The organism is Asanoa hainanensis (assembly GCF_900188485.1).
In the GTDB taxonomy this organism is placed as follows: Bacteria; Actinomycetota; Actinomycetes; order Mycobacteriales; family Micromonosporaceae; genus Asanoa; species Asanoa hainanensis.
The window spans coordinates 1-53,553 of the sequence record NZ_FZPH01000033.1 but is presented as its reverse complement, the minus strand read 5'-3'; the positions used below and the strand labels follow the sequence as shown (position 1 = coordinate 53,553).

Here is a 53,553-nt window from a genome sequence, read left to right as displayed (position 1 = left end):
GGTTGGCGATGATCTAACGGCCCAGGTGCTACCCGGCCATCCAACAACCAGGCAGCACCAGGATCACCCAATGAGCAACGGTCGCGCCCACGACGGACCTGGGAGCCGAATTTGGTGTTGATCTGTCGTTTGGGCCCGGCTCGGGAGCCGAATGTGATGTTGGTTGGTCTATGGGTGTTAGGCAGGCCACCGGGGGGTTGATTGGATATCGGTTAGGGGCCAATTCCCCACTACTCTGGCTTGGCGAAGGTTTCGGCGAGAAGGAGTGTGGCCACAGTGACCGAGTCCACCGAGCAGGGCGGCGTCACCGGTACGTCGCGGGTCAAGCGTGGGATGGCCGAGATGCTCAAGGGTGGTGTGATCATGGATGTGGTCACGCCGGAGCAGGCCAAGATCGCTGAGGACGCGGGGGCCGTCGCGGTCATGGCGCTCGAGCGGGTGCCGGCTGATATTCGGGCTCAGGGTGGGGTTTCGCGGATGAGCGATCCCGACATGATCGACGGGATCATCAACGCCGTCTCGATTCCGGTGATGGCCAAGGCTCGGATCGGGCATTTCGTCGAGGCGCGGATCCTGCAGGCGCTGGGGGTCGACTACGTCGACGAGTCCGAGGTGCTGACGCCGGCCGACTACAGCAACCACATCGACAAGTGGGCGTTCAGCGTGCCGTTCGTGTGCGGCGCCACCAACCTGGGTGAGGCGCTGCGGCGGATCACCGAGGGCGCCGCGATGATCCGGTCGAAGGGCGAGGCGGGCACCGGTGACGTCTCCAACGCGACGACCCACATGCGCAAGATCGGTGGGGAGATCCGGCGGCTGACGTCGCTGTCCTCCGACGAGCTGTACGTGGCGGCCAAGGAGCTGCAGGCCCCGTACGACCTCGTCGTCGAGGTGGCGCGGACCGGCAAGCTGCCCGTCGTCCTGTTCACCGCAGGCGGCATCGCCACCCCGGCCGACGCGGCGATGATGATGCAGTTGGGTGCCGAGGGCGTGTTCGTCGGCTCCGGCATCTTCAAGTCCGGCAACCCGGCCGAGCGCGCGGCCGCGATCGTCAAGGCGACGACCTTCCACGACGACCCGGACGTGCTCGCCAAGGTGTCCCGCGGCCTGGGCGAGGCCATGGTCGGCATCAACGTCGACGAGATCCCGCAGCCGCACCGACTCGCCGAGCGTGGCTGGTGAGCGGTCGCCCCGTCGTCGGCGTGTTCGCCCTGCAGGGCGACGTGCGTGAGCATGTACGCGCGCTGACCGCCGGTGGCGCCACCGCCGTGCCGGTGCGCCGGCCCGCCGAGCTCGACGACGTCGACGGCCTGGTCATCCCGGGCGGCGAGTCGACGACGATGAGCAAGCTGTCCGTCGACTTCGGACTGTACGACCCGATCGCGAAACGGATCGCCGACGGGATGCCCGTCTACGGCTCGTGCGCGGGCATGATCATGCTGGCCTCGTCGGTGCTGGACGGGCGTCCCGACCAGCGCAGCTTCGGTGCGATCTCGATGACGGTGCGACGCAACGCGTTCGGTCGGCAGGTGGACTCGTTCGAGGCGCCGGTGTCGGTCTCGGGCCTGTCCGACCCGTTCCACGCCGTCTTCATCCGGGCGCCGTGGGTGGAGTCGGTGGGCGACGAGGTGTCGGTGTTGGGCTCGATCTCGCGCGCGGGCGCCGACGGGGTACGCGCGCCGCACGTCGTGGCGGTGCGGCAGGGAGCGGCGCTGGCGACGTCGTTCCATCCTGAGCTGACCGGAGACCTTCGCCTGCACGGGCTCTTCGTGGAGATGGTCCGGGAAGCGGCCTGAGTACGGGTTTCCGGGCAGCGATCCCTCGCGCTTGGCACCGTCCGGGTCGCCGGTCCATCCGGTTACGTTGGGCGAGGAGCTGCCCGCTGTCGCTGGCCAGCGAATGTGCCGGGTTGGGTGTGACTCTGCGCTGCGTCGGAGGTCCGCTTCGCGTCGCGGCTTGTGTCTTTGAGCTTTCCCACGGCGGACCTGGCAGGGTCGGGCCCCCTCGGGCCCGGCCCGGTCCCCGGGAGCGACGGTCGCGCCCACGGCGGACCCGGGACATGACCTTGATCTTGTTCTTGGATCATCTCGGCTAAGCCGGCTGGGTCGTGCACGCGTCTCGTCGGTAGACTTGGTGGCTTGGGCAGCCCAGCCCGCCCGTTTCCGCTGCCCAACTGGGGTTATTTCGGAGGTCATCCATGTCCGGCCACTCAAAGTGGGCGACGACCAAGCACAAGAAAGCCGTCATCGACGCCAAGCGCGGCAAGATGTTCGCCAAGCTGATCAAGAACGTCGAGGTCGCGGCGCGCACCGGTGGTGGCGATCCGGCCGGTAACCCCACGCTGTACGACGCTATTCAGAAGGCCAAGAAGAGCTCCGTTCCCAACGACAACATCGACCGCGCGGTCAAGCGTGGGTCGGGGCTCGAGGCCGGCGGGGCCGACTACCAGACGATCATGTACGAGGGTTACGGCCCCAACGGTGTCGCCCTGTTGATCGAGTGCCTGACCGACAACCGCAACCGGGCGGCGACCGAGGTGCGCACCGCGCTGACCCGCAACGGCGGCTCGTTCGCGGACGCCGGCTCCGTGTCGTACATGTTCACGCGCAAGGGTGTCGTGATCGTCCCGAAGACCGGGCTTTCCGAGGACGACGTGCTGCTGGCCGTCCTCGACGCGGGCGCGGAAGAGGTCAACGACCTGGGCGAGGCGTACGAGGTCGTCTCCGAGCCCACCGACCTCGTGCCGGTGCGGACGGCGCTGCAGGACGCGGGGATCGACTACGAGTCGGCCGAGTCGTCGCTGGTGCCGAGCGTCAACGTGCCGCTCGACGAGGAAGGCGCCCGCAAGATCTTCAAGCTGATCGACGTGCTCGAAGACTGCGACGACGTCCAGAACGTGTACGCGAACTTCGACGTGTCCGACGACGTGATGGCCCTGATCGACGCCTGACGCACGGATTCGCTCCCAAGACCCCCGACGAGACTCGGGGGTCTTGTCATCTCAATTGGCAGGCAGGTCACACGCATATCCTGGCTGCCGGCTGGATATCCGTTAGGGTCGTGGATATCCTCCGCTTGGAGGTGTTGGAATGGCGAAGACCCTGATTGACGTTGACGATGATCTTCTTGCGGAAGCAACGACGGCTCTGGGCACCGCGACGAAGAAAGACACGGTGAACGAGGCGCTGCGGCAAGCGGTCGAGTCTTCGCGGGAACGCCGACGCGTGGCGTTGGAAAGCCTGCAGCGCCTCGCGGATGAGGGTGGGTTCGACTTCGACCGGCTCGACGAGCTCGACAAGTGAAGTACCTCGTCGACACGAGCGCGCTGGTCCGAATCATTCGGCGTCAGGTCGATCCGGTTTGGTATGACGCGGTCGATCGAGGGCTTGTCGCTATCTGTGATCCCGTGCTCGTCGAGACGCTCACGATCGCCGACGCCAAGAGCTACGCCCGGGCCGAGGAGGAGCTCCGAGCCGCCTACCCCTGGGTTCCTGTGCCGGACGACGTGTGGGCCATGGTCACATCCGTGCGACGTGAGCTGGCGTCGCAGAGCCGGCATCAAGGACTTTCCGTCGCAGACCATCTCGTGTGCGCCACCGCGATTCGTCTCAAGCTCGTCGTGCTGCACGAGGACGCCGATTTCGAGACCGCAGCGCGCCTGATCCCACAACTGGCGCAGCATCGGATATCCATAGGGTTGTGATCTCGCCTCGTCGGAGGTGTCCGACGACGTGATGGCCCTGATCGACGCATTCGGCTTAGGCGGGGGCGGGGCGTGTCAGCTGATCTGGCCGGGTTGATCCGGTCCTACCTCGATGAGTGGACGGTCCTCGACCCCGCGAACCCGGAGCGAGAGTCGCCGGCGAACACCGTGTGGTTCGGAATTCCGCCGGGGCCTGTCGATGCTGACCTGGTCTCCCAGGCACTGGTCGACGTCGGCGCGGGGCTGCGCGCGCGCCACGGTGGCGACGACGGGACTGCCACGTTCTATGCCTGGTACGACGAGCAGGCTGGCCAGCTTCGCTGTTCGATGCGTTCGACGGGTCCCGACGCGTTGCCCTTCGGCGGTCGCTTCGAAGTGGTGCTCGACCCGTCTCCGGTCGTGGCGCTGATCGCGGCCGATCCGCATCCCGGAGTTGTGGCCTGGTCAGATCTGGAGCCGGCCACCGCTGGCGACACCGCACCCGAGCACGTGTTCCCGGTGTTCGTCTCAGTCATTCGGCCAGTTCGCGGTCGGTCTTCGCGCGCATGATCCACGTCGTACGTGGGCTCCGGCTCGTGACGCCCGCCGGTCGCGCGGCCCTCCTAAGGTGGGTCGGTGCGCGGGATCGAGTGGACTGAGGCGCGTTGGCGACTGCTCGGGCGGTTGCGGTGGCTGGCGCCCGCGATCTGTCTGGGTCTTTTCGCGTGCAGTTGGTTGCTGACGCGGCTGACAACAGTCTGGTTTCAGCAGGAGGTCGCCGCCGGCACCTCGTTTCCCTTCACTGGTGAGGAGGGTGATCGGGCGGCGATCCCGGCATTCGTCGGCGCGTGGACCTTGCTGTGCGCTCTGCTGATGGCGGTGGCCGCGCTCCTTGCCGGCCCCTTGGCCGGCTCACCGGCGGGCCGCGTACCGCCGTCGGTGTCAGCTATGCCCTGCCGGCCCTTGTTCTGGTCGGGCCGGTGGTTCTCGTCGTGGGTGCGCTGGCCAACGACGAGGCCGCTCGCTACGCGTGGTGGTACGGACCAGTCCTGGTCGTCGGCAGCGTCGTCGCGGGGTTCTTCTGCGTCGCCGGCGCGGCCGCCAAGGCGCCGGACTGACTTGTTGGGTTATCCACAGTCCACAGTGGTCGAACGCGAGACTTCTCCCGTCCGCCGGTAACGTGAGCAGCGTGAACGAGCCGCGCACCGCACCCGCCTGGTTGGCCGACGCCATCCTTTACCAGATCTATCCGCAGAGCTTCGCCGACTCCAACGGCGACGGGATCGGTGATCTCGCCGGCGTTCTCGAGCGGCTTGACTACCTGCAGTGGCTGGGTGTTGACACCGTGTGGTTCAGCCCGTTGTTCCGTTCGCCGTTCGCCGACGCGGGCTACGACGTGAGCGACTACCTGTCGGTCGCACCGCGCTACGGCGGCAACGACGACCTGGTCGCCGTCGCCGAGGCCGCGCGGTCGCGGGGCATCCGGGTCATGCTCGACCTGGTCGCCGGGCACACGTCCGACCAGCACCCGTGGTTCCGGGCGTGGGCCGACGATCCGGCCGACGACCGCTACATCTGGTCGCCGAAGGTGGGCTCGCCGGCTGGTGCGTGGGCGCCGACGCCGGGGAGCCGCGGCGGCTACTTCATGCTCAACTTCTATCCGTGCCAGCCGGCGCTCAACTTCGGCTATGCCCGCGACGACGCGCGCGAGCCCTGGCGGCAGCCGGTCGACGCGCCCGGGCCGCGGGCCAACCGCGAGGCGTTGCGCGAGATCATGGCGTTCTGGTTCGACCGGGGCATCAGTGGCTTCCGGGTCGACATGGCGTCGTCTCTGGTCAAGGACGATCCCGGGTACGTGGAGACGGGCCGGCTCTGGGGCGAGATGCGCACCTGGATCGACCGCGCCTATCCCGACAACGTGTTGATTCCCGAGTGGGGTGACCCCGCGGTCGCGGTGCCGGCCGGCTTCCACGCCGACTTCTTCCTGCACTTCCGGGGCAACGCGCTGCTGTCGCTGTGGCACCTCGGCGTCGGGACGGCCGACCCGGCGTGGCCGGCGGAGCCCGCCTTCTTCGACGCCGAAGGGCTCGGGGCGATCACCGAGTTCGTCACCCAGTGGCAGAACGCGGCCGAGGTCATCGGCGGCACCGGCCAGATCGCGCTGCCGACGGCCAACCACGACTACGCCCGCCTGGTCACGGGCAGCAGGTCCCGCGAGCACGTCGGCGCCGCGTACGCGTTCCTGATGACCTGGCCGACCCTCCCGACGATCTACTACGGCGACGAGATCGGCATGCGCTACATCCCGGACCTGCCCGACAAAGAGGGCAGCATGCTGGCGCCGCTCAACAACCGCACGGGCTCGCGCACCCCGATGCAGTGGGACGCGTCGCCCAACGCCGGCTTCTCGACGGCGCCGGCCGAGCAGCTCTACCTACCGATCGACCCGGACCCGGCCCGCCCGACGGTTGCCGCCCAACGGGAGGACGAGGGTTCGCTGCTCAACCTGGTCCGGCGGCTGATCGCCCTACGCCGGGCCACGCCGGCGCTGGGCAGCTCGTCGCCAGTGGAGGTGCTGCACTCCGGCTACCCGTTCGTCTACACGCGCGGCGGCACCCACCTGGTGGCGATCAACCCCCGCCGGGAACCGGCCACCGCGTCGCTGCCGGCCGGGTTGGTGGGCGACGGGGTGCGGGCGCTCGAGGTAAACGGCGCCCGGCTCGCCGAGACGGAGGTGAAGATCGACGGCTTCGGCTACGGCATCTACGCCCTCTGACCGCAACGCGGCACGGTCGTCCTGAAACCAGGGATCCGGAATTGGACTGTGTGGGCCGGTGAGGGTGGGGGATAGCGTCGTACGCATGGATCTTGCTGCTGCGCAGGAGCTCTGGGAGCCGATCCCGGGCTGGCTCAACACCGCCAGCTATGGACTGCCGCCGAAGCCCGCCTGGGACGCTCTTCAGGTCGCGCTCGATGACTGGCGGGTTGGGCGCACCTCGTGGGAGCCGTGGGACGAGGCGACCCAGCGCTGTCGGGCGGCGTACGCGCGGATGATCGGGGTGCCGCTTTCGCACGTCTCTGTCGGCAGTGCGGTCTCGCAGCTCGTGGCGCCGGTCGCGGCCGCGATTCCGGCCGGTGGCAAGGTCGTGGTGGCCGACGTCGACTTCACCTCGATCGTGTTTCCGTGGGCGGCGCACGGCCTCGACGTCGTCGCGGTGCCGGTCGAGAAGCTGGCCGGCGCGGTCGACCCGAGTGTCGACGTGGTCGCGTTCAGCCTGGTGCAGTCGGCCGACGGCGTGATCGCGGCCTACGAGGAGATCGTCGCCGCGGCGCGGGCGGCGGGTGCGTTGGTCGTCGTCGACGGTACGCAGGCCTGCGGGTGGCTGCCGTTCGACGGCTCGCTCGCGGACGCCGTGCTGACCGGCGGCTACAAGTGGCTGATGGGGCCGCGCGGCACGGCTTACGGCTACTACTCGCCGGCGCTGCGGGAGCGGATGACGCCGTCGGCGGCCGGCTGGTACGCGGGTGCCGATCCGCACGCATCCTACTACGGCCTGCCGTTGCGGCTCGCCGACGATGCGCGGCGGTTCGACATCTCGCCGGCCTGGCACAGCTTCGTCGGCTCGGCGCCGGCGCTCGAGCTGATCGAGGAGATCGGTGTCGCCGCGATCCGCGACCACAACGTGCGGCTCGCCGACCGGTTCCTGGTCGGGCTCGGCAAGCCGCCGGCGGGCAGCGCGATCGTCACCGTCGACGTGCCCGACGCCAAGGCCAAACTGGAGCGCGCGGGCATCCGCGCCGCCGTGCGGGCCGGGCGGGTCCGCGCGAGCTTCCACGTCTACTCGACCGACCACGACGTCGACCTGACACTCGAAGCACTGTCCCGCTAACAACCCGCGACAGCGCAGCTATTGCGGCGCTATTCCCGCCATCAGGACGTCGATGACCTGCTCCGGCATTTTGTCGGCGTCCAGGTCCGGGTGCCAGCGCAGTACGCGTTGCACCAGGATCGGGCCGATCAGCATCGCCAGGACTAGCTCGATGTCCAGGTCCGCCCGCAGCTCGCCGTTTTCCACACCACGGCGCAGGACCTCGCGTACCCGGTTGCGGCGGGGCTCGATGATGTCCTGGTATGCCTGGTAGTGCTCTTCGCTCCGCATCAGGTGCGGCACGATGCACGGCATGATCTTCGCGAAGCGCGGGTCGTGGTTGGCCGGGCCGACCTGGCTGAGCAGCGTGATCAGGTCGGCGCGGACCGACTCGCCGGCCACCTCGTCACCGGGGTGCTTCAGGGTGGCCAGGGCGTCGTGGAGGAGCGCCTCCTTGCCCGGCCAGCGGCGGTAGATCGTCGCTTTGCCGACCCCCGCCCGGGTGGCGATGGCCTCGATCGACAGGACCTCGACCGACGTGCCCTCGGCGAGGAGGTCGAGGGTCGCCGAGATGATGGCCTCGTCGACGCGGAGGCTCCGCGGGCGACCCGGCGCCCGCGGAGCTTCCTCGGCAGCTGGCATGTGGTCCATTGTTGCTGACCTCAGCCGGCCGTGGCCAACTCTTCGGCCTCCACCTCGACGGGCTGGACGTGATCCGCGCCCGCCTGGCGGCCCGGCATCCAGACCAGCGCCGCGACGATGCCGACGGCGAGGATGATGGCGCCTCCGCCAGCCGCCCAGTGCATCGCGGTCATGAACGCGTCGTTGGCCGCCGCGATCAGGTTGTTGCCGGCCGCGCCCGCTCCGGATGCGACGCCGTACGCGCCGGAGATCGACTCGTTGGCCACCTCGCGGATCGGTCCGGGCAGGGCGGTCGTGGTCGGTTCGATCTGGCCACGGTAGACGGCCGCGAGGATCGAACCCAGGATCGCGATGCCCAGCGCGCTGGAGACCTGGCGGATCGTGTTGCTGACCGCCGAGCCGACGCCCGCCTTCTCGCGGGGGAGGGCCGACATGATCGATTCGGTGGCCGGCGCCATGATGTTGGCCATGCCGACGCCCTGGACGAAGAAGTCCAGCAGCAGGAACCAGACCGCGGTCTGCGCGTCGACGAAGACGAAGCCGATCAGCGACAGCGTCACCAGCGACAGGCCGGTGGCGGTGACCGCCTTCGCGCCGAACCGCTGCACCATGGCGTGGCTGCGCGGCGCGAAGATCAGCTGAGCGATGGCGAAGGGCAGGAACAGCAGGCCCGTCTGCAGCGGCGAGTAGTCGCGCACCAGTTGCAGGTAGAACGAGCTGAAGAAGAACACGCCCATCGACGCGAAGAACGTCAGGCCGATCGCGGCGATCGGTGCCGAGAAACGCGGGCTCTTGAACAGGCGTACGTCGAGCGACGGGAACGCGACCCGCGACTCGTGCCAGACGAACGCCGCCAGGACCGCGAGGCCGCCCAGGCCGGTGATCAGCACCTCGGGCTGGCCGAAGCCGTCCTCGCCGCCCTTGATGATGCCGTAGGTGAGGCCGACCAGGCCCACCACCGACATCAGCACGCCGAGGATGTCGATCCGGCCGGGGCGTGGGTTGCGCGACTCCGGCACCAGCAGCGCGACCGCGATGAGGCCGACGATGACGACCGGCACGTTGATCAGGAAGACCGAGCCCCACCAGAAGTGCTCGAGCAGCGTGCCGCCGAGGATCGGGCCGATCGCGATGGCCAGGCCGACCGCGCCGGACCAGACACCGATCGCCTTGCCCCGCTCGCGCGGGTCGAAGACGTTGGAAATGATCGACAGCGTCACCGGCATGATCGCCGCACCGCCGACGCCCATCAGCGCGCGGGCGCCGATGAGTTGGGCCGGGCTGTGCGCGTACGCCGAGAGCAGCGACGCCAGGCCGAAGAGCGCGAGGCCGACCAGCAGGAACCGCTTGCGCCCGAAGCGGTCACCGAGCACGCCGAACGAGAAGAGCAGACCCGCGAACACCAGCGTGTACGAGTTGATCGCCCATTCGAGCTCGCTCTGCGTCGTGCCGAGCCCGTGCACCGGGTCGGCGAGCGTACGCAGGGCGACGTTGAGGACCGTGTTGTCCAGTACGACGACGAGCAGGCTCACCACCAGCACACCGAGGATCGCCCAGCGCCTCGGATGTCCGGTGTTGGCGGATTGCTCCACGTCCGTCTCCCCCCGATAGTTCTTAGTTCTGATTACGAAACGGCACAGGTTCGTATCGCATGGGAAAGGTACGCCTGGGAGATGCGATACGGAACGGTCTCGTATCAACTTGTGAGCGCCGTCACGACTGGGGCTTGCGGGGCCGGCCGGGGCGGCGATGATGGTGGGGGATGCGCGTGGAGGAGGGCGCCGTGGTCGACCTGCTACCGAAGATGGCCCCCGAGGCGCCGGACGGGTACGTGTCGTTCGTCGGCCGCCACCTCACCGCACTGCGCCTGGAGTCGGCCCAACTCGCCGGCGACGCCTGGCACGCGGAGGAGATCTATCCCGAGGCCCTGACCGACGTAGCGGCCCGGTGGCAGTGGCTCGAACTGCGCGCGCACTGGTTCGGCCGACCCGGCGCGGCGGACGACTACCTGCGCCAGGTGCTGGCGAGCCGCGCCAAGCGCTGGCGGGCCGAGCAGATCTACGAGGTCGAGATGGTGGTCCTGCGCGCCGACCCCGCGGAGGCTGCGGACGGAGTGGCGGAGCCGTGTCCGGCGATCGGTGCCTCGCCCGACCTGGGTGGCGGCCATGGCGGCAGGTCGGGCGTGGAGCCCGACCGGGGCGGCTGGTCGGGTGCGGAGCCTCGCCATGGCGGCTCGCCCGGCATAGTTACAGGCTCGGCGGGGCCGAGCCCGACACCTACAGGCTCGCCGGGTCGGAGACCGGCGACGCGCTGGTCAGCCGACGGCGACCCGACAACAGAGGGCCGCGACGATCGGGGTTTCTTCGCACCGATATCGGAGGCTGAGCGGCAGTCGAGCCGGCTCCCCGCGGCGCCGTTCACGGCCGGCCAGTCGACCACGTCGAGCGCCGGCCTGGCGCGATACCGCCGGACCGGACCGGGGCGCAGCAGCATCGGCCTGCGCCAGGCCAGGTTCCTGAGCCCGAAACGGCGCCCGCCGGCACCGATCGCGGAGGCGGCGATCGCCTGGTGGCACGCATACGTGGCGCAACGTCGACGCAAGCGGGTCGCCACGGTGGTCGGGGTGATCCTGCTGCTGGCCGCCCTGACCAACCTCCGAGCCACCGGCCGGATGTAACCAAACCACGAACCGAACGAGGGCGTGCGCGATCCTTCCTAGGACGCCTTAGCGGGTGTGCCGCACCGCGCCCACGCCGGCGGCGCCGGCGAACGGGGCGGGCTCAGCCTGCCGGGCGCAGCGCGCGGAAGAAGGCGCGGATGTCCGAGACCAGGAGCTCGGGCTGTTCCATGGCGGCGAAGTGCCCGCCGCGGTCGTACTCCGTCCAGCGCACGATGTTGTCGCTCCGCTCGGCGATGTGTCGCCGCGGCCTGAAGTTGTCGTGCGGGAAGACCGCCACGGCGGTAGGAGTCGTCGACGGCGCGGAGGCGTCCCACGAGGTGTCGTGTGCACGCTCGTAGTAGATCCGGGCCGACGACCCCGCCGTGCCGGTCAGCCAGTAGAGCATCACGTTGGTCAACAGGTCGTCCCGGTCGACGGGGCGGGAGTGCGGGTCGCTCCAGGCTTCGAACTTCTCCGCGATCCAGGCCAGCTGCCCGACGGGGGAGTCGGTCAGCCCGTAGGCGAGAGTCTGCGGCCGGGTGGACTGGATTGCGGCATAGCCCGCGTGGTCGCGGTCCCACTCCTGGCTCTGCCGCCAGGAGGCCAGGTCACCCCAGCGGTCGGCCGGGTCGAGCGCGGCCAGGTCCGGTGGGCTCGTCACGCGGGCGGCCGACAACAGATTGAGGTGTACGCCGATGACCTGCTCCGGCCGGGTCCGCCCGAGCTCGCGGGAGATCACCGCCCCCCAGTCGCCGCCCTGGGTGCCGTAGCGGGGATAGCCGAGCCGCTCCATCAGCGCGGCGAACGCCTCCACGACCCGGGTCGGGCCCCAACCGGTCGAGTGGGTCGGCCCCGACAGCCCGAAGCCAGGAATGTGCGGCAGCACGAGGTCGAACGCGTCAGCGGGATCACCACCGTGCGCGGCGGGATCGACCAACGGCCCGGCGATCCGCGTGAACTCGGCGATCGAACCGGGCCAGCCGTGGGTAATGATCAGCGGAGTGGCGCCGGGCACGGGCGAGCGGAGGTGTGCGAAGTGAACCCGCTCCCCAAGAATCGTGGTCGTGAACTGCGGCCACTCGTTCAGCCGTGTCTCAGCGGCCCGCCAGTCATAATCGAACCGCCAGTACCGGACCAGTTCCTCGAGGTAGTCGCGCGGCACGCCGTAAGCCCAGCCGACCCCAGGAAGCGCCGACGGCCACCGGGTGCGGTCGAGCCGCTCCCACAGATCGTCCAGCTCGGCCTGGTCGACATCGAGACGGTACGGGCTGATGGCTGCGTCGGTCACGAGGCAGAAGGCTAGCTGCGCAACCGGTGCAGCCGGAGCGCGAGCTGCACTTCCAGCGCCCGCTCGGGCTGTTGCCAGTCCGGGCCGATCAGTTGGCCCACCCGTTCCAGGCGCTGCGTCACCGTGTTGACGTGGACGTGCAGCAGCTCCGCCGCCTTGGCCAGCCCGCCGCCCACCCCGAAGTACGCCTCCAGTGTGCGGACCAGCGCTGTCCCGCGTCGCACGTCGTAGTCGACCACCGGCCCGATGGCCGACGCGATGAACCGGGCCACCTCGCCGTCGCCCGCCGCCCCGGTCGTGCCCAGCAACAGCCCGACGAAGCCCAGCTCCGACGCACCCGCGCCCTCGCCGACCCGGCCCAGCGCCGTCAACGCCGACAGACACCGGTCGGCCTCCGCGAACGCGGCGCCCAGGGCAGCAGGCCCCGAAGACGGCCCACCCGCGCCCGCGGTCATCGGTCGCCCGGACACCCGCGCGGCGTCCTTCGCGACCAGCCGGGCCGCGGCCCCGGGATCGCTGCCCGGCAGCATCAGCAGGATGCGTCCGTCGCGGGCGGCGGCCAACCCACCGCGGGACAACGCATAAGACGTGGCCCAGGACAGCACCCGCTGCCGCCCAGCGGTGTCGTCCCCCACCGCCACCAACACCTGGGGCGCGTCCAGGTCGACACCCAGCCGCCGGGCCCGCGAGCGCAGCGACTCCGCGTCGCGCACCGGCCGGGAGACCAGCTCGTCGAGCAGCTCGCCCCGGACCCGACCCTCGGCTTCGGCGACGGTGCGGCGGAACAGCAACAACAGCGCGGTGACGAGGGCGGCCCGTTCCAGGATCCGCTGGTCCGCGTCGACCAGCTCCGCGGTCGGGCGGAGCACCAGCGCACCGAGGTCCTCGGTCCCGGCGACCACCGCCGCGTACCAGCCGTCGCCGCGCCGGACCGATCTCCGCTCGGCGCGGGAGGCCGCGACGGCCTCGGCCAGGGTGGCGCGGTCGGGCTCGGTGATCGAGCCGACCCGGGCCAGCTCGCGGCCGTCCGCGTCGAGCGCCAGCAGCGAGCCGCCCAGCACCTCGGTCACCGCGGCGGCCACGTCCTCGACCCCGCCGCCGCGCAGCACCAGGGCGGTCATCCGGTCGTGCGCGGACGCCGCCCGTTCCACCGAGCTGCTGTGCGCCTGGATCGTCGAGTTGGCGGCCGACAGCTCGGCGAGGGCCACCCGCGTCTCGGTGAGCAGCCGCGCGGTGTCCAGGGCCACCGCCGCGTGCGCGGCGAGCGAGCCGAGCAGGGCCACCTCTTCGCGGGCGAACGGCCGGGCCGACCGGTTGGCGGCATAGAGCACACCCAACGACGACGAGCCGAGCCGCAGGGGTACGCCGAGGATGGCGACCAGGCCCTCTTCGCCCACGCCGGCGTCGATCTCGCCCGTGTGCCGGAAGCGCTCGTCGACGTGGTAGTCGGCCGTCACGTACGGCGTCCCGGTCTGCGCGACCAGCCCGCCGAGGCCGGCGCCGAGGGGGAGCCGCAGCCGCTGGAAGCGGGCCGAAACGGAGCCGTCGGTGACCCGCATGTAGATGTCGCCGCGGTCGTCGTCGTTGAGCGTCAGGTAGGCCACGTCGGCGCCGAGCAGGGTCCGGGCCCGGTGCACGATGGCCCGCAGCACGTCGTCGACGTCGCGCAGGCCGGCGAGGTCGGCGGCGGTGTCGACCAGCCCGGAGAGCTCGACCTCGCGCTGCCGGCGGCGTTCCAGCAGGGAGCGCACCCGCAGCGCGGCCAGTTTGGCGCGCTCGAGGTCGGCGACCTGGTCGGGTGGCAGCCCGGCCGCGCGGGCGGCCAGCAGCGGACCCTCGAACTCGACCGCCGCGGCCTCCCGCGCCAGCAGTTCGAGAAACTCTCCAGTCATGGCGTTCAGCTTGCCGTCCATCCCCCGTCCATGGCGATCGAGGCCCCGGTGATGAAGGATGCCGCCGGGGTGCACAGGTAGGCCAGCAGCTCGGCGACCTCGGCCGGCTCGACCAGGCGTTTGAGCGCGGAGCGGGCCAGCAGGATCGACGAGAGCACCTCGGACTCGGGGATCCCGTGGCTGCGGGCCTGGTCGACGATCTGGCCCTCGACGAGCGGCGTACGCACGTACCCGGGATTGACGCAGTTGGCGGTGACCCCGTGTGGAGCGCCCTCCAGCGCGATCACCTTGGAGAGGCCCTCGACGCCGTGCTTGGCAGTGACATAGGCCGACTTGTACGCGGACGCGCGCAGCCCGTGCACCGAGGAGATCGTGACGACGCGGCCCCAGCCCCGCTCGTACATGTGCGGCAGCGCGCGCCGGACCAGCCGGAACGGCGCCTCGACCATGACCCGCTGCAACGCCGTGAAGGTGTCCGGCGGGAACTCGGGCAGGGGAGCGACGTGCTGGAAGCCGGCGTTGTTGACCAGCACGTCGACGTCGGCGTCGATCCGGTCGACGGCGTCGCCGTCGGTCAGGTCGAGCTCGACCGCGACGCCGCCGATCGCGCCGGCCACCTCCTGGGCGGCCGCCGCGTTGCGGTCGACGACGACCACCTTGGCGCCGGCGGCGGCGAGCCGGGTCGCGCAGGCGCGCCCGATCCCGCTGCCGCCACCCGTCACCAGCGCGGTGCGTCCGGTGAGGTCCAGCCGTACGACGTGGTGGTCAGCCACCCGATCTGCTGCCATGGCGCATGAATCTACGAGCGTGGCGGGGTGGCGCCCATGGCGTGCCACCACACACTGCCCCCGGGTGTTATGTGGCAGGGGCGTCGATGCGCGGGAAGATCGCGGCGGGCTTCTGGACCGCGGTGCCGGCCATCCCGGCGAGCCAGTCGCCCCCGAGCCGCCAGTCGGCCGGCTGGTTCAGCGCGACCAGGATCTCTTCGGCCGCGTCGGGTAAGAACGGCCGCAGCAGTGCGGCCAGGGCGCGGACGGCCCCCGCGATGTGCAGCAGGCAGGTGTCGAGCCGGTCGGCGTCCTCCGGGTTCTTGGCCAGGTGCCAGGGCGCGTGCTCGTCGACGTACGCGTTGGCCTGCCCGACCAGGGTGTTGAGGTGCTGCACGGCGAGGCGGTGGTCGTAGCCGGTCATCGCCGCGTCGACGGCGCCCGCCGCGACCCCGACCGCCTCGCCTAGCCCGCCGGCCACCGAACCAAACGGCACAACGCCGCCCCGATAGCGGGCGATCATGCTGGTCACCCGGCTGACCAGGTTGCCGAGGCCGTTGGCGAGGTCGGTGTTGTAGGCGGCGACGATCCGCTCCTCGGTGACGTCGCCGTCACCGAACGGGGCGAAAGTGGCGAGCAGTGCATATCGGACAGCCCGCGCGCCGTACCGGTCGATGAGGTCCTCGGGGTCGACCGCGTTGCCGAGGCTCTTGCCGAGCTTGCGGCCGCCGGCGGTGATGTAGCCGTGCACGACCAGGTCGGTGGGCAGCGGCAGGCCCGCGGAGAGCAGCATCGCAGGCCAGTAGACGGCGTGGAACCGGATCACACCCTTGCCCATGACGTGTACGCGCTGCGTCGCGTCGGCCCAGAACCGCTGGTAGCGCGGGTCGTCGGCGGTCCAGCCGAGCGCGTTGGTGTAGTTGGTCAGCGCGTCGATCCAGACGTACATGACCTGGCTGTCGTCGCCGGGAACGGGGATGCCCCAGCCGCGTGCGCGCGTCGCGGACCGGGACACGCTGATGTCCTGCAGGCCCGCGCGGACGAACGAGATGACCTCGTTGCGGCGCGTCTCGGGGTGGATGACCAGTGCGCCCGACTCAAGGCATTTGAGTAGGTCGTCCTGATAACGGGAGAGTCGGAAGAACCAGTTCTGCTCGCGTACGCGCTCGGGCTCGGTCAGGTGTTCCGGGCAGCGACCGTCGGCGAGCTCGGCGGGCTCGTAGAACTGCTCGCAGCCCACGCAGTAGAGCCCCTCGTAGGCCCGCGGGTAGAGGTCGCCGGCCGCCTCCATGCGCCGCCACAGCTCCGTCGCGCCGGCCAGGTGCAGCGGGTCGACGCTGGTGCGGACGAAATGGTCGGGCGCGCAGAGCAGGGCCGACTGGAGGTCCTGGAAGGCGAGCGCGTTGCGGGCGACGAGATCGGCGGTCGACATTCCCGCGGCTTCCGCGGCCAACACATTCTTCAGCGCGTTCTCGTCGGATCCGGTGAGGAAGAAGACGTCGTCGAGCTTCGTGCGCATGAATCGCGCGTACGCGTCGGTCTCCACGAACTCCAGCGCGTGACCGAGATGGGGGCGCGCATTGACGTACGGAATCGTCGTCGAAATGAATCCGGTCTTCTCCACACCGTCAACGCTAGTGAGCCGTGCCACCGGATTTCGGGGCCCGGTGTGTCCGCCCCACGCCCGCTGGGGCGACCCGTAAGGTGTCGAACACACGTACAGGGGGAGGGATCACGTGCGGGTGCTCGGCGTCGACCCGGGGCTGACGCGCTGCGGCGTCGGCGTGGTCGAGGGTGTGCCCGGTCGACCGTGCACATTGGTCGCCTACTACGTGGTCTACACCGACCCCGCCGACGACCTCGCGCTGCGCCTCCTGCACCTCGACCGCACCCTCGGTGACCTGGTCGCGGAGCACCAGCCGGCCAGCGTCGCGGTCGAGCGGGTGTTCAGCCAGCACAACGTGCGCACGGTGATGGGCACGGCGCAGGCCAGCGCGGTCGCGGTGCTGGCGGGGGCGCGGGCCGGGCTGCCCGTGTCGACATACACGCCGAGCGAGGTCAAGGCCGCCGTCACCGGCTCCGGCCAGGCCGAGAAGGCCCAGGTGACCGCGATGGTGACCCGGCTGCTCCGGCTCGACGCGCCACCGAAGCCGGCCGACGCGGCCGACGCGCTGGCGCTGGCGATCTGCCACGTCTGGCGGGGCGGCACGAAAGCGAAGATCGAGGCGGCGGCCACCGCCGTCAGAAGGGCAGGTCGAAGGTGATCGCCAGCGTGAGCGGGGTCGTCGCCGCGGTGTCTCCGGACGGCGCGGTCATCGAGGTCGGCGGCGTCGGCCTGGCCGTGCACTGTGCTCCCGGCACCCTGGCCGGCCTGCGGCTGGGCCAGCCGGCCCGGCTGGCGACCAGCCTGGTCGTCCGGGAGGACTCGCTGACCCTCTACGGGTTCGCCGACGACGACGAGAAGCACCTCTTCGAGCTGCTCCAGACGGCCAGCGGCGTCGGGCCGCGGCTGGCCCAGGCGGTGCTCGCCGTGCACCACCCCGACGTGGTGCGCAAGGCGATCGCCAACGCCGACACCGCGACCCTGACCCGGGTGCCGGGCATCGGCAAGAAGGGCGCCGAACGCCTGGTGCTGGAGTTGCGCGACCGGATCGGCCCGATCGCGGTCGGCGCCGACGGAGCGTCCGGTGTGGTCGGCGCCGTCTGGCCCGAGCAGGTCCGCCAGGGTCTGGTCGGGCTGGGCTGGTCGGCGTCGCAGGCCGACCAGGCGGTGGCCGCGGTGGCCGAGAAGGCGACCGGCTCCGAGCCTGTGCCGACCCTGCTCAAGATGGCGATCCAGCTGCTCGGCCGGACCCGATGAACGAGGTCTCCGCGTACGTCGCCGACGGCGAGCAGGACGCCGAGGCGACCGTCCGGCCGAAGCGACTGGCCGAGTTCATCGCCCAGCACCGCGTCCGCGACCAGCTCGACCTGCTGCTGCGCGGCGCCATGGGCCGGGGAACCCCGCCGGACCACATCCTTTTGTCGGGGCCGCCCGGCCTCGGGAAGACCACGTTGGCCAACATCGTCGCGGCGGAGCTCGGCAGTGGGATCAGGGTGACCAGTGGGCCGGCGATCGAGCGCTCCGGCGACCTCGCGGCCATCCTGACCAGCCTGGCGACGGGCGACGTGCTGTTCATCGACGAGATCCACCGGATCGCCAAGCCCGCCGAGGAGCTCCTCTACTCGGCCATGGAGGACTTCCGGGTCGACGTGGTGGTCGGCAAGGGGCCCGGTGCCACCGCGATCCCGCTCGACGTCGAGCCGTTCACGCTGGTCGGCGCCACGACCCGGTCCGGCCTGCTGACCGGGCCGATGCGCGACCGGTTCGGGTTCGTCGCCCACCTCGACTTCTACGCCGCCGCCGACCTGGAGGCGCTGCTGCACCGGTCCGCGCGGATCCTCGGCGTGCCGATCACCGAGGAGGGTGCCGTCGAGATCGCGGGTCGGTCCCGGGGCACTCCCCGGATCGCCAACCGGCTGCTGCGCCGGGTCCGCGACTACGCCGAGGTCCGCGGCGACGGCACGGTCACGCTGGCCACGGCCCGGGAGGCATTGACGGTGTACGACGTCGACGCGCTCGGCCTCGACCGGCTCGACCGGGCCGTGCTGCGCGCCCTGGTCGACTCGTTCAAGGGCGGCCCGGTGGGCCTGTCGACGCTGGCCGTGGCGGTCGGGGAGCAGCCGGACACCGTCGAGGAGGTGTGCGAGCCGTTCCTGGTCCGGGCGGGGCTGCTGGCCCGTACGCCCCGGGGTCGGGTGGCCACCGACGCGGCCTGGACGCACCTCGGTCGGACCCCGCCCGCGGGGTCGAATGCCCCCGCCGATCTCTTCGGCTCCGACCAGCGTTTTCCGTGATCCGAAAGTGACCCGCGCGGCATTCGGCGTTCTCAGCCAGACCGACTAGACTCGCCGCGGTCCGTAGGGGACGACTTTTTTGCCTGCGCCCGGCGACCCCCAGCCCGGCAAAGGCCAATGGGAAGGTTTTCAATCGTGCTCGCAGCATCCGCCTCCGGTGGCGGCAGCTTCCTGCCGCTCCTCATGATCGTTCTGCTGTTCGGCGTCATGTATTTCATGATGATTCGCCCCCAGCAGAAGCGTCGCCGCGAAGCTCAGCAGATGCAGTCCACCCTCGGCCCCGGCTCCGAGGTCGTCACGATCGGTGGCCTGCACGGCACCGTCGTCGAGACCGACGCGGAGACGGTCACCCTCGAGGCCGCGCCCGGCACGCACCTGAAGTACGCGCGCCAGGCCGTCGCCCGGGTGATCAGCAGCAAGAACGAGGTGCCCGAGCCCGCGTCGCCGCCGGCCGCGGAGACGATCACCTCGCCGGTCGAGCCCGTCAAGGACTGACTCGTGAGGCTGTGGACCGGGGTCGGCAGCAAACTCCCAGCGGCCCCGGCATAGCCTTGCGTCAAGATCGGGCTCACCCCCCGATCCGATCGACTGTGATGGATAATCGCGCTGGCTCCGTCCCCGCAGAGCCGGCGCACCACGCCTGCCCGGCGTGACCGCTGCATCGACCCGCGCCGCCGCGCCCGCGACGGCCTCAGCACAGGGAGACCCGCTGCCGTGGCACCACCTCAGCGACAGATGCACCCCGGACGGCAGATAGCCGTCCTCGCGGGCATCTTCGTCATCCTCTACTCCCTGGTGTTCTTCGCCGGAGCCCACGGGAGCGTGCAGGATCGGCTGCATCCGAAGCTGGGTCTCGACCTGGTCGGCGGCGCCCGGATGACGCTCCAGGCGACGACCGCCGACGGCCAGCCGCCGTCGCCCGAGTCGCTCGACCGGGCCCGCGACATCATCGAGCAGCGGGTCAACGCCCAGGGCGTGTCCGAGGCCGAGGTGGTCACCGACGGCGACCGGAACATCATCGTCTCCCTGCCGGGCGAGAACGCCGACCTGAGCGGCATCGCCCAGACCGCTGAGCTGCGGTTCCGCAAGGTCATCAACATCACCGACGGCACCGGCGTGACCGCTGCCCCGTCGGCGGCGCCCAGCGCTTCGGCCACCCCGAACCCGAGCGGCTCCCCGTCGGCGCCGCCGGCCGCCACCGGCCAGCCGTCGGCCACGGCGACGCCCGGCACCGGCGGCACGGGCGGCGGCGCCGAGGCGCCCGCCACCCCGACGCCGACCCCCACCGCGACCGCGACGCCGAACCCGGCGCCGTCCGCCTCCGCCGCCCCCGAGGCACCGCTGACCGCCGACATCGCGGCGGCGCGCAAGGCGGTCGAGGCCAAGGTCGGCCCGGCGGCCTGGGCCGCGGCGAGCGCCCTGCAGGCACCGAGCACCGACCCGGCGGTGGCCGAGTCGCTCAAGCCGTTCGGCAGCCTGAAGCCGGAAGAAGTCGCGGTGCTGACGCCGCAGATGCAGTTCAACGTGCCCACGATCACCTGCGCGAACCAGCTCGACAAGCGGCCGGCGGGTTCGATCAGCAAGGAAGACCAGCAGGCGATCGCCTGCCAGGGCGGCGGGAAATACCTCCTCGACGTGGCCAAGGTCTCCGGCACCGACGTGGGCAACGCCACCGCCCAGCTCGACCAGCAGGGCCAGTGGGTCGTCAGCCTCGACTTCAAGGGCGACGGCCAGGAGAAGTGGACGGCGCTGACCCGCGAGGCGTACCAGAACAGCGGTCAGACCTGTGACCAGGCGACGCTGGAGAACGGCAACTGCCTCGTCGCGGTGGTGCTCGACAACAAGATCATCTCGGCGCCCGAGATCCAGGGCGTCCTGACCGGCGACTCGCAGATCTCCGGCAGCTTCGACGCCAAGAGCTCCGACGAGCTCGCCGGCCAGCTCCGCTACGGTGCGCTGCCGCTGACCTTCACCCCGGCCGACCAGGAGAACCTGTCGCCGACGCTGGGCGCCGAATACCTGCGGGCGGGCCTGATCGCCGCCGGCATCGGCCTGCTGCTGGTCGCGATCTACGCGTTCTTCTACTACCGCCTGCTGGGCACCGTGATCGTGCTGAGCCTCGTGCTCTCCGCCGGTCTGGTCTTCGGCGCGCTGGTGTTCCTCGGCCGGCAGATCGGCTTCACGCTGACCCTCGCCGGCATCGCGGGCTTCATCGTCTCGCTAGGTGTGGCGGCGGACTCGTTCGTCATCTACTTCGAACGTCTGAAAGACGAGATTCGTGAAGGCAGGTCGCCGCGCAGTGCGGTGCCCCGGGCCTGGGCCCGTGCCCGCCGCACGATCATCTCGGCCAACGCGATCTCGATCATGGCGGCGGTGGTGCTCTACATCGTCTCCGTCGGCACGGTCAAGGGCTTCGCCTTCGCGCTGGGCATGGCCACCATCCTCGACCTGGTCGTCGTGTTCCTCTTCCGACACCCGATCATGACGATGTTCGCCAACACGAAGGCGTTCCTCTCACCGCGGGTCAGTGGCCTCGGCCGGATCCTCGAACAGCACAACGATGACGACGGCGACAACCCGCGTACGCGCTCGCCGCGTCGTGCCAAGGAGGCCTGAGATGTCCAAGTCGGGTTTGGCCAACCGGCTCTACCGCGGTGAGGCCGGTCTCAACCTGATCGGCAAGCGGAAGATCTGGTTCGGCGTCGCTGGCGCGCTGATCCTGGTCGCGCTGCTCAGCTTCGGCATCAACCGGTTCTCGCTCGGCATCGAGTTCGCCGGTGGCAACCAGTTCATCGTGCCGGCGAGCCAGAGCGTCGACCTCGACAAGGCGCAGTCGGCGGTCAACAAGGCGCTGGCCGACAACGCCAGCGACGCCACCGCGCTGCCGGCCACGCAGGTCGGCCGGGGCGGCGACACCTACTACGAGATCCGCACCTCGATCCTCGACCCGGAGCAGACCACCGAGGTCAAGGCGCAGATCGCCAAGGACCTGGGCATCCAGGAGAACACCATCACCGACAGCCGCGTGAGCGCGGCCTGGGGCAAGCAGGTGACCGAGCGCGCCCTGCTCGGCCTGGTGATCTTCGTGGCGCTGGTGATGGTCTACCTGATCCTGCGCTTCGAGTGGCGGATGGCGGTCGCGGCCGTCTCCTCGCTGTTGCTCAACCTGGTGTTGACGGCGGGCCTCTACTCTTTAGCCGGCTTCGAGGTCACGCCGGCGACGATCATCGGGTTCCTGACGATCCTCGGCTTCGCGTTGTATGACGTGGTCGTGGTGTTCGACAAGGTGCAGGAGAACACCAGAGGCATCACGGCCAGCAGCACGACGACGTACGGCGAAGCGGCGAACCTCGCGATCAACCAGACCCTGATGCGGTCGATCAACACCGGTCTGGTGGCGCTGCTGCCCGTCGGTGGTCTGCTGATCGCCGGCCTGTCCGGCGCGAGCACCCTGGCCGACCTCGGCCTCGTGCTGTTCGTCGGTATGGCGGTCGCGGTCTACTCGTCGATCTTCTTCGCCACGCCGGTGCTGGTCACGCTCAAGGAGTTCGAGCCGAAGATCCAGGCCCACACCAAGCGCGTGCTGGCCCGCCGTGCGGCGATCGCCCGCGGCGAGGTCGCGCCGAAGAAGGGCGAGGCGGTGCCGGCCGGCGCGGCCGCGGTCCAGCCGCGGCAGGCCGCTCCCGAGGCCTCCGAGGTCGGCGCGCTCGCCGGCGGGGCGCCGAAGGTGGGCGCCCGGCCGAACGCGGCGAAGCGCTCCGGCGGCGGCAGCCGTGGCGGGCGCCCCGGTGGCAACCGCCCCGGTGGGGCGAAGCGCCGCTGACCCGGATGGACGAGAAAGCGATAGCGGAACTGGTGGCCGGGCACGTCGTCGACGTGCCCGACTTCCCGCACGCCGGCATCCTGTTCAAGGACATCACGCCGCTGTTCGCCGACGGCCCGGCGTTCCGCCAGGTCGTCGACGCGGTCATCGAGCACCACGGGCGGTCGTCGTTCGACGTGGTCGCCGGGGTCGAGGCCCGTGGGTTCCTCCTCGCCGGTGCGATCGCGTACGCGACCGGGACCGGCGCGCTGGCGGTGCGTAAGGCCGGCAAGCTGCCCCGCGAGGTGCTGTCCGCGTCGTACGCGCTGGAGTACGGCGAGGCCACCCTCGAGGTGCACCGGGACGCTCTCCAGCCCGCGCAGCGGGTGCTGGTCGTCGACGACCTGCTGGCCACGGGCGGCACCGCCGAGGCGGCGCTGTCCCTGGTCGAGCAGGCCGGGGGAATGGTCACGGGCTTCAGCGTGTTGATCGAGTTGGCGTTCTTGAATGGCCGGGACCGACTCGCCCCCCGCGACGTACATGCCCTTTTGACCGTTTAGGTCCGGCTCTGCCCCTCCGGGCGGGATCGGCCGTACGGGTAGACTTGGGGGTGCCCGGTCCCGACCGGCCCGGATCGCCGTCACCTGGCTAGCGCAGGTGTTGCCGGCCCGATACGGTCGGTGGATCGCGAGGTGTTGAGGAGGCCGGTGTCCCACGACGTCGCCCCATCGGTGGCGGGCTCGAAGCGCCCGACCGGCGAGGCAGCAGAGAACCCGACCGGGCGAGCGAAGTCGACCCCGGCCGGCACCGAAGCACGCCCTGAGACTTCTGCGGCGGAGGCCCCGGCGCCGGGCAACGGCACGTCGGCCGCCCCGATCGTGACGGCGGCCCGCCCCGGCGGCAACGTCGGCTCAGCGATCAAGGTCAACCCCGACGGCGAGCCCGCCCCGAACGGCACAACCCCGACGCCCGAGAGCGCCGCGGACTCCGCGCAGGCGGGTGCCGCGAACGGCGTCGCGCCAGCAGGCGCGGACAGCGCGGCGGCCGGACGGGCGACCACCACGAAGGCCGCGGCCCCCGCGGACGCCGGCGCGGGCGTGACCGCCGTGACCACCGCAGCCCACACCACGACGAGCGCCGCGACAGGTGCGGCGTCGGCGAACGGCGCGGCCCCCGCTGAGATGACAGCCGCGACCCCTGCGACGACCGCGAAGACGGGTGCGGCCAGCCGCACAGCACCGGCGAAGGCCGCACCGGACCGGCTGGTTCCGGGGAGCGGGTCCATCGCTCACCGCGGCTCGGACGCGGCCACCACGGCCGACAGTGCGGCCGAGGATGCCGGTCGCGCGGCCCAGCGCGTATCCCCTCCTGCTCATGATCGTGAGGCGGTGCCTCAGGCTGCGGCGACCAGCTCGCCCACCACGGACAAGGCCGCCGAAGACACCCCTCCGGCTCATGATCTTGAGACGGCGCCGCAGGGTGCGGCGAACAGCTCGCCCACGGACAAGGCCGCCCAAGACATCACGGACAAGGCCGCCGAGGAGCCTGTCGCTGAGGACACTGTCGAGTGGCCGGCCAACGGTCGATCTCCTTACGAGGTCGACGACGAGAGTGACGGCGTCGTTGTCCAGCTTCGCGAGCGCGCCGGCACCACACGCGATCCGGCGGGTGAGACCGGCTCCGGCTTCGGGCTGGCCGGCACGCCTACCGGGCGGCGGGTGCGGGCGAGGCTGGCCCGGTTCAACGCTCCCTGGCAGGCGCCGCAGGTCAGCGAGGTGCTCGAGCCGCTGATCGCCACCCACCGCGCCAGCCATCCCAAGGCCGACGCGCGGCTGCTGCAGCGCGCCTTCGACATGGCGGCGCGTTGGCACTCCGGGCAATATCGGAAGTCCGGCGACCCCTACATCACCCACCCGCTGGCGGTCGCGACCATCCTGGCCAACCTCGGGATGGACACCACCACGCTGGTCGCGGCGCTGTTGCACGACACGATCGAAGACACCGACTACACGCTCGAGTCGATGCGCGGTGACTTCGGCGGTGAGGTCGCGCTGCTCGTCGACGGTGTCACCAAGCTCGACAAGGTCAAGCTCGGCGACGCGGCCAAGGCCGAGACGATCCGCAAGATGGTCGTCGCGATGGCCAAGGACCCGCGGGTCCTGGTGATCAAGCTGGCCGACCGGCTGCACAACATGCGCACCCTGACCTTCCTCCCGCGCCCCAAGCAGGAGCAGAAGGCCAAGGAGACCCTGGAGATCCTGGCGCCGCTGGCCCACCGCCTCGGTATGAACACGATCAAGTGGGAGCTCGAGGACCTCGCGTTCGGCACGCTGTTCCCGAAGCGGTTCGAGGAGATCAACCGGCTGATCGGCGAGCACCAGCCGCAGCGGGAGGCGCTGCTGCGCCAGGTGACGCAGAAGGTGCACACCGACCTGCGGTCCGCGAAGATCAAGGCGGAGACCACCGGGCGGCCGAAGCACCTCTACTCGATCTACCAGAAGATGATCGTGCGGGGTCGCGACTTCAACGACATCTACGACCTCGTCGGCGTCCGCATCCTGGTCGAGACCGTCCGGGACTGCTACGCGGCGCTCGGTGTGATCCACGCGAACTGGCAGCCCGTGCCGGGCCGGTTCAAGGACTACATCGCGATGCCGAAGTTCAACATGTACCAGTCGCTGCACACGACCGTGATCGGCCCGACCGGCAAGCCCGTCGAGATGCAGATCCGGACGTACGCGATGCACCGCACGGCGGAGTTCGGCATCGCGGCGCACTGGAAATACAAAGAGCAGAAGGGCGCGACGATCGTCGGCCCGCCGGCCCACATCGACGAGATGACCTGGCTGCGGCAGCTGCTCGACTGGCAGCGGGAGGCCAGCGACCCGAGCGAGTTCCTCGACGCGCTCCGGTTCGACCTCTCCAGCCAGGAGGTCTACGTCTTCACGCCCAAGGGCGACGTGATACCGCTGCCGACGGGCTCGACCCCGGTCGACTTCGCGTACGCGGTGCACACCGAGGTCGGCCACAAGTGCATCGGCGCCCGGGTCAACGGCAAGCTCGTGCCGCTGGAGTCGACGCTGTCCAACGGCGACGTGATCGAGATCTTCACGTCGAAGTCCGACACGGCCGGCCCGACACAAGACTGGCTGGGCTTCGTGAAGTCGCCGCGGGCGCGCACGAAGATCCGCCAGTACTTCAACAAGGAGCGCCGCGAAGAGGCGATCGAGGCCGGCAAGGACGCGATCGTCAAGGCGATGCGCAAGCAGGGCGTGCCGCTGCAGCGCATGCTGACCACCGACAACCTGATGACCATCGCGCGCGACCTGCACCTGGCCGACGTCGCCTCGCTCTACGCGGCGGTCGGCGACAACCAGGTCTCCGCGCAGTCGGTGGTGCAGCGGTTGATGGCGGGCTACGGGGGCGAGGAGGGCGCGGCCGAGGACCTGGCCGAGACCGCCGTCGCGACCCGTCCGCCGCGCAGCCGCACCGCCGGCCACGACCCCGGCGTGGTGGTCAAGGGCGTCAGCGACGTCTGGATCAAGCTGGCCCGCTGTTGCACGCCGGTGCCGCCGGACTCGGTCTTCGGGTTCGTCACCCGCTCCGGCGGGGTGTCGGTGCACCGCGACGACTGCGCCAACGCCGAAGACCTGAAGGCCCAGCCCGAGCGGGTGCTCGAGGTGAGCTGGAAGCTAACGTCGGCGTCGACGTTCCTGGTCGCCATCCAGGTGGAGGCCCTCGACCGGCACAAGCTGCTGGCGGACGTGACGCGGGTGCTCTCCGACGAGCGGGTCAACATCCTGTCCGCGACGGTCACCACGACCCGCGACCGGGTGGCCGTGAGCCGGTTCAGCTTCGAGATGGCCGACCCGAAGCACCTCGGCCACCTGCTGGCCGCGGTCCGCAAGGTCGACGGCGTCTTCGACGCGTACCGGGTGACCTCCGGAGCCTGAGTCCTCACATACGAAAGCGCCGCCCCCTTTCCAGGGGCGGCGCTTTCGTCGTTCGCGGATCAGGAGGCCGGAGCGGCCACCGTCAGCGTCTTGATCTCGATGTCGCTCTTGGGGTGGCCGCCGCCGGGCGACGGGTCGAAGGCGCCGTCGTGGCCGGCCTCGGTGGCCTTCTTGATGTTCTCCAGGCCCTTGGTGACCTTGCCGAGCACCGTGTAGTCCGGCGAGAGCTCGACGTCCTGGTAGATGAAGAAGAACTGCGAGCCGTTGGTGTCCGGGCCGCTGTTGGCCAGGGCCACCACGCCCTCCGGGTACGCCGGACGCTGGTCGACCGGCAGGTTCTCGTTGGCGTAGCGGTAGCTCGGGCCGCCCGTGCCGTCGGACTCGCGGTAGCCCTTGCCCTTGGCCGACGGGTCACCGCACTGCAGCATGCCCGGGAACATCCGGTGGCACTTGGTGCCGTCCCAGAAGTTCTTGCTGGCCAGGTAGCTGAAGCTCTCGGCGCTGCACGGCGACTTCGCCAGGTCCATCGTGACCTCGACCGGGCCGAAGCTCGTGTCGACCGTCATCACCTGGGTGCCGCTGCTCGGCGGGGTGGTGGTCGGCGGGACGCCGACGTCCTTGGTGGTCGGCTGCCGCTGGTCGGCCGGGACCTCGCTCCAGACGCAGGAGATCGCCGCGGCCGAGGGGTCGCCGCTGGCGGTCGACTTGTCGTCGCCGCCCATGCTGCTGACCAGCCAGACCACGCCGCCCACGAGGACCAGCAGCGCCACGCCGGCACCGATGTAGGCCTGCCGCTGGCGACGCTTGTGTGCGACGGCCTGGCGGTCGGCCATCTCTTGCGCGAGTCGGGCCCGCGCCGCCGCGCGTTGCCGCTCTCTCGTGGACGTCACGGGGACTCTCCTCCTGCTTCCGCGCTCAGGGCGTTTCCGGGGTGACCTTAGCTCGCGTTAGACGGCGTGCCCGACGGCGCGCCGGTCGGCGGCGCGGTCGCGGACGGGGTGGCCGAGGGGTTGGCCGGTGACGGCGGCACGGGGTTGTCGCTCGGGTCGCTCTTGACGGCGCCGACGGTCAGCGACTGGATCGTGATGTCCGTCGAGGGCTTGACCTTGTTGCCGTTGCCGTCGTCCACCGTGCTGATCTTGCCCATCTTCTCGACCACGTCGAGGCCGGTCGTGACCTTGCCCACGATGGCGTACGCCGGCTCGGTGGTGGGCGTGAAGTCCTTGAAGAAGATCAGGAACTGGCTGCCGTTGGCGCCCGGCGGGTTCGGGTAGAGCGCGACGGTGCCGGCCGGGTACGTGGCCGGGGTGCCCGGTGCGGGAGAGGCCGACGGCGACGGGGTCGGCGCGTTCGTCGGCACGTTCTCGTTGGAGAACGTGTAGGTCGGCCCACCCAGGTTGGTGCCCTTCGGGTCGCCGCAGTGCACCGCGCCCTCGGTGGTGATCTCGTGGCACTTGGTGTTGTCGTAGAAGTTCTTGCCGGCAAGGTAGGCCAGGCTCGCGCCGCCACAGGGCGCGGTGGCCAGGTCGAGCTCGACCGTGACGTTGCCCTGGTTCGTCGTGAGGTTCATGTCTCGGGTGCCGAAGGTCGGCACGTCGGTGGCCGACGGCAGGCCCACGTCCTGGGCGTCGACGTTGACCCCGGGCTCCTGCGGCGTCCACACGCAGACGTCGGTCGCGGTGTTGACCGGCTCCTTGTCGAAGCCGCCGAAGGCCCAGAAGGCACCGAGGCCGATCAGCACCAGGGCGAGCGCGCCACCGAGGCCAGCCTGGACCCGGCGCTTGCGGCGCAGGCCGGCGGCCCGGCGGGCCAACTGCCGGTCGAGTTTGGCACGCGCGAGCTTGCGCTGCCGATCTCTGCTGGATGCCACCGGTGCTCCTCTTTCGGGTGTGCCTCGCGCCACAAACGTCCGGGAGAGCATACGGGCAAACGCTGGGAGCATGGTGAGAGGTCCTGCGGTTTGAGCGATCAAAGATCGTGATTACCGGGGGTGCCTGCCTGCCGGTAATCGGCGTGCGCCGCCCGCTAGGCTGGTCACAGCGACCGGAAGGGGACGACTGTGCTGATCACGGGTTTCCCGTCCGACGTCTTCGGCACCAACTGTTACGTGGTGGCGACGGCGCCGGGCGAGCAGTGCGTGATCGTCGACCCCGGCATCGGCGTCTCTGCGCGGCTCGACGAGGTCCTCGCCGAGCACCGCCTGCACCCGGCCGCGGTGCTGCTGACCCATGGTCACCTCGACCACACCTTCTCCGTCGCGCCCGTGTGCGGTGCCAAGGGCATCCCGGCCTACGTGCACCCCGCCGACCGCGAGCTGCTCGCCGACCCGGCCAAGGCGCTGTCCATGGACCCGGCGAAGCTGTTCGGCGGCCGGTTCACCTACACCGAGCCCGACGACGTCGCCCCGCTGATCGACGGCGAGGCGCTGACGATCGCCGGGCTCGAGATCACCGTCGACCACGCCCCCGGCCATACCGGCGGGTCGGTGCTCTTCCGGCTGCCGGCCGGCGCCGCACGGGGCTGGGACGCGGACGAAGTCTGCCTCTCCGGTGACGTGCTCTTCGCCGGCTCGATCGGGCGCACCGACCTGGCGGGAGGGAGCATGACGGCGATGACGGCCAGCCTTCGTGATCGGATCCTCCCGCTAGCCGACGACACCATCGTCCTGCCGGGACACGGCGAGGCGACCACGATCGGCCGGGAACGCGCGACCAACCCGTTTCTCCTGGAAGTCATGCGACCGGCCCCGACCAGAGGGCTATGACCAAGATGAGCAAGCCACGGCCGATCTCCGGCTTCCCGGAGTGGTCGCCGCCGCAACGCATGATCGAGCAGCGCTTCCTTGACAAGATCAAGAGCGTTTTCGAGTTGTACGGGTACGCGCCGCTGGAGACCCGGGCCGTCGAGCCGCTGGACCAGTTGCTGCGCAAGGGCGAGACCTCGAAGGAGGTCTACGTGTTGCGCCGGCTCCAGGAAGACGCTTCTTCTACCCCTGATGACTCCCTTGGGCTGCACTTCGACCTGACTGTGCCTTTTGCACGTTATGTGTTGGAGAACTCGGGGAAGTTGAACTTCCCGTTCCGGCGCTACCAGATCCAGAAGGTGTGGCGGGGGGAGCGGCCCCAGGAGGGGCGCTACCGCGAGTTCGTCCAGTGCGACATCGACGTGGTCGACCGGGACACGCTGCCGGCGCACTACGAGGCCGAGATGCCGCTGGTGATCGGTGACGCGTTGGGCGCCCTGCCGATCCCGCCGGTGACCATCCAGGTCAACAACCGCAAGGTGTGCGAGGGCTACTACCGCGGGCTGGGCCTGGGCGACCCGGAGGCGGTGCTGCGGGCCGTCGACAAGCTGGACAAGATCGGGCCGGCCCGGGTCACCGAGCTGCTGGTCGAGGCGGCCGGCGCGACGCCGGCCCAGGCCAAGGCCGTGCTGGCGTTGGCCGAGATCTCGTCCGCGGATGCTTCGTTCGCCGACGCGGTCCGTGCGCTCGGGGTCAGCGACCCGCTGCTCGACGAGGGCCTGGCCGAGCTGGTCCAGGTGGTCGAGACGGCCGCGGCGTACGCGCCGGGTCTGTGTGTCGCGGATCTGAAGATCGCGCGTGGCCTGGACTACTACACGGGCACGGTCTACGAGACGCAGCTCGCCGGTTTCGAGCGGTTCGGCTCGATCTGCTCGGGCGGCCGCTACGACAACCTGGCCACGTCGGGCAACGAACGCTTCCCGGGCGTGGGCATCTCGATCGGCCTGACCCGAGTACTCGGCCTGCTGTTCGGCGCGGACAAGCTGGCGATCTCGCGTTCGGTGCCGACCTGCGTGCTGGTAGCCCTCTCCGACGAGGCCCACCGCCGCTCGGCCGACGGCATCGCCTCGGCGCTGCGCCGGCGCGGCATCCCGACCGAGGTCTCACCGACGGCGGCGAAATACGGCAAGCAGATCCGGTACGCCGAACGGCGCGGCATCCCGTTCGTCTGGTTCCCGGGCGATCCGGACTCGATCAAGGACATCCGCTCTGGGACCCAGGAAGAGGCCGACCCAGGCACCTGGACCCCGCCCGCGGCAGACCTGCACCCAACGATCAACTAGGGCGCGACCGGCCGATCAACGCGGCTGCCCGTCGTGGGTTGCGTTGGTCGGCCGGGCACCGCTTGCCGAGCTTCCTCGCCTTGATCAACTAGCGGAAGCCCGTCGGCTTGGTGGGGGTCCGTACCACGTGTCTGCCCCGTTTTCTTGATCGACTAGCGGGGGGCCTGTCGGATTTGGTGGGGCGTCCGCACCACTTGCCGGTCCTATCTCCTTGATCAACTCGTGGGGATCTCGAAGAGTAGGCAGGTCGACGTCGCGTGGGCGACGAGTCGGTCTGTGGCGTCGGTCAGCCTGGCCTCGGCCAGTGCGGTGCGGCGGCCGCGCTGGATCACGGTGCCGACGCAGGTCAGCATCTCGGAGCCGACAGTGACCGGGCGCAGGTATTTCACCGACAGGTCGACCGAGGTGTAGCCCACCCCGGCCGGAAGAGTGGTGTGCACGGCACAGCCGGCCGCGGTGTCGAGCAGGGTGGCGAGCATGCCACCGTGGACGGTGCCAAGCGGGTTGTAGTGGTACTCCCGCGGCGGCATCTCGACCGTGACCCGCCCTTCTTCGGCGGTCAGCCGGGTCATCCCGAGCAGCGCCATGACGGGCGGCGGCGGCAGCTCGCCGGCGATCATCGACCGCAGCAGGCTCAGGCCGCTGGTCTTGCCGATGAGCGCGGCGTTGGTGGCGGGGTCGGACCAGGAGAAGGTACGGCTGCGCTCGACCTGCGTCTGAGTCATGGACCCAGCGTCGCAGCCAGTTGCTGGGTCTGTCAACGAGACTTAGGGTGGTCGGCATGAGCGCGCGACCGGAAGCCCTCGAATGGTCCGTCGACAACTGCACCGTGGGCCGGGCGATGGAGATCCTCGGGGAGCGCTGGACGTTCGTGGTGCTGCGCGAGATCGCCAACGGCATCCGGCGCTTCGACGACATGCGGGTGCGCACCAACATCCCGCGCCAGGTGCTGACGAACCGCTTGACCCTGCTGGTCGACAGCGGCGTACTGCGCAAGGAGCCCTACCAGGACCCGGGCGCCCGGGTCCGCCACGAGTACCGCCTTACCGAGATGGGCTTCGACCTCTGGCCGGTGATCGTCGCGGTCCTGCAGTGGGGCGACCGCTACCTCGCGGACCCGATCGGCTCACCGCTGACGACAGTGCATCGCGACTGCGGCGAGCAGGTGACCTCGGTGCTCCGCTGCGCGGCCGGCCACGACGTCGACAACCCACGCGACGTGATCGCCCGCCCAGGCCCCGGAGCCCGCCGCCGTTCCTGATCCACACTCGGCGGCCAGCGCCCTGTGGCCTGACGTGCAACCGCGCCTAGACCCCCTGGCCTGGGGTGTGCCCCCTTCCCGCTGTGGCCCGCGTCTTATGGCCCGCGTCTTGTGGTCCGCGTCCAGCGTCCGGCGTCCTATGGCCCGCGTCCGGCGTCCTGTGGCCCGCACCCTTTGGCCGGGCCTGTGCCCGTGGGCTGTGGCCTGTCGCCTGGGGCGAGCTTCCCGCCCTGTGGCCCGCGTTCTGTGCGGCCTGCGCCCGGCGTCCCTGGGCCTGGTTGATCCGACGTCGGTCGGTGTCCGCGCGGCGAGCACGCTGATCGTCCAGGGCGCGCCTGTGGAAGCTGGGCCGGCTCGGGCGGATGCCAAGGCTGGCAGAGATCGGGTGTGCGACACCTGGGAGATCAGCGGTGTGGGGAGTGATCGGGTGTGTCTGATCTGGTCGACACGCCGTGCGGCGACTCGACCAAGCTCACCCGATCATGCGGGCAAAGGTGCCGGATCTCGATGTGCCGCACACGATCTGTGAGCGAGGCGCTTTCTGGCGGCTGTGGCCGTCAGGAGAGCGCCGCACGAGACAGCCATCGAGACCCTGCGACACGCGCCTCGCGGCGCGGGACCAGCCAGGACGTAGTTACACGACGGACGATCGTCATGCACCCCAACTCGGCGGGTACTTCGGACTTACTCGTCCAAGGGCGTCCCCGGATCCGCGCCCGTCCTCCACGCCAAATGGCGCGCGGTCCGCGTTCAGGGCGCGTCCCCGCGTTCTGTCTTTCGGGGTGGGTTGGCCTTGACTACTGCGGACCTGGCAGCGGAACGAAGTGGAGCGGTCCCCGACGGGAGCAGCGGTCCGGACCACCGCGGACCCGGGACATGGTCATTGCCTTTCTGGAGCCGCAAGGGCCAGGCGCCCGCCGACGGGCTGATGTGGCAAGGCGGGCCGGGCGCCCCCAAGCGCGCGGCCCGCCTGCCCGCCGTTTCCCGGTGTGCCCGCCGGGAACGGAAACCGCGGTCAGCGGTTGCGGTTGTTGTTGCGGTTGTTGCCGCGGTTCTGGCTGTTGTTGTTGCGGTTCTGGCCGTTCCGGCTCTGACCGGTCCGCTCCTGGGTGATCTGGTCGCCACCCTTGCGCGCGGCGTCCTGGGCCCGGTCGACCTTGTCCGCGAACTTGCCGTTGGTCTTGGCGTCGATCGCGTCCCCGGCCTGGTCGATGCGCTGGTCGCGCTCGTCCTTGTCGGCGATCTTCTCTTTGGCCTTGTCGACGGCGTCACCGAACTTGTCGCTGATAGCCATTGCCAGCTCCCTCCGAGGCACGGCCGCCCCACGCGACCGCCCACACCCACAGAACGTAGACGGGAGCCTCAGCCTTTGCGCCAATTGCCGGGTTTAGCATCTGGATCATGAGCCAGGGTGTTAGCAGCACCCTCATCCAGGGCCGCGCGTACCGTCCGGGCGTCCGGGCCCGTGGCGCTCACCAGGGCGGCGGGGCCGCATGCCAGGGGCATCCGGTTGACGGCCCGCGGCCCGGCGGTCGCGGCGTCCTTCCCGACCAGCAACAGCGTGCCGGCGGCGCGCCCGAGCATCGCGTGCCAGCCTTTCGCGCGCGGGCCGATCGCGAGGTCGTGGCGCAGGATCGTCCGGCCGGCATAACGAACGGTTGTCTCGAGCCGCAGGTCGCCCGGTGCTTCGGCGTGCCGGCCGGCGACGAGCTCTTCGCGCCAGCGGAGCGTGGCGCCCTCGTTGAGGTCCACGATGGACCGGCTGAGGTGGTCACAACCTCTGACGGCGACGGTGGGCTCGGGCAGCCAGTCCAGGATGGCGCCGGCGGCGACCCGCGCGGTGATGGTCAGTGTGCTCGGTGCGGGCGGGTGGCTGGGCTGGGCGAGAGAAGCAGCGATGGTACGGACGACGAGGTGGGCGCCGGCCCCGACGGTGAGGTGGATGCGCAGGTCGTCGCCACCGAGTGGGCCCGCGGCACCGCCGACCAGATGGACCTCGGCCGCGGTTTGGTTTTGCTGGTGGCCCGTGCGGCGGGGGAGCAGGGGTGGCTCGCCGTACACCGTGGACAGCCGGGTGCCACCGTGGCCGTCGGCCTCGGCTACCAGGCGCGCTTCAGCCCGCACCGACGGGCTTCGCGCGGTCGTCGTGGGACGGCATCGCTCACGGTCCGTGGGTGTGTGCCGGGGCTGGGTCGTGGTCTCGCGGTGTGTGGTGGGGCTCGGCGACGCGCTCGCGTACCCAGTCGGCCACCGGCGCCGCACCGGGCTCGCCGACGAGCGAAAGGAACACCGTCGGCAGGTCGCCGCGGCGGGCTCGTGCGTCGCGGGCCATCACGCCGAGGTCGGCGCCGACCAGCGGGGCCAGGTCGGTCTTGTTGATGACGAGAAGGTCGGCTGTCGTCACACCCGGCCCGCCCTTGCGCGGCACCTTGTCACCGCCGGCGACGTCGACCACGAAGATCTGGTGGTCGACCAGGCCCTTGCTGAACGTCGCCGTCAGGTTGTCGCCGCCGCTCTCGACCAGGACCAGGTCGAGCGGGCCGAGACGGTCCTCCAGTTCCTCGACGGCGTCCAGGTTGGCGCTGATGTCGTCGCGGATCGCGGTGTGTGGGCAGCAGCCGGTCTCCACGGCCCGGATCCGGTCGTCGGGCAGCACCCCGGCCCGACGGAGGAAGTCCGCGTCCTCCGTCGTGTAGATGTCGTTCGTCACCACCGCCAGTCGCAGCTCTCCGGCCAGGAGCCGGCACAGTGCCGCGACGAGCGCGGTCTTGCCGGACCCGACCGGGCCGCCGATCCCGATCCGTACCGCACGGTTGTCAGGACGCAAAGAGACGCACCTCCCAGATGGCATGCTGCTCGGCGTCGAGGTCGAGCAGGATCGCTGAGCCGGCGGGCAGGTCGTCCACCGGATCGTCGGCACGCGCGGCAGCGTCGGCCGCCACGCGATCGCATTCGGGCGCGAGACGGGCGACGAGCGCATGCACCGCGTACGGGTCGAGGCCCAACAACCGCACCGCCGCCGAGGCGGATCCCGTGAGGCCGCCGTAGACCGCCACCAACGCCGCATCGCCTGGACCGAGCCCGGCCGCCGCGGCGGCGATCCCGGTCGCGATCGGATGGTGCGGGTTGGGTCCGGCCGGGTTGGTGGCGGCGGGCCAGATGCGGGTGACGGCCCGCAGCAACGCCCGCCCCTGTGCCCGCGACGCGACCCGCAACGCCGGCGACGCGGTGCGCACGTCGATGCCGTCATCCAGCGCGGCGACCCGCTCCGCGAGCCGGGCACCGTCGCCGTCGGACGGGGTCGCTTCGTCGCGCGCATGCGGGACGGTTCCGACGCCGGATCGTCCCGAAGTCAATGCGCGGCACGTCGCGGCCGCGAACGCCGCGGCGACCGTGCCGGTCGTGGCGGTGCGGCCGACCAGGAAGGACTCCAAGGTCGGCAGGTCGTGGATCCGGCCCGCGGACACCGCCGCCTCGACGCCGCCCGAGTGGGCGTGTGCGCCGGACGGCAGTCGGCCATCGGCCAGCACCAGCAGGGTCGACAGCGACATGTCAGAACAGGAAGTAGCGCTGGGCCATGGGCAGCTCCATCGCCGGCGTGGGCGGCACCACCTCGCCGTCGATGGTGACCCGGAACGTGTCCGGGTCGACCTCGATGCGCGGCAGCGCGTCGTTGAGCGGCAGGTCCGCCTTGGTCAGCGAGCGGGTGTCCGCGACCGGCACCAGCCGCCGGGCCACCGCCAGCCGGTCGCCGAGCAGGGCGTCGATCGCGGCCGGTGCGACGAAGGCGACGCTGGTCTGGGCCGGCACCACGCCGTACGCGCCGAACATGGGTCTCGGCAGCATCGGCTGCGGCGTCGGGATCGACGCGTTCGCGTCACCCAGCTGCGCCCACGCGATCATGCCGCCCTTGATGACCAGATGCGGGCGTACGCCGAAGAAGGCTGGATCCCAGAGCACCAGATCGGCGAGCTTGCCGGGCTCGACCGAGCCGACCTCGCCCGCGATGCCGTGCGCGACCGCCGGACAGATCGTATATTTCGCGATATAGCGGCGAGCGCGTAGATTGTCCGCCGGACCGCCGAGCGACCCCCGCCGCGATTTCATCACGTGCGCCGTCTGCCAGGTGCGCAGCACCACCTCACCCGCCCGGCCCATCGCCTGCGAGTCGGAGCCGATGATCGAGATCGCGCCGAGGTCGTGCAGCACGTCCTCCGCCGCCATCGTGCTCGGGCGGATCCGGCTCTCCGCGAACGCCAGGTCCTCGGGCACGGCGGGGTTGAGGTGGTGGCAGACCATCAGCATGTCGAGGTGCTCGTCGAGCGTGTTCCGGGTGTACGGCCGGGTCGGGTTGGTCGAGCTCGGCAGGATGTTGGGCTGGCCGGCCACGGTGATGATGTCGGGTGCGTGCCCGCCACCGGCACCCTCGGTGTGGTACGCGTGGATCGACCGGCCACCGATCGCCCGCAGCGTGTCCTCGACGAACCCCGCCTCATTGAGCGTGTCGGTGTGGATCGCGACCTGCACGCCACTGGCGTCCGCGACCCGCAGGCAGGCGTCGATCGCGGCGGGCGTCGTACCCCAGTCCTCGTGCAGTTTGAACCCACCCGCACCGCCGCGCAGCTGCTCCCACATCGCCTCCTGGCTCGTGGTGTTGCCCTTGCCGAGCAGCAGCACGTTGACCGGCCAGGTGTCGACGGCCTCCAGCATCCGCGCGAGGTGCCACTGGTTCGGCGTCACGGTGGTCGCCCGCGTGCCTTCGGCCGGGCCGGTGCCGCCGCCGATCACGGTAGTCACGCCGCTGGCCAGCGCGGTCGAGAGGACCTGCGGGCAGATCAGGTGTACGTGGCTGTCGACCGCGCCCGCCGTCAGGATCTTTCCGTTGCCGGCGATCACCTCCGTGCCCGGGCCGATCACCAGGTCCGGGTGCACACCGTCCATCGTGTCCGGGTTGCCGGCCTTGCCCAGCGCGACGATCCGCCCGTCGCGGATGCCGATGTCGGCCTTGACCACGCCCCAGTGGTCGAGCACCACCGCGCCGGTGATCACGGTGTCGACGGTGCCGTCGCCGCGGCTGACCGCCGACTGGCCCATCGACTCCCGGATCACCTTGCCGCCGCCGAAGACCGCCTCGTCGCCGTGCGAGCAGCGGTCCTCCTCGACCTCCACGAACAGGTCGGTGTCGGCGAGCCGGATCCGGTCGCCGGTGGTCGGCCCGTAGAGCGCGGCGTACTTCGCCCGGTCGATCGTGCTCACGCCGACGGACCCTGGTCGAGCGGACCGGCACACTCGCCGCGCAGGCCCGGCACGATCCGGCGCCCCGCGAGCGGCACGAGGTCGACGTCGCGGTCGATGCCCGGCTCGAAGCGCACCGCGGTGCCGGCGGGCACGGCCAGCCGGTGACCCCAGGCGGCGCTCCGGTCGAAGTCGAGCGCCGGGTTGGCCTCCGCGAAGTGGTAGTGGGAGCCGACCTGGACCGGGCGGTCGCCGGTGTTGACCACGGTCAGGGTGAGCACGGGGCGGCCGGCGTTGAGCTCGATCGGGCCGTCGCCGAAGACGATCTCGCCGGGGATCACCGCACGGTCCTCATGGGATCGGCTCGTGGACGGTGACCAGCTTCGTGCCGTCCGGGAACGTCGCCTCGACCTGGACCTCGGTGAGCATCTCCGGCACGCCCGCCATGACGTCGTGGCGGCCGAGCACCGTGCGCCCCTCCGACATGAGCTCGGCTACCGTCCGCCCGTCGCGCGCGCCCTCCAGCAGGAAGGCGGTGATGACGGCGGTCGCTTCTGGATAGTTGAGCCGCAGCCCGCGCTCGCGGCGTTTGCGCGCCACGTCGGCGGCGACGTGGACGAGCAGGCGCTCCTGCTCGTGCTGGCTCAGAAACATGGGCTCACCTCCACGGGTACGCGAGCATGACACCAGAACGTTACGCACCGGTTACGCCTTGGCGCGGCACGGCGCGCCCGATCCGCGCGTGATCCACTGGGCCGGGGTCGGGTGCGATCGACCAAGGTCGTACCCTTCGAGAAATGGACCGTCACCACCCGATCTGCCGCACCTGTGGGGTTCAGCGCGCGACCGACGCGGACCGCACCGTCTGTCCGATCTGTGCCGACGAGCGGCAGTACGTAGGGTGGGGCGGGCAGCGATGGGTGTCGATCACCGAGCTGCACGCGGAGGGCTTCCGCGGCGTGGTGCGGCAGGAGTCGCCGGGCCTCTGGGGCGTCGGTGTCGAACCGAGCATCTGCATCGGCCAACGGGCGCTGGTGGTGCCCGGCCCGGGTGGCAACGTGCTGTTCGACTGTGTGCCCTATGTGGACGACGAGACGGTCGAGGCGGTCGAGGCCGTCGGAGGGCTGGCCGCGATCGCCCTTTCGCATCCCCATTTCTACGGGTCCATGGTGGAGTGGAGCAAGGCGTTCGGGGACATCCCGGTGTACGTGCACGCGTCCGACGCCAGCTGGGTGCCGCGATCCGGGAACATCGTCCTCTGGGAGGGTGAGCGGCAGGAGATCCTCCCCGAGCGGACGCTGGTCAACTGCGGCATCCACTTCCCGGGCGGCTCGGTGCTGCACTGGCCGGGACTCGACGGCAACGGCGCGCTGTGCACCGGCGACATCTTCACCGTCGTGATGGACCGGCGTTGGGTGAGCTTCATGTACAGCTACCCCAACCTGATCCCGGAACACCCGGACACGATCCTGCGCGCGGTGTCCCTTGTGGACGAGCTGCCCTACGACACCGTGTACGGGGGGTGGTGGGGCCGAGTGGTCGCGGGCGGCGCGAAGGAGCGGGTGCGCGCGTCGGCGGACCGGTACCTGGCCCGGATCGGCCGCTGAGGCCGCTTTCGGCCTGATCCGCGCGGGCTGGCCCGGCGGTTGGCGTCAGCGGCGGGTGCGGCGGCGGCGTTTCGGGTCGCGGCGCCACCAGGTCACGAAGAAGGTGGTGCCGGCGGCCAGGCCGACCACCGCGCCGATCACGAGGGCCAGGATCCCGTCGGCGCCGGCAGCGACCATCGGAGTGAGGACGACCAGCAGGCCAGCCATCGCGATGCCGAGGGCGCCGACGACGGCGGCCGGCGCGGGCATGCGCGTGCGGACGCGGCGGGCGTCCACCCGCTTGGGCTTGGGGCTACCTGTCGGGGTCAAGACGGCGATCCAGCTCCTCGTCGGACATGGACTCACCGGACGCCTCGACGGCTCGTTTCGCCTCGTTGGCGCCGGTGTTGAGCAGCTTGTCGGCGGGTCCGAGCCAGGTGCGGTAGTCGGTCGCCGACTCGCGCAGCGCCCGTCCCGAGCCGATCCAACCGCGCACGAACCGGCCGTTCGTGCCGCGCATTCGGAACGACGTCTGCACCCGACGCATGATCCGCGGGTGCATCCGGTAGAGCACCCGGCGGAGCCGGAGCAGGATCTGGGCGACCTTCTGGACGAAGGTCACGCCCCGGGTGGTGACGATGGCGCCCTGCGCGGTCGTCGCCGCGGCGGCGGCGGCCGTCGACGCGCCCGCGGTCGGCACCGCCGCGGCCATCGCCGGAACCCACGTGAACATGAGCCATTCGATGAACGTCGCGATCAGGCCGATCACGAACGCCTGCGCGACGTCCATCAGCAGCTTGGCGGTGTTGAGGATGAAGACCAGCTGCTGGACGTCACCCTGGATGCCGGCGACGCCCCCGGCGAACTCCTCCATCCGCGCGCGGGCGGCATCGGCGGCGGCACCCTGCCAGCCGACGAGGCCCTGCTGGGTGGCTTCGAGGATCTCCTTGGCGAGCGGTTCGAGCGCGTTGCCGACGCGCTCCCACTTGCCGATCTCGCCTTCCATCCGCTCCGGGTTGCCGGTGACGAGGCCGAGCAGGTCCTCCAGCGGCTGGACGACGTCGATCAGGAAGCCGAGACCGGCGGAGATGAGGGCGTTGAGCGGGTCGACCGCGTACATCGCGATGTTGATGCCGAGGTCGCCGACACTGCCGGCGATGTTGAAGAGCTCGCCCCAGTCGCTGTCGCCCTGGGCCAGCTTCGCCGCGCCGGAAACCGCCTGCGGCAGGCCGGCCACGCCGGCGAAGTCCTTGACCGGGTCGAGGCGCAGCACGTCGTACCCGCCGACACTGACCGACCCGGCACCGCCGTACCCGTCCCAGTCGGCCGTCGCGTCGACGCCGCCGTCCTTGGTGCCGTAGTCGGTGACGTCGTTGGTGACGTCGCTGTCCTCGAGTCGTCCTTCGGCCATCGCGGATCAGCCCAGCAGTTCGCGGATCGACGCCAGCGCCTGGGCGATCTCCTGGTCGGTCTGCTTGTAGTTGTCCACCGTGCAGTCCAACGCGTCGACCTTGTCCTGCAACGACTCGCCCATCATCGCCAGGTGCTCGTAGGTGTCGTCCGCGTACGTCCAGTACCAGGCGGCGAACGGCGCGCCGACCAGACCCCAGATGTACCACTCCGGGTTCGCGTCCTCGGCGAGCGTGAGGATGTCGGCCGCGCGCTCACGGATCTCGGCGAGCCGGGACCGGCACACCATGATCTCGTCGACGTCGGTGCGAAAGCCTGACATGTGGTTGCTCAGCTCCGATGGGGGTCGTCGTCGGGGGTCTGGTAGCTCTCGACCAGTGACCGGATGTCGAGGCGTGGACCGGTCAGCTGTTGTACGCGTTCGGCCATCAGCATCGCGGCCCGCGCGCTCGCGGTCATCACCGTCGTGTGGACGATGCCCGCCAGGGTCGCCGGGTCGTGTCGGAGCTGGCCGTTGCTGATGTGGACGGCCAGCAGCTCGCCGCCGGCCCGGACCTGGGCCGACACGCCACCGTCGGCCGATCGTGCGGTCGCGGTCAGGTCGGCCAGTTCGGTGCGTAGCTCCGCGTACCCGGCGAGTTGTCGTTGCGAGTCCTCGCTGACCCGACGCAGCACCTGGTCGGCGTGCTGGAACTCGCCGTCGGCGGGGCGTTTGCCCGCACCGTTGCGTCGCGCGTTGTCCTGGCCATTGCCTCGCGCGGTGCTTGGGCTGTCGCCTCGCGCCTCGCCAGCGGCGTTGCCCCAGGCGTTGCCGGGGCCGTTGCTCGGTCCGTCGCCCCGCGCGTTGCCAAGGGCGTTGTCCAGGCCGTTGCCCCAAGCGTTGGCTGGGCCGTTGCCCGGGCCGCCTGCCGTTTCGTCGCGCGGACCGTCGCCCAAGCCGTTGCCCCAAGCGTTGCCCGGGGCGGTGCCAGTGCCGTTGCGCGGACCGTCGCCTGGGACGTCGTCGAAATTCGGCGGGTCGAACGTGGGCACCTCGGGCAGCGTGCCGCCGAGCAGGCCGGGCAGTTCCGCGCGGCCGTGGCGGACCGTGCGGACGGCCTCGGCCATCGAGCCGGTGGCCTGGGCGGTCGCCTCGCGCGCCGTGTCGACGACTAGTGCGCCGAGCCGCTCCGGGCTGTAGCGGTAGGCCGCCCGCCCGAAACCCAGCCCGACGATGGAGTTGCCGGGCCCGGCGGTGACCTCGACAGCACCGTCCGGTGTGGAGACGGTCGCGGTCGCCGCCGTCACGGCCTGCCGGAGCGCGTCGACCGCGTCCTTCAGCTCCGCCGGTGGCATTGGCTTGGGTATCGCGTCGAAGGCGCTCATCAGACCCCCCATTTTCCGAGCGCGCCGGTCGGGCGTGAACCCTAGCACCGATGGTGATCGTTGTTCAGCTTCCGTGCGCCCGTTGCGCGCCCTCCCGTTCCGCGAACGCCCGCAGGTCATGCCGCTGGATCGCGGCGGCCATCAACTCCGGGAACATGTCCGGTGTGCACGCGAACGCCGGCACGCCGAGGGAGCCCAGCGCGGCCGCGTTGTCGTGGTCGTAGCTGGGCGCACCGTCGTCGGACAGCGCCAGCAAAGCGACGACCTGGACTCCCGCACCGACCAGGTCGGCGACCCGGCGCAGCATCTCGTCGCGTGCGCCACCTTCGTAGAGGTCGCTGACCAGCACGAAGATGGTTTCCCGGGGCCGCGTGACGAGCCGCTGGCTGTAGGCGATGGCACGGTTGATGTCGGTGCCGCCGCCGAGCTGGGTGCCGAACAGCACGTCGACCGGGTCGTTGAGGTGCTCGGTCAGGTCGACGACCGAGGTGTCGAAGACGACCAACGAGGTCCGCAGCGTACGCAGGGAGGCCAGCACGGACGCGAACACGCCGGAGTAGACGACCGACGACGCCATCGACCCGGACTGGTCGACACAGAGGATCACGTCCCGCTGTACGGCGTTGCCGCGCCGCCCGTACCCGATGAGCCGCTCGGGAACGACGGTGCGATAGGCCGGTTGGTAGTGGCGCAGGTTCGCGCGAATGGTGCGGTTCCAGTCGATGTCGCCGTGGCGGGGGCGCTCGATCCGGCTGGCCCGGTTGAGCGCGCCGGTGACCGCGGCCCGTGCCTTCTGCGCGATCCGCTTCTCCAGGTCGTCGACTACCTGGCGGACCACCTGCCGGGCCAGGTCGCGGGTCTTGTCGGGCATCACCGAGTTGAGCGAGAGCAGCGTGCCGACCAGGTGGACGTCGGGTTCGACGGCGGAGAGCATCTCCGGCTCGAGCAGGAGGCGGGTGAGGTTGAGCCGCTCGATCGCGTCGGTCTGCATGACGCGGACGACGCTCTGCGGGAAGTACTCCCGGATGTCGCCGAGCCAGCGGGCCACCCGTGGCGCGGAGGCGCCCAGGCCGGCGCTGCGGCGGCTGCCTTCCTTGGGCTCGCCGTTGCCCGCACCGTCGGGACCCCTGTCGTAGAGGGCGGCCATCGCGGCGTCCATGGCGGCGTCGCGCCCGTTCGGCTGGCCCAGCGACTCGTCGGCGGGCTCACCGAGCGCCAGCCGCCATCTCCGGCGCCGTTCGTCGTCGGCGGTCATTCGATCCTCCGTCCCAGGAGCGCGCTCAAGGTGGGCAGGGAGAGCGCCGCCGTGTCGTGGTCCAGTACGGCGGTGGCTGTTCTCGTCGCGCCCCCGCCGGCGACCCGCTCGCCGATGCCGCGGCGCTCGCCGGTCGCGAAGGTGCCGAAGGTGCGGCGGAGCAGGGGTAGCACCTCGGTGAAGGCGTCCGCCGGGATGGCCGCGAGCCAGTCGTCGACGAGTGACAACAGGCTGTCGTCATGCATCAGGAGCAGGCCGCCGCCGGCGAGGAAGCCTTCGACCCAGGCCGCGCCGGTCGCCGCCGGCACGCCCGCGGTCAGCGCGCGACCGAGCCGCAGCCCGGCGTCCCTTGTGGACAGCCGGCCGGCGTCGTGCAGCAGGCGGGTGAGCCGGCCGGCCAGCAGCCCGTGCAGGTCGTCGCGGGTGGTCAGCGCGGTGAGGGTGTCGAGCCACCTGGTGCGTTCGGCGTCGTCGCCGAGCAACGCGACCGCGGTGTGCACGGCGTCGATGTGGTCCCGCAGGCCGGCGGCGGCCTCGTCGGACAGGCCCGAGGCGGCCGGCGGGAGTGCGGCGTAGACCCGGGCCAGCAGCCCCTTCACCACGGCGGCGACGGCGGCGACGTCGGAGCGGCGGACGTCGCCGTAGCGGACCGTGCGCGCCAGGGCGGGGATCGCGGCCATCAGGTGGGTTACGTCGGCGTCCTCGGCGGCCCGGGCGTCGAGGGCGCGCAGCACCGCCGGCCGCGCGAGGGGCAGGTCGGCGAGCAGGCAGGTCTCGAGCAGGGCGGTCACCTCGGCCAGCGTCGTCGCCTTGGCCGCCGCGGCCGAGACCTGTGCGGTGGCCGCGCCGACCACGGTGGTGCCGTAACCGCTCGCCTCCACCAGCCGGATCGAGAACTCCGGCTGCCAGCGCAGCGCCCACTCCTCGCGGAAGGTGCCGGTGCTGCCCCGCCGTTCCTCGGGCTCGCCCCAGGGCACGTCCAGGCAACGGAGTTGGTGCAGCAGGTGGCTGCGCGCGAGGTCGGTGTCCTTGCGCAGGTCGAGGTCCAGCGCCCGGTCGAGCGCCGACGGTTTGAGGCGGGCGGCCCGTTGGCGGGCCTCCAGGTCACGGGCGAGCGGAACGGTCGGTACGCCCTCGGGCACCTCGCCCAGCCGCTCGCCGACGACCAGCTTGCGCCCGATGAGCTGCAGGCGGAGGTCGTCGCCTTCGCAGAGCACGGCACCCGACGCGTCGGTGACCTCGGCCAGGCCGGCGAGCGGGCGCCCACGCATGGTGGCGAGCGCCTCGGCCAGCCGCGTCGCCTCGATGACATGCGCGGGGGAGGTGTCTACGCCCTCGTCGCGGAGCACGCCGGCCGCGCCGACGAGCCAACGCGGCACGACCTCGTCGGTGGTGGTGAAGAGGTGGTGGTACCAGCCTGGCGAGTCGACGCCCGCGCCATAGCCTTGCCACGAGGCCAGCCGCCCGTAGGTCCACGGAACCCAGGTGAACCGCACCTTGCCGCGGCGCTTGCCACCCTTGAGCAGCGCGGCGTCGTGGGCGGCAGTGACTTTCGCGCGGAGCGCGGGCACGTGCCACGCGCCGCAGACCACGGCGATCTCGTTGTGAGTGCGGCGCACCTGGCGCAGGACGGTGCGCATGTGCGCCTCGCGCACGAGGTCGTAGGGGTCCTCCAGCGCACCTGCCCTGACCTCGGTCATCGCCTCCTCGATCGCCTCGAACGCGGGTGCCTGCCGGTGCTCGACCACGTCCTCCCACCAGCGCTCGGGGTCGTCGTAGCCCGCGGCGGCGGCAAGCTCACCGATCGGATCGACCGGCCGCAACTCCGGCGCCGGCGGCCCCGGCATCGGCCCGTCGTCGTCCAACCCATCCGGATCGGAGTCCGCCGCAGGCCCGCCCGGACCGTTTGTTTCGGATCCGTCTCCGCCCGCTCTGTCTGGTTTTGCCTCCGGCGCGGCGGGCTCGCGGCCGGCCGGCGAGTCCAATGTGGGCACTTCAGCGGGCGTGTGGTCGTTGGTGGTGGGTTTGCGGGACGTGAGGCGGTGCGCGAACGGTAGGTCGAAGAAGCGGACCGGGACGCCGTTGGCGACTGCCCACTTGATGGCCTGCCATTCCGGAGAGAAGACGGCGAACGGCCAGAAGGCGGCCCGGCGGGGGTTGTCGGCGGCGTAGCCGAGCAGGGCCACCGGCGGCTGCAGCCGGTCGTCGGCCGCCCACGCGATCAGGTCGTCGGCCTCGGGTGGGCCCTCGACCAGCAGGATGTCGGGTCGCTGCTCTTCGAGGGCACGGAGGACCGCACGGGCGGAGCCTGGCCCGTGGTGGCGGATGCCGTAGTAGCGCTCAGGCATCGCGGGCGGCGCGGTAGAAGTCGGCCCACCCTGGGCGTTCGCGGACCACCGTCTCCAGGTATTCACGCCACACGACGCGGTCGGAGACCGGGTCCTTGATGACGGCGCCGACGATGCCGGAGGCCACGTCGCCGGCGCGGAGTACGCCGTCGCCGAAGTGGGCGGCCAACGCCATGCCGTTGGTGACGACCGAGATCGCCTCGGCGGTCGACATCGTGCCGGTGGGTGACTTGAGCTTGGTGCGGGCGTCGTCGGTCTGGCCGTCGCGTAGCTCACGGAACACGGTGACCACGCGCCGGATCTCGTCGAGCGCCGTCGTGGTCTCGGGTAGATCGAGGGAACGGCCGAGCTGCGCGACCCGGCGGGTGACGATGTCGATCTCTTCGTCGAACGTGGCCGGCACCGGCAGCACCACGGTGTTGAACCGGCGCCGCAGGGCGCTGGACAGCTCGTTGACGCCCCGGTCACGGTCGTTGGCGGTCGCGATCACGTTGAAGCCGCGCTGGGCCTGGACCTCGGTGTTGAGCTCGGGAACCGGCAGCGTCTTCTCGGACAGGATCGTGATCAGCGCGTCCTGGACGTCGGAGGGAACCCGGGTGAGCTCTTCGACCCGGGCGATCGCGCCGGTCTCCATCGCGCGCAGAACCGGGCTCGGCACCAGCGCCGCCGGCGACGGGCCTTCGGCGAGCAGCCGGGCGTAGTTCCAGCCGTAGCGGATCGCCTCCTCGGGCGTGCCGGCGGTGCCCTGGACGAGCAGTGTCGAGTCACCGGAGATCGCGGCGGCGAGATGCTCGGAAACCCAGGTCTTGGCGGTGCCTGGCACGCCGAGCAGGAGCAGCGCGCGGTCGGTGGCTAGGGTGGCGACCGCGACCTCCATCAGCCGGCGGGACCCGACGTACTTCGGCGTGATCTTGCCGCCGTCGCCCAGCAGATAGGTGACCACCGCCTGCGGCGACAGCCGCCAGCCGGGCGGGCGGGGACGGTCGTCGTCGGCGGCCAGCGCGGCCAGCTCTTCCGCGTAGAACTCTTCCGCGTGCGGACGCAGGGCGGTCATTCGAACTCCTCGATCATCTCGTTGCGGAAGCTGAGCACGGCGGCAAGCTGGGCCAGGTAGCGGGCGGAGCGGCGGCCCTCCGGCAGCCCGTCGAGGGACCGGATCAAGGTCTCGACCCGGCCGACGAACGAGGTGGGCATGGCGGGCATGGCCAGCCGGCAGAGCTCGGAGAGCTGCCAGGCGTTGTCGGGCGCGAGTATCGCCATCGCCCGCAACGCCGCGGACGCCAGCTCGTCGGACCAGTCGCCGGCGCAGAAGTGCAGCAACCGGATGCCGGCCGCGGTGTCCCGGCGTAGGGCGGCGGCCACCCGCCGGCCCCGCTCGCCGCCCGGCAACACCTCGAGCAGCGGCCAGGTCAGCCGGTCGCCGAGCCCGTCGCCGTTGAGCTCGGCCGGTGCCGCGTCGGCGAGGTCGAGCAGGGCGGCGGCCCACACCGGGTCGTGCTGGGCAGCGGTGGCCCGGGCGAGCCCCCGGAGCAGCACCGGCTGCCATCCGTCGGCGACCGGGGACGTGATGACGCCGCCAGGGTCGCGGCCTGTCAGCGTGGTCCAGAACTCCAGCGGTGTCGCCGAAACGATCTCTTCCAGCAGCCAGGCACCGAGACCGACGCCCCGGGGCGGCGACGGGTCGATGTCGTCGCGGAGCATCGCCGCGTCGATGGTGGACGGTGCCGTGACCACCAGCGCGCCGTCGGCGAAGTGGACGCTGGCGGCGGTGCGGGTGGCCATCCGCTCGCCCAGCGCGGACCCGGGCAACTTGCGCAGCAACTCGGCGGCGACCTGGCGGATCTCGCGCCGCCGGTCGTCGAGCGCGTGCTCGATCAGCGCCTCGTCGCGCACGTGGAGCCCGGTTTCGAGTGCGCCGAGCAGCAGCACCCGGTCGTGCGGCGGCTCCGCGTCGAAGGTCTCGGTGAGCAGCTCGAGGCCTTTGGCCGGGTCGCCGGCGCGGAGCGCCACGAGATAGGCGAGCCGTTCGCCGGGCGTGCCGGTCAACCAGTCCTGCGAGTCGGCGGCGGCCACCTCACCGCCCACGTCCCGGAAGTAGCGCCAGTCGGCCTGGCGCTGCGCCAGCCAGTGGCCGCGCCGCCCGGCGACCGCGCCCAGCGCCGGCCGCAGCCCGGTGTCGCGTCGGCCGAGGTCGAGCAGGATGGGCAGCGTCTCCGGCGGCGCGAGCAGTTGCCGCTTGCCGGCCTCGACCAGCCACTGCCCGAGAACGGCCCGCTGCGCGGGCCCACCCCAGCCGGTCGCGCCCTCGGTGAGCAGCAGGTCGAGCCGGGCGGCCGCGGGCGGCGGGACGACGGGGCGGACCTCGTCGGGCGCCGGAGGGATCGTCGGCCGACCGACCAGCGGCGTCTCCGCCGCCCGCCGGTAGGTGAGGGCGACCGCCGCCGCTTCGAGCAGCGCGCGCGCCGACCCACCGGACCCACCGTCTCCATCCCCTGCGCGGCCCTGGCCGACCACATCGGCGTCTTCGGGCTCGCCGGCGGGTTCGGTGTGGAGGTTGGCCGGGATCGAGAGGGAAAGGCGGTGGCCGCCGCCGACGTCGAGGCGTGCGGCCGACCATGGCCGGCGGGCGGTGCCCACCAGCGCGGCCGACAGCAGGTCGGCCGGTAGCTCGGGACCGCCGCCCGAGGCGGCCGCCCGCGGCTCGCCCGGTGCCGCGGGGACGTGGCGACCGTCGGGCCAGGCTGCCAACGGGCGGAAGCCGGTGTGGCCGTATTCGCCGGCCACCACGACCGGGCGGGCGCCCGCGGCCGCGATGAGCCACCACGGCTGGTCGTCGTCGGGGTGCAGGGCGACCGCGTCGCCGGCGGGGTCGACCAGGTGGCCGTCGTCGGTGGGCGTCACGTCGGCGAGCAGCATCGGGGTCGACTCGCGCCAGGGCTCGGCGGCGACCGCGCGCGCGTGCTCAGTCACGGCGGCGCGGATCGGGACCGCGCCCGGTGGAGTGGTGTAGACCGGGACCGGCTCGCCGTAGCGGACCTTGACCAGCGCCCGCCTGGGCACGGCGGCCGGATAGAAGCACAGGCCGGCGTCGAGCACCGTGCCGGGCTCGAGGTCGGTCGGCAGGGTCTGGCCGGCCGGCGCGAAGGCCAGGACCAGCGCGAACCGTCCGCTCAGCTCGCCGCGTAGCCAGGTGCGTCGGCTCGTCAGCCGGTCGTCGGCCGTGTCCAGGCGGCCCAGCACCTCCCACCGGTCGCGGATCTCCGGCTCGGCCAGCACGTCGTCGGTGGCCACCGGGTAGCCGACGCGGGTGCGGACGGTCGCCGCCAGCCCCGGTGGCAGCGCCGGGAGCCGGCCGTGGGCGACGATCAGCAGCCGGAGCAGGGCGAGCTCGCCCAGGAGGCGGTCGGCCCAGTTGGTGCCGACGCCGACGACCCAGCCCAGCCGGCGGACGCCGCCGGCGATGCCCGGTGCCTGTGCGTCGACCAGCCGGGCGGCCATCGTCTGGTAGGGCCGGTAACCGGCTTGCTCGGCCGCCGCCAGACCCTGCTCGATCTGGTCGGTCAGCCAGCGGTCGAGCTCGACCAGCCCTGCCTCGACCCGGTCGGCGCGCTGCTGGACCCGGCGTGCGGCGGCTGCCGGATCTGCCAGGCCCTCGCCGGCCGTGCGCGGCGCCCGAGGCGCGCGCTGCGAGCGGGCCGCGCGCTCCGCCTGCCACTCCGTCGCCCACTCGGGTGGCGACTCGTCGTCGGGAACGCCGCCGTTGGCCCAGCGCAGCAGCAACCCGAGGGTGTGCTTGCAGGGGATCTTGCGGCTCGGGCAGGTGCAGCGGTAGGCCGGACCGGTCAAATCGACACAGACCTGGTAAGGCCGCGCACCCGAGCCTCGGCACAGGCCCCAGAGCATGTCGTCGAAACGGCCCTGGCCTGCCCAGTGGGCAGCGGTGATCAGACCACGGCCGCTCTTGGCCGCGCCCTGGTCGGGCGCGAGCGAGAGCACCTTGTCGGGAGACCAGCGTTCGACGGACACGCGCAAACCTTAGAACTCATGTACGACGAATTTTGGCGGCCTGTGGATAACCGCGAGACACCAAACCTTATCCACAGGCCGGGGGTGCGGGCTTCCGCCACCAACCAGCCCTGCGAGAATCGACCCCGCAACGCCGTACCCCAATGTCGAGGAGAGCGACCGTCGTGATCCGTACCCATGATGCCGGAAGCCTGCGTGCCACGGACGCCGGCAGCGCGGTGACCTTGGCCGGGTGGGTGGCCCGCCGTCGTGATCATGGTGGGGTCATCTTCGTCGACCTCCGTGACGCGTCGGGCGTGGTCCAGGTGGTCTTCCGCGAGGAAGACGCCCACCACCTCCGCAACGAATACTGCGTCCGGGTCGAGGGCGACGTCGCCGCGCGCCCGGCCGGCAACGAGAACCCCGAGCTACCGACCGGCGCGATCGAGGTCAACGCGACCGTCCTCGAGGTGCTCTCGGAGGCCGCTCCGCTGCCGCTGCCCGTCGACGACAACATCGACGCGGGCGACGACATCCGGCTCCGTCACCGCTATCTCGACCTGCGCCGCAGCGGGCCGTCCAACGCGCTCAAGCTGCGCAGCAAGGCCAACCAGATCGCGCGCCGCGTCCTGCACGACCGCGACTTCAACGAGATCGAGACGCCGACCCTGACCCGGTCGACGCCCGAGGGCGCCCGCGACTTCCTGGTCCCGGTGCGGTTGCAACCCGGCAGCTGGTACGCGTTGCCGCAGTCGCCGCAGCTCTTCAAGCAGCTGCTGATGGTGGCGGGCATGGAGCGCTACTACCAGATCGCCCGCTGCTACCGCGACGAGGACTTCCGCGCCGACCGCCAGCCCGAGTTCACCCAGCTCGACATCGAGATGTCGTTCATCACCCAGGACGACGTGATCGACCTGGGCGAGGCGATCGTCGGTGCGCTGTGGGAGGAGCTGGCCGGCCACCGCATCGACCGGCCGATCCCGCGGATCACCTGGCACGACGCGATGGCGCGTTACGGCTCCGACAAGCCTGACCTGCGCTACGGGGTCGAGCTGACCGAGCTGACCGACTACCTGCGCGGCACCGAGTTCCGGGTGTTCGCCGGCGCGATCGAGGCCGGCGGCTACGTCGGCGCGGTCGTCATGCCCGGCGGCGCGGCGCAGAGTCGCAAGGAGCTCGACGGCTGGCAGGACTGGGCCAAGGCGCGTGGTGCCCGGGGCCTGGCCTACGTCGTGCTCGACGCCGAGACCGGCGAGGCGCGCGGTCCGGTCGCCAAGAACCTCAGCGCGGGCCACCTCGAAGGGTTGGCCGACGCCGTCGGCGCCAAGCCCGGCGACGCCATCTTCTTCGCGGCGGCCGCCGAGGCGCGCGAGGCGCAGGAGCTGCTCGGCGCCGCCCGCATCGAGATCGCCAAGCGGGCCGGCCTGGCCGACCCCGACGCGTGGGCGTTCTGCTGGGTGACCGACGCGCCGATGTTCGAGAAGGACGACGAGGGCGGTTGGACGGCCGTCCACCACCCGTTCACCTCGCCCAACGCCGAGTGGATGGACCGGTTCGAGGAGGCGCCGGACCGCGCGCTCGCCTACGCCTACGACATCGTCTGCAACGGCAACGAGATCGGCGGCGGTTCCGTCCGTATCCACCGCGGCGACGTGCAGCGCCGGGTGTTCACCCTGCTCGGCATCACCGACGACGAGGCGGCCGACAAGTTCGGCTTCCTGCTCGAAGCCTTCAAGTACGGCCCGCCCCCGCACGGCGGCATCGCGTTCGGCTGGGACCGGGTCTGCATGCTGCTCGCCGGCGCCGACTCGATCCGCGAGGTGATCGCGTTCCCGAAGACGCGGGGCGGCTACGACCCGCTGACCGGTGCGCCGACGCCGATCACCGGGCAGCAGCGGCTGGAGGCCGGCGTCGACGCCAAGCCGAAGCCCGCTCCCGCCGCGCACGTCGGCACCGCCGGGGTCGCGGTGCCCGTCGAGCACACGCCATGACCGGGCGGGGTCCGGCGGCGCGATGACGCTGCTGGTCGTCGGCGGGAGCGGCTACCTCGGCGGCGAGGTGTGCCGGCAAGCGGTCGCGGCGGGCTTCGACGTCGCGGCGACCTACCATCGCGGGCCCGGTTCCGTGCCGGGCACGCGATGGCACCGGGTCGACGTGCGCGACCGCGCCGCCGTCGACCGGCTCGTCGACGAGGTGCGGCCGCGGACGGTGGTGACGACCGCCTACGCGTACGCCGAGTGGGCCGTCACCGCGACCGGCGCGGCGCACGTGGCGGCCGCCGCCGAGCGGGTCGGCGCGCGGCTGGTGCACGTGTCGAGCGATGCTGTCCACGGTGGACGGCCGGCACCCTACGGCGACGACGTCGATCCGACACCGGTCTACGCCTACGGCGCGGCCAAGGCGGCGGCCGAGACCGCTGTCCGCCTCGTCGCGCCGCGGGCGGCGGTGGTCCGCTGCTCACTGATCATCGGGCCCGACGCCCGGTCGCAGCAGGTGTCGCTCTGCCTGGAGGCCCTATCGCCGGATTCCGGCGTGCGCCTGTTCACCGACGAGATCCGCGTTCCGGTCGGGGTCGGCGATCTGGCCACGGCGCTGCTGGAGCTGGCGGAAGGCGACTACGCGGGGATGCTCAACGTGGCCGGGCCCGAGGCCCTGAGCCGGCTGGAGCTCGGCGAGCTCGTCGCCCGCGCACACGGCCTCGATCCCGCGGCCCTACGCAGCTCGACGATCGCCGAGTCGGGCCTGACCCGCCCGGCGCGAGTCGTCCTCGACACGACCCGCGCGGCGGAGGTCCTGAAGACCCGATTCCGCCCAGCCGAGGAGATCCTGGCCGCCGCGAAGAGCTAGGGCATCACGTGCCGGGCGTTGCCGCAGTGGCGACGCCCGTGTTCCTGGAACACTCAACGCGTTCGTCGGGCGCTGCTACGCGAGGCCGACGCTCGTACGCGGGATTGACGACGTGTAGCCCAATGCCTCGTACATCGTGTTCGCCGGCACGTTGTCGGTCATCACGCCTAGGGCGGCGATCCCGAGCTCCGCGACCAACCTCCGGGTCAACGCCGCCGTCAGCGCGGCGCCCAAACCTCGGCCGCGGGCGGACGGGTGGACCGCGATGCCGGACAGGAAACCGACGCCACCGCGACTGCGGTCGGCCGCGCACGCGACCAGGTCGGCACCGTCGCGGATGCCCCACCAGGTCCGTACCCGGGAATCGCCGGGTCGCGTCGTCGTGCTCGGGAACGCGACGTCCAGCAGCGCCGAGATGGCGGCGTCGTCCTCGACCGGCTCCGCCCGCTCCTCGCCCGCGCGGATGGGCGGCGGCTCAGAGGTCCAGCGGAAGTCCCACTCGTCGCGGAACTTGACCTGGACTTCGGCCGGCAGGGCGCCGGCCATGCGCGGCAGGTGCCACCAGCGCGCGCTCCCCGCGGCGACCAACGGAATCGCCGAAGCGGCGACGGCGCCGTCTCCCAGGGCGCAGACCGCCGTGCCGGACCGGGTGACCCAGACCACAGTGGACCCGACGCGGACGCCCGTGACGTCGTCGGTGTCGCCGGTGGTGAGGCGGGCGTACGGATGCGCGCCCACCGCGGCCAGCACCGCGTCCCGGCCGACGAGGGGTTCAGCCATGGCGGCAACGTAGCCGATCGATCATCGGGATTGCGTGGTGACCCGAGTGGGTATTGACCCGGCCACCCGCTCGAACCCCTCGGGCGGAGCCGCTTTCAGGAGGATAGAGATGCTCGCTGTAGCTGCGGCCATCGTCTTCGGTTTCGCCTTGCTGCTCGACCTTTTCGACACCGATCTCAACGCGCCGGACCTGTTCAACTGGAACACCCTGGTGCTCATCGGCTTGACGCTGCTCGCCCTCTACTTCGCCGGGGTCGGCAGCGGTCCCCGGGCCGGCACCGGCTCCGGCCGGCGCTTCTACGGGCGCCGCCCCGGTCGCGGCTGACCGCTCGCCTGGGAGATCATGCGAGGAACCCTCCGCCCGTACCAGGGGCGCAGGGTTCTTCGCATTTCCGGCACCCAACACCCGGCCGGTACTGTCTTCCTGATGGAGCCCGACGCCCTTTTCACGGTCGCTGACGGCGGTGGGGTGCGCACCGCGCCCGCGCACACCGCCGGCGCTGACGGCTTCGCGGCGCCGGGTGCCGATGCCCCGCTGCCCGTGCGGATGCGGCCCCAGACGGTCGACGAACTGGTGGGGCAGGGCCATCTGCTCGCACCTGGTGCGCCGTTGCGGCAACTCGTCACCGGGGCGACGCCGCTTTCGGTGATCCTGTGGGGTCCGCCCGGCACCGGGAAGACCACGATCGCGCATCTGGTCGCCCAGGCGAGTGACCGCCGTTTTGTGGCGATGTCGGCGCTTAACGCGGGCGTCAAGGACGTCCGGGCGGTGATCGAGACCGCGCGGCGGCAGCGCCGGACCGGTGGGCCGCCGACCGTGTTGTTCATCGACGAGGTGCACCGCTTCTCCAAGACCCAGCAGGACTCGCTGCTCGCGGCCGTCGAGGACCGGACCGTGACGCTGCTGGCGGCGACCACCGAAAA

At 71.2% G+C, this 53,553-nt stretch carries 51 protein-coding genes and 1 pseudogene; 26 read left to right on the top strand and 26 right to left on the bottom strand.

Annotated elements, in window-relative coordinates:
* Positions 1-276 precede the first annotated feature (276 nt).
* The 9 genes from pdxS (at position 277) to CHC05_RS39645 (ending at position 7,572) form a co-directional block, all read left to right on the top strand.
* A complete protein-coding gene (gene pdxS, locus CHC05_RS39680) occupies positions 277-1,182 on the top strand; it encodes a pyridoxal 5'-phosphate synthase lyase subunit PdxS (RefSeq protein ID WP_089255917.1) in 906 nt (301 codons plus the stop codon).
* Complete coding sequence (gene pdxT / locus CHC05_RS39675) at positions 1,179-1,796, top strand: pyridoxal 5'-phosphate synthase glutaminase subunit PdxT (RefSeq protein ID WP_089255915.1); 618 nt, start codon at positions 1,179-1,181, stop codon at positions 1,794-1,796. Before pdxS ends, pdxT begins: the two co-directional genes overlap by 4 nt.
* Positions 1,797-2,197: 401 nt before the next feature.
* Entirely contained in the window at positions 2,198-2,950 is a 753-nt protein-coding gene (locus CHC05_RS39670; protein ID WP_089255913.1) for a YebC/PmpR family DNA-binding transcriptional regulator, read from the top strand.
* Positions 2,951-3,089: 139 nt separating this feature from the next.
* Entirely contained in the window at positions 3,090-3,302 is a 213-nt protein-coding gene (locus tag CHC05_RS39665; protein WP_089255911.1) for a type II toxin-antitoxin system VapB family antitoxin, read from the top strand.
* Positions 3,299-3,703 (top strand): PIN domain-containing protein, encoded by a 405-nt coding sequence (locus tag CHC05_RS39660; protein ID WP_089255909.1) that lies wholly within the window; start codon positions 3,299-3,301, stop codon positions 3,701-3,703. Before CHC05_RS39665 ends, CHC05_RS39660 begins: the two co-directional genes overlap by 4 nt.
* Before the next feature lie 93 nt (positions 3,704-3,796).
* Positions 3,797-4,252 carry a hypothetical protein gene (locus CHC05_RS39655; protein ID WP_144022986.1) on the top strand — a complete coding sequence of 152 codons (456 nt, stop codon included), beginning with the start codon at positions 3,797-3,799 and terminating at the stop codon, positions 4,250-4,252.
* Between the two features lie 410 nt (positions 4,253-4,662).
* Entirely contained in the window at positions 4,663-4,800 is a 138-nt protein-coding gene (locus CHC05_RS41940) for a hypothetical protein (protein ID WP_179266589.1), read from the top strand.
* 71 nt (positions 4,801-4,871) lie between these two features.
* Positions 4,872-6,458, top strand: coding sequence for an alpha-amylase family glycosyl hydrolase (locus tag CHC05_RS39650; RefSeq protein WP_089255905.1), 1,587 nt, complete (start codon positions 4,872-4,874; stop codon positions 6,456-6,458).
* A gap of 85 nt (positions 6,459-6,543) precedes the next feature.
* Positions 6,544-7,572 (top strand): aminotransferase class V-fold PLP-dependent enzyme, encoded by a 1,029-nt coding sequence (locus CHC05_RS39645; RefSeq protein ID WP_089255903.1) that lies wholly within the window; start codon positions 6,544-6,546, stop codon positions 7,570-7,572.
* Positions 7,573-7,590: 18 nt separating this feature from the next.
* Here the strand turns inward: CHC05_RS39645 and CHC05_RS39640 are convergent, their stop codons facing one another.
* Together CHC05_RS39640 and CHC05_RS39635 are read right to left on the bottom strand one after the other, a co-directional pair.
* On the bottom strand, positions 7,591-8,193 hold the full coding sequence (locus CHC05_RS39640) for a TetR/AcrR family transcriptional regulator (RefSeq protein ID WP_089255925.1): 603 nt from the start codon (positions 8,191-8,193) through the stop codon (positions 7,591-7,593).
* A gap of 20 nt (positions 8,194-8,213) precedes the next feature.
* Positions 8,214-9,785, bottom strand: coding sequence for an MFS transporter (locus tag CHC05_RS39635; RefSeq protein ID WP_089255901.1), 1,572 nt, complete (start codon positions 9,783-9,785; stop codon positions 8,214-8,216).
* Positions 9,786-9,955: 170 nt separating this feature from the next.
* Between CHC05_RS39635 and CHC05_RS39630 the strand changes: the two genes are divergently transcribed.
* The gene (locus CHC05_RS39630; RefSeq protein WP_089255898.1) at positions 9,956-10,870 is read left to right on the top strand and encodes a hypothetical protein; all 915 of its coding nucleotides are present in this window, start codon (positions 9,956-9,958) and stop codon (positions 10,868-10,870) included.
* A 103-nt stretch (positions 10,871-10,973) separates the two neighbouring features.
* Here CHC05_RS39630 and CHC05_RS39625 read toward each other — a convergent pair whose 3' ends face one another.
* The 4 genes from CHC05_RS39625 to metG all read right to left on the bottom strand — a co-directional run bounded on the left by CHC05_RS39625 (position 10,974) and on the right by metG (position 16,423).
* Complete coding sequence (locus CHC05_RS39625; RefSeq protein WP_218824823.1) at positions 10,974-12,125, bottom strand: epoxide hydrolase family protein; 1,152 nt, start codon at positions 12,123-12,125, stop codon at positions 10,974-10,976.
* Positions 12,126-12,151: 26 nt separating this feature from the next.
* The gene (locus CHC05_RS39620; RefSeq protein WP_245871470.1) at positions 12,152-14,032 is read right to left on the bottom strand and encodes a helix-turn-helix domain-containing protein; all 1,881 of its coding nucleotides are present in this window, start codon (positions 14,030-14,032) and stop codon (positions 12,152-12,154) included.
* A gap of 5 nt (positions 14,033-14,037) precedes the next feature.
* On the bottom strand, positions 14,038-14,820 hold the full coding sequence (locus CHC05_RS39615; RefSeq protein ID WP_089255892.1) for a 3-hydroxybutyrate dehydrogenase: 783 nt from the start codon (positions 14,818-14,820) through the stop codon (positions 14,038-14,040).
* Positions 14,821-14,887: 67 nt separating this feature from the next.
* Entirely contained in the window at positions 14,888-16,423 is a 1,536-nt protein-coding gene (metG, locus tag CHC05_RS39610) for a methionine--tRNA ligase (RefSeq protein WP_089255890.1), read from the bottom strand.
* 112 nt (positions 16,424-16,535) lie between these two features.
* On the opposite strand from metG, the gene ruvC reads away from it, so the two are divergent.
* The 7 genes from ruvC (at position 16,536) to CHC05_RS39575 (ending at position 23,058) form a co-directional block, all read left to right on the top strand.
* Positions 16,536-17,063, top strand: coding sequence for a crossover junction endodeoxyribonuclease RuvC (gene ruvC / locus CHC05_RS39605; protein ID WP_089255888.1), 528 nt, complete (start codon positions 16,536-16,538; stop codon positions 17,061-17,063).
* Entirely contained in the window at positions 17,060-17,659 is a 600-nt protein-coding gene (ruvA, locus tag CHC05_RS39600; RefSeq protein WP_089255886.1) for a Holliday junction branch migration protein RuvA, read from the top strand. Before ruvC ends, ruvA begins: the two co-directional genes overlap by 4 nt.
* Positions 17,656-18,696 carry a Holliday junction branch migration DNA helicase RuvB gene (ruvB, locus tag CHC05_RS39595; RefSeq protein WP_089255884.1) on the top strand — a complete coding sequence of 347 codons (1,041 nt, stop codon included), beginning with the start codon at positions 17,656-17,658 and terminating at the stop codon, positions 18,694-18,696. The genes ruvA and ruvB overlap by 4 nt, the downstream gene beginning before the upstream one ends.
* A 132-nt stretch (positions 18,697-18,828) precedes the next feature.
* Positions 18,829-19,191, top strand: coding sequence for a preprotein translocase subunit YajC (yajC, locus tag CHC05_RS39590; RefSeq protein WP_425426926.1), 363 nt, complete (start codon positions 18,829-18,831; stop codon positions 19,189-19,191).
* 219 nt (positions 19,192-19,410) lie between these two features.
* Positions 19,411-21,312: a protein translocase subunit SecD gene (gene secD / locus CHC05_RS39585; protein WP_179266588.1), complete on the top strand. Its 1,902-nt coding sequence runs from the start codon at positions 19,411-19,413 to the stop codon at positions 21,310-21,312.
* 1 nt (position 21,313) lies between these two features.
* The gene (secF, locus tag CHC05_RS39580) at positions 21,314-22,519 is read left to right on the top strand and encodes a protein translocase subunit SecF (RefSeq protein ID WP_089255878.1); all 1,206 of its coding nucleotides are present in this window, start codon (positions 21,314-21,316) and stop codon (positions 22,517-22,519) included.
* 5 nt (positions 22,520-22,524) lie between these two features.
* The gene (locus CHC05_RS39575; RefSeq protein ID WP_089255876.1) at positions 22,525-23,058 is read left to right on the top strand and encodes an adenine phosphoribosyltransferase; all 534 of its coding nucleotides are present in this window, start codon (positions 22,525-22,527) and stop codon (positions 23,056-23,058) included.
* Between the two features lie 80 nt (positions 23,059-23,138).
* Here CHC05_RS39575 and CHC05_RS41935 read toward each other — a convergent pair whose 3' ends face one another.
* Positions 23,139-23,783 carry a hypothetical protein gene (locus CHC05_RS41935; RefSeq protein WP_179266586.1) on the bottom strand — a complete coding sequence of 215 codons (645 nt, stop codon included), beginning with the start codon at positions 23,781-23,783 and terminating at the stop codon, positions 23,139-23,141.
* Between the two features lie 286 nt (positions 23,784-24,069).
* On the opposite strand from CHC05_RS41935, the pseudogene CHC05_RS39570 reads away from it, so the two are divergent.
* Positions 24,070-26,451: pseudogene (locus CHC05_RS39570) on the top strand (RelA/SpoT family protein); the annotation flags it as partial.
* Positions 26,452-26,510: 59 nt separating this feature from the next.
* Here CHC05_RS39570 and CHC05_RS39565 read toward each other — a convergent pair.
* Together CHC05_RS39565 and CHC05_RS39560 are read right to left on the bottom strand one after the other, a co-directional pair.
* Positions 26,511-27,341, bottom strand: coding sequence for a peptidylprolyl isomerase (locus CHC05_RS39565; RefSeq protein ID WP_245871469.1), 831 nt, complete (start codon positions 27,339-27,341; stop codon positions 26,511-26,513).
* A gap of 47 nt (positions 27,342-27,388) precedes the next feature.
* Entirely contained in the window at positions 27,389-28,321 is a 933-nt protein-coding gene (locus CHC05_RS39560; protein ID WP_089255872.1) for a peptidylprolyl isomerase, read from the bottom strand.
* Positions 28,322-28,510: 189 nt separating this feature from the next.
* Between CHC05_RS39560 and CHC05_RS39555 the strand changes: the two genes are divergently transcribed.
* A complete protein-coding gene (locus CHC05_RS39555; RefSeq protein WP_089255870.1) occupies positions 28,511-29,215 on the top strand; it encodes an MBL fold metallo-hydrolase in 705 nt (234 codons plus the stop codon).
* Between the two features lie 5 nt (positions 29,216-29,220).
* On the top strand, positions 29,221-30,537 hold the full coding sequence (hisS, locus tag CHC05_RS39550) for a histidine--tRNA ligase (RefSeq protein ID WP_089255921.1): 1,317 nt from the start codon (positions 29,221-29,223) through the stop codon (positions 30,535-30,537).
* A 215-nt stretch (positions 30,538-30,752) separates the two neighbouring features.
* On the opposite strand, the gene CHC05_RS39545 is transcribed toward hisS, so the two are convergent.
* Complete coding sequence (locus CHC05_RS39545) at positions 30,753-31,262, bottom strand: PaaI family thioesterase (protein ID WP_089255868.1); 510 nt, start codon at positions 31,260-31,262, stop codon at positions 30,753-30,755.
* 56 nt (positions 31,263-31,318) lie between these two features.
* On the opposite strand from CHC05_RS39545, the gene CHC05_RS39540 reads away from it, so the two are divergent.
* A complete protein-coding gene (locus CHC05_RS39540; RefSeq protein ID WP_089255919.1) occupies positions 31,319-31,798 on the top strand; it encodes a winged helix-turn-helix transcriptional regulator in 480 nt (159 codons plus the stop codon).
* Positions 31,799-32,813: 1,015 nt separating this feature from the next.
* Here CHC05_RS39540 and CHC05_RS39535 read toward each other — a convergent pair.
* The 7 genes from CHC05_RS39535 to CHC05_RS39505 form a co-directional block, all read right to left on the bottom strand.
* On the bottom strand, positions 32,814-33,092 hold the full coding sequence (locus CHC05_RS39535) for an Rv0909 family putative TA system antitoxin (RefSeq protein ID WP_089255866.1): 279 nt from the start codon (positions 33,090-33,092) through the stop codon (positions 32,814-32,816).
* Positions 33,093-33,160: 68 nt separating this feature from the next.
* A complete protein-coding gene (locus tag CHC05_RS39530) occupies positions 33,161-33,922 on the bottom strand; it encodes an urease accessory protein UreD (RefSeq protein ID WP_089255864.1) in 762 nt (253 codons plus the stop codon).
* Positions 33,923-33,959: 37 nt separating this feature from the next.
* The gene (ureG, locus tag CHC05_RS39525; RefSeq protein ID WP_245871468.1) at positions 33,960-34,625 is read right to left on the bottom strand and encodes an urease accessory protein UreG; all 666 of its coding nucleotides are present in this window, start codon (positions 34,623-34,625) and stop codon (positions 33,960-33,962) included.
* A complete protein-coding gene (locus tag CHC05_RS39520; RefSeq protein ID WP_089255860.1) occupies positions 34,615-35,349 on the bottom strand; it encodes an urease accessory protein UreF in 735 nt (244 codons plus the stop codon). Before CHC05_RS39520 ends, ureG begins: the two co-directional genes overlap by 11 nt.
* A gap of 1 nt (position 35,350) precedes the next feature.
* Positions 35,351-37,054: an urease subunit alpha gene (locus CHC05_RS39515; RefSeq protein WP_089255858.1), complete on the bottom strand. Its 1,704-nt coding sequence runs from the start codon at positions 37,052-37,054 to the stop codon at positions 35,351-35,353.
* Positions 37,051-37,374: an urease subunit beta gene (locus CHC05_RS39510; protein WP_089255856.1), complete on the bottom strand. Its 324-nt coding sequence runs from the start codon at positions 37,372-37,374 to the stop codon at positions 37,051-37,053. Before CHC05_RS39510 ends, CHC05_RS39515 begins: the two co-directional genes overlap by 4 nt.
* A gap of 10 nt (positions 37,375-37,384) precedes the next feature.
* Entirely contained in the window at positions 37,385-37,687 is a 303-nt protein-coding gene (locus CHC05_RS39505) for an urease subunit gamma (protein ID WP_089255854.1), read from the bottom strand.
* 143 nt (positions 37,688-37,830) lie between these two features.
* Here CHC05_RS39505 and CHC05_RS39500 point away from each other — a divergent pair, with 143 nt between their 5' ends.
* Complete coding sequence (locus CHC05_RS39500) at positions 37,831-38,640, top strand: MBL fold metallo-hydrolase (protein ID WP_089255852.1); 810 nt, start codon at positions 37,831-37,833, stop codon at positions 38,638-38,640.
* Between the two features lie 45 nt (positions 38,641-38,685).
* On the opposite strand, the gene CHC05_RS39495 is transcribed toward CHC05_RS39500, so the two are convergent.
* The 8 genes from CHC05_RS39495 to CHC05_RS39460 all read right to left on the bottom strand — a co-directional run bounded on the left by CHC05_RS39495 (position 38,686) and on the right by CHC05_RS39460 (position 49,023).
* A complete protein-coding gene (locus CHC05_RS39495) occupies positions 38,686-38,949 on the bottom strand; it encodes a hypothetical protein (protein WP_144022985.1) in 264 nt (87 codons plus the stop codon).
* A complete protein-coding gene (locus tag CHC05_RS39490; protein ID WP_089255846.1) occupies positions 38,933-40,030 on the bottom strand; it encodes a hypothetical protein in 1,098 nt (365 codons plus the stop codon). Before CHC05_RS39490 ends, CHC05_RS39495 begins: the two co-directional genes overlap by 17 nt.
* Positions 40,031-40,036: 6 nt before the next feature.
* On the bottom strand, positions 40,037-40,351 hold the full coding sequence (locus tag CHC05_RS39485) for a hypothetical protein (RefSeq protein ID WP_089255844.1): 315 nt from the start codon (positions 40,349-40,351) through the stop codon (positions 40,037-40,039).
* A gap of 8 nt (positions 40,352-40,359) precedes the next feature.
* The gene (locus tag CHC05_RS39480) at positions 40,360-41,394 is read right to left on the bottom strand and encodes a YbaB/EbfC family nucleoid-associated protein (RefSeq protein WP_179266587.1); all 1,035 of its coding nucleotides are present in this window, start codon (positions 41,392-41,394) and stop codon (positions 40,360-40,362) included.
* 64 nt (positions 41,395-41,458) lie between these two features.
* The gene (locus CHC05_RS39475) at positions 41,459-42,649 is read right to left on the bottom strand and encodes a VWA domain-containing protein (RefSeq protein WP_089255840.1); all 1,191 of its coding nucleotides are present in this window, start codon (positions 42,647-42,649) and stop codon (positions 41,459-41,461) included.
* On the bottom strand, positions 42,646-44,997 hold the full coding sequence (locus CHC05_RS39470; protein ID WP_089255838.1) for a DUF5682 family protein: 2,352 nt from the start codon (positions 44,995-44,997) through the stop codon (positions 42,646-42,648). Before CHC05_RS39470 ends, CHC05_RS39475 begins: the two co-directional genes overlap by 4 nt.
* Positions 44,990-46,051 (bottom strand): ATP-binding protein, encoded by a 1,062-nt coding sequence (locus tag CHC05_RS39465; RefSeq protein WP_089255836.1) that lies wholly within the window; start codon positions 46,049-46,051, stop codon positions 44,990-44,992. Before CHC05_RS39465 ends, CHC05_RS39470 begins: the two co-directional genes overlap by 8 nt.
* The gene (locus CHC05_RS39460) at positions 46,048-49,023 is read right to left on the bottom strand and encodes a DUF5691 domain-containing protein (RefSeq protein WP_089255834.1); all 2,976 of its coding nucleotides are present in this window, start codon (positions 49,021-49,023) and stop codon (positions 46,048-46,050) included. Before CHC05_RS39460 ends, CHC05_RS39465 begins: the two co-directional genes overlap by 4 nt.
* 164 nt (positions 49,024-49,187) lie before the next feature.
* Between CHC05_RS39460 and aspS the strand changes: the two genes are divergently transcribed.
* Together aspS and CHC05_RS39450 are read left to right on the top strand one after the other, a co-directional pair.
* Positions 49,188-50,993 (top strand): aspartate--tRNA ligase, encoded by a 1,806-nt coding sequence (aspS, locus tag CHC05_RS39455; RefSeq protein ID WP_089255832.1) that lies wholly within the window; start codon positions 49,188-49,190, stop codon positions 50,991-50,993.
* Between the two features lie 22 nt (positions 50,994-51,015).
* Positions 51,016-51,849, top strand: a complete 834-nt coding sequence (locus tag CHC05_RS39450; protein WP_089255830.1) for a sugar nucleotide-binding protein — start codon at positions 51,016-51,018, stop codon at positions 51,847-51,849.
* Between the two features lie 75 nt (positions 51,850-51,924).
* Here the strand turns inward: CHC05_RS39450 and CHC05_RS39445 are convergent, their stop codons facing one another.
* A complete protein-coding gene (locus tag CHC05_RS39445) occupies positions 51,925-52,629 on the bottom strand; it encodes a GNAT family N-acetyltransferase (RefSeq protein WP_089255828.1) in 705 nt (234 codons plus the stop codon).
* A 109-nt stretch (positions 52,630-52,738) separates the two neighbouring features.
* On the opposite strand from CHC05_RS39445, the gene CHC05_RS39440 reads away from it, so the two are divergent.
* Entirely contained in the window at positions 52,739-52,954 is a 216-nt protein-coding gene (locus CHC05_RS39440) for a hypothetical protein (protein ID WP_089255826.1), read from the top strand.
* Positions 52,955-53,056: 102 nt separating this feature from the next.
* The coding region (locus tag CHC05_RS39435; RefSeq protein WP_144022984.1) for an AAA family ATPase at positions 53,057-53,553 on the top strand (497 nt) is incomplete at its 3' end.

Excerpts from the sequence above, each read along its gene's own strand:
- CHC05_RS39670 (WP_089255913.1), top strand. The coding sequence starts at position 2,198 with ATGTCCGGCCACTCAAAGTGGGCGACGACCAAGCACAAGAAAGCCGTC.
- CHC05_RS39665 (WP_089255911.1), top strand. The coding sequence starts at position 3,090 with ATGGCGAAGACCCTGATTGACGTTGACGATGATCTTCTTGCGGAAGCA.
- CHC05_RS39645 (WP_089255903.1), top strand. The coding sequence starts at position 6,544 with ATGGATCTTGCTGCTGCGCAGGAGCTCTGGGAGCCGATCCCGGGCTGG.
- CHC05_RS39640 (WP_089255925.1), bottom strand. The coding sequence starts at position 8,193 with ATGCCAGCTGCCGAGGAAGCTCCGCGGGCGCCGGGTCGCCCGCGGAGC.
- CHC05_RS39630 (WP_089255898.1), top strand. The coding sequence starts at position 9,956 with ATGCGCGTGGAGGAGGGCGCCGTGGTCGACCTGCTACCGAAGATGGCC.
- CHC05_RS39620 (WP_245871470.1), bottom strand. The coding sequence starts at position 14,032 with ATGACTGGAGAGTTTCTCGAACTGCTGGCGCGGGAGGCCGCGGCGGTC.
- CHC05_RS39615 (WP_089255892.1), bottom strand. The coding sequence starts at position 14,820 with ATGGCAGCAGATCGGGTGGCTGACCACCACGTCGTACGGCTGGACCTC.
- ruvB (WP_089255884.1), top strand. The coding sequence starts at position 17,656 with ATGAACGAGGTCTCCGCGTACGTCGCCGACGGCGAGCAGGACGCCGAG.
- secF (WP_089255878.1), top strand. The coding sequence starts at position 21,314 with ATGTCCAAGTCGGGTTTGGCCAACCGGCTCTACCGCGGTGAGGCCGGT.
- CHC05_RS39575 (WP_089255876.1), top strand. The coding sequence starts at position 22,525 with ATGGACGAGAAAGCGATAGCGGAACTGGTGGCCGGGCACGTCGTCGAC.
- CHC05_RS41935 (WP_179266586.1), bottom strand. The coding sequence starts at position 23,783 with ATGGACCCGCTCCCCGGAACCAGCCGGTCCGGTGCGGCCTTCGCCGGT.
- hisS (WP_089255921.1), top strand. The coding sequence starts at position 29,221 with ATGAGCAAGCCACGGCCGATCTCCGGCTTCCCGGAGTGGTCGCCGCCG.
- CHC05_RS39545 (WP_089255868.1), bottom strand. The coding sequence starts at position 31,262 with ATGACTCAGACGCAGGTCGAGCGCAGCCGTACCTTCTCCTGGTCCGAC.
- CHC05_RS39540 (WP_089255919.1), top strand. The coding sequence starts at position 31,319 with ATGAGCGCGCGACCGGAAGCCCTCGAATGGTCCGTCGACAACTGCACC.
- CHC05_RS39535 (WP_089255866.1), bottom strand. The coding sequence starts at position 33,092 with ATGGCTATCAGCGACAAGTTCGGTGACGCCGTCGACAAGGCCAAAGAG.
- CHC05_RS39520 (WP_089255860.1), bottom strand. The coding sequence starts at position 35,349 with ATGTCGCTGTCGACCCTGCTGGTGCTGGCCGATGGCCGACTGCCGTCC.
- CHC05_RS39505 (WP_089255854.1), bottom strand. The coding sequence starts at position 37,687 with ATGTTTCTGAGCCAGCACGAGCAGGAGCGCCTGCTCGTCCACGTCGCC.
- CHC05_RS39500 (WP_089255852.1), top strand. The coding sequence starts at position 37,831 with ATGGACCGTCACCACCCGATCTGCCGCACCTGTGGGGTTCAGCGCGCG.
- CHC05_RS39490 (WP_089255846.1), bottom strand. The coding sequence starts at position 40,030 with ATGGCCGAAGGACGACTCGAGGACAGCGACGTCACCAACGACGTCACC.
- CHC05_RS39485 (WP_089255844.1), bottom strand. The coding sequence starts at position 40,351 with ATGTCAGGCTTTCGCACCGACGTCGACGAGATCATGGTGTGCCGGTCC.
- CHC05_RS39480 (WP_179266587.1), bottom strand. The coding sequence starts at position 41,394 with ATGAGCGCCTTCGACGCGATACCCAAGCCAATGCCACCGGCGGAGCTG.
- CHC05_RS39475 (WP_089255840.1), bottom strand. The coding sequence starts at position 42,649 with ATGACCGCCGACGACGAACGGCGCCGGAGATGGCGGCTGGCGCTCGGT.
- CHC05_RS39470 (WP_089255838.1), bottom strand. The coding sequence starts at position 44,997 with ATGCCTGAGCGCTACTACGGCATCCGCCACCACGGGCCAGGCTCCGCC.
- CHC05_RS39465 (WP_089255836.1), bottom strand. The coding sequence starts at position 46,051 with ATGACCGCCCTGCGTCCGCACGCGGAAGAGTTCTACGCGGAAGAGCTG.
- CHC05_RS39450 (WP_089255830.1), top strand. The coding sequence starts at position 51,016 with ATGACGCTGCTGGTCGTCGGCGGGAGCGGCTACCTCGGCGGCGAGGTG.
- CHC05_RS39445 (WP_089255828.1), bottom strand. The coding sequence starts at position 52,629 with ATGGCTGAACCCCTCGTCGGCCGGGACGCGGTGCTGGCCGCGGTGGGC.
- CHC05_RS39440 (WP_089255826.1), top strand. The coding sequence starts at position 52,739 with ATGCTCGCTGTAGCTGCGGCCATCGTCTTCGGTTTCGCCTTGCTGCTC.